Raw genomic sequence first — 56,482 nt, 5'->3', positions numbered from 1 at the left:
CCGGAGTGGACTTGAGCCCCAGGTTCCACCACTTGGTGTACATGCCCGCCTTGCCGTCGGTGGGCATCACCACCAGGACGTCCTTGTCCGCGGTGAATTCCTCGACGTCGGTGAACTCGTCCCAGGAGCGGTAGTCCACCGGTTCGCAGCAGCCGTGCAGCAGGTACAGCGTCGGCCAGGTGCGGTTCGGCTCGGCTGCCCACTTCGACGGCAGCAGCAGGCGCACCATGCCGGTGCCGGCCAGCGACGGTGAGCTGATCTCGAGGTCCACCGTGCGCGCGTCGACCTTCGTCTCCCTGACGATCTTCGCGCCGTTGTCCGCGGTCACCGGCGGCACCGCGGTGGCGGGCGCCGCCGGGACCAGTACCAGCGGGGCCAGCAGCACCATTGCTCCCAGCCAGTGTCTTCTCATCCGTCCTCCGTTTCGCTAGAGCGGGATGTTGCCGTGCTTCTTCGCGGGCAGTACCTGCCGCTTCCCGCGGAGCAGGCGGAACGCCCTGGCAACCTGGAGGCGGGTTTGCGACGGCGGGATGACCAGGTCCACGTAACCGCGGTCGGCCGCGGTGTACGGGCCGCCGTGGCGTTCCCGGTACTCGTCGGCGAACCGCCGTTCGACCGCGGCGCGTTCGGCGCCGTCGAGACCGGCCAGTTCCCGGCGGCGCAGCACCCGGACCGCGCCTTCCGCGCCCATCACCGCGATCTCCGCGGTGGGCCAGGCGATGTTCACGTCGGCACCGACGTGCTTGGAACCCATGACCGCGTACCCGCCGCCGTAGGCCTTGCGGGTCACCACGGTCACCTTCGGCACGGTGGCTTCGGAGTAGGCGTAGATGAGCTTGGCGCCGCGGCGGATGATCCCGTTGCGCTCCTGGTCGACGCCCGGCAGGTAACCGGGCACGTCGGCCAGGGTGAGGATGGGGATGCCGAACGCGTCGCAGAAGCGGACGAACCTGGCCGCCTTCTCCGACGCGTCGATGTCGATCACGCCGGCCTGGCGGGCGGGCTGGTTGGCGACCACCCCGACGGTGCGGCCCTCGATCCTGGCGAAGGCGCAGAGCATGTTCGGCGCGAACCCGGCGTGGATCTCCAGGAAGTCACCGTCGTCGGCGATGCGCGCGATGACCTCGGTCATGTCGTAGCTCTGGTTGATCGAATCGGGGATGATGCGGTCGAGTTCGAAGTCGGCCGGCGTCAGCTCGGGATCGGTGTCGTCGGCGAACTCCGGTGCCCCGTCCACGTTGTTCGACGGCAGGTAACCGAGCAGCGTCCGCACGAAGTCGACGGCGTCCTCCTCGTCGACCGCCCGGTGGTGGGCGTTGCCGGAGACCTCGCTGTTGGTGACCGAGCCGCCGAGCGCCTCGGTGCTCACCTCCTCGCCGGTGACCGCCTGCACCACGTCCGGGCCGGTGACGAACATGTGCGAGGTCCGGTCGACCATCACGGTGAAGTCGGTGATGGCCGGCGAGTACACCGCCCCGCCGGCACACGGGCCCATGATCATCGAGATCTGCGGGATCACCCCGGACGCCAGCGCGTTGCGCCTGCCCAGTTCCGCGTAGTGCGCCAGGGAGACCACGCCCTCCTGGATCCGCGCGCCACCGGAGTCGTTGATGCCGATCACCGGGCAGCCGATGGTCATCGCGAGGTCCATCACCTTGAGGACCTTCTCGCCGAAGACCTCGCCCATGCTGCCGCCGAACACGGTGAAGTCCTGCGAGAACAGGCACACCTGGCGGCCGTCGACGGTGGCGTGCCCGGTCACCACGCCGTCGCCGTACGGCCGGTTCGCCGGCATGCCGAAGTCGGTGCAGCGGTGTCGGGCGAACTGGTCCAGCTCCACGAAGGACCCCGGGTCGACGAGCAGTTCGACGCGTTCGCGGGCGGTCAGCTTGCCCTTGGCGTGCTGGCGGTCGATCGCGCGCTTCTCGGCGATGCGCTCGACCTCGTCCCGCCGGTCGGCGAGTTCGGCTATGCGGTAGGCGGTCGAGTCGTGGCTGCCGTTGGCGTGGTCCATGCCGCACTCCCTCCGTTGAGCAACCGGTTCAGCCGGTCGGCGATCACCTCGACGTTCGGCGGATCGATCAGCGACAGGTGGTCGCCGGGCACCCGGACCACCTCCAGGCCCGAGCACAGCTCGTCCCAGCCCAGCGCCTCGTCGGTGCGCAGGTACCGGGGGTCGAGCGTGGTGGTCAGCGGGTGCGGCTCCTGCGCGCGGAACAGCACCACGCGCCCGGCGCGGGGCCGCGGCCGGTAGCGCTCGGCCACGCGGGCGTCCAGGTAGGAGGTGTACTGGTGGTGCAGCACGCCCTGGCCGAGGCCGGGCACCTTGCTGGCCAGCCGGTCCATCACCAGCCGGATCTGCGTGCGCTCGTCCAGCCCGCCCAGCTCCAGGTCGCTGAGGTCCAGCTCGGCGCCGTAGGTCTGCTCGATGTGCTCGGCGAACCGGCCGAAGCGTTCGAGCAGCAGGTCCTCCGGCGACCGGCCGGGGGCGGGCAGCGGCAGGATCGAGTCGATCAGGAAGACCAGGTCGACCTCGTCACCGGCTTCGGTGAGCTGGTGCGCGGTTTCGTAGGCGAGGCAGCCGCCGAACGACCAGCCGCCCAGCCGGTACGGCCCGCTCGGCTGGATCTCCTTGACCAGCTCGGCGTAGCAGGCGGCCTTGTCCTCCAGGTCTTCGAGGTCGTCGAGCCGTTCGAAACCGTACGCGGGCCGGCCTTCGGTCAGCCTGCTCACCAGTTCGCGGTAGACGCTGGTCGGACCACCGGCCGGGTGGAACAGGAACACCGGGTCCGCGGCGACGCCGTCGCGCAGCAGCCGGACCGGTCCGCCGCCGTGGCCTTCGATCTCGGCCCGCAGCAGGTCGGCCATCGCGGCGATGGTCGGCGCGGCGAACAGCGTCCGTTCGTCGGGCACCGCGCTCAGTTCCTCGGCGATCGCCGCCCGCAGCCGTTCCGCGCGCTCGGCGTCTCCGCCGACCAGGAAGAAGTCCTCGTAGACCCCGGGTTCCCGGCCGGCCAGCACCTCGCGCCAGACCCGGGCGACCCAGCGCTCGGCCGGGTCGCGTGGTCCGACCACCGTGGACACCGCGGTGAGTTCCACCGGCGCCCCGCCGAACCCGGCGGCCTCGGCCAGGTGGGCGGCCACTTCGGCCAGTGACGCCCCGCGCAGCAGCAACGGCATCGGCAGCGACAGCCCGAAGTCGCGTTCCACCGCACCCCGCGCCCGCATGGCCAGCAGGGAGTCGAGGCCGAGCTGGGTCAGCGGGCGGTGCCGGTCGACCTGCTCCGGTTCGAAGCCCATCAGCCCGGCCACGATCGCCACCAGGTGGTCGGCCAGCGCGGCCCTGGCCACCGCCGGATCGGCCGCGCGCAGCGCCGCCATGCCGTCCCAGCGCACCTCCGGCTCGGCCTCGTCCGGCACCAGCAGGCCGAAGAAGGTGCGGGTGGTCAGCTGCGGGAACAGGGTGAGCACGGTGGTGGTGTCCAGCCGCGCCACGCCGGTCGCGGCCCGGCCGTCGGCCAGCACCGCCTCCAGCGCTTCGAGGCCCTCGTCGGGGCTGAGCGGTTCCAGCACCGGGTTCTTCGTCCCGGCGGCGGCACCGATCTCACCCCACGCGCCCCAGTTGACGGTGGTCGCCGGAAGGCCGTTGGCCCGGCGCCAGTCCACCAGCGCGTCCAGCCAGGCGTTGGCCGTGGCGTAGGCGGCCTGGCCCGGTGAGCCGAGCAGGGCGGCGGCCGAGGAGTAGACCAGCCACCAGTCCAGGTCGTGGCCCGCGGTCGCCTCGCTGAGCCGCCAGGCACCGTGTGCCTTGGGCCACCACGCCTGGTGCACCTGCTCGGCGGTCAGCTTCATCGCCGCGCCATCGGCCAGCACACCGGCCGCGTGCAGCACACCGCGCAACGGCATGCCGTCGCGGGTGGCGGCTTCGACCAGCCGTTCGGCGACCCCCGGAGCGGCGATGTCGCCGGTCACCACTTCGGCACCGAGCAGTGGCTTCGAGCCCGCCCCCCGGCGGCTGGAAAGCACCACGCGGGTGGCACCGCGGTCGAGCAGCCAGCGCGCGGCGTGCAGGCCGAGGCCGCCGAGCCCACCGGTGATCACGTACGCGCCGTCGCGCACGGCCGGCTCGCCGGGGGTCAGCGTCGGCCTGGCCAGGCGCCGCACGTAACGCACGCCTTCGCGCCAGGCGATTTCGTCGGCCGGGGAGTCCGCGCGGATCTCGTCGTGCAGCTCGGTGACCCACAGCCGCGCGGGATCGGGTTCGGCGTCGAAGTCGAGCAGGCTGGCCCGGATTTCGGGGTGCTCGAAGGCGAGCACGCGCACCAGGCCGCGCAGGGCGGCGATGCCGGGGCACCCCGGTTCACCGGGTTCGATCACCGCACCGCCCGAGCCGATCAACCACAGGCGCGGCGGATCGGGCAGTTCGGCCAGTTCGGCGACCACCGCACCGGCGGCGAGCACCAGCCGTTCCCCCGCCGCCGGCTCGATCCCGCTTTCGAGCACCAGCAGCACACCGTCCACTTCGGACTTCGTGCGCAGGAACCCGGCGAGCCCGGCGGTCTCGCGGCGTGCCAGCAGGGTGTCACCCCGGCCGGACACCGCGTCGCGGAAGGCGGCCAGCTCCGGCTCGGGCAGCTCACCGAGCACCAGCCAGGTGCGTTCGCCCGGCTCGTCGGCGGGCAGTTCGGCCTGCTCCCAGCGGGCCTCGAACACCTTGCCCGACAACGGAATCGGCAGCGACGCACGCTGGAACCGGCGGACGTAGACCTCGCCGATGGCCACCACGACCGCACCCGAGGCGTCGAGCAGGCGCACCGAGCCGACCAGGCCGTCGCCCTCCACCGAATCCACCTTCGCCTGCACCCGCACGCCGTGGCCGGGGTCACCGGGCAGGCTGACCGCGCCGAGCGAAAGCGGCAGGTAGATGCCTTCGGCCCGGTCCAGGTCCGCGGCGGCGGCCAAGGCGTGCAGGCAGGCGTCGGCCAGCGCCGGGTGCAGCACGTACGCCGAGTGCGGCTGCGCCTCGCCGGGCAGCGCGATGGACGCCGTGGCCCGGCCGGGAGCGGCGGTCACCGCACGCAGGCCGCGGAACGCCGGGCCGTAGCTCTGCCCGATCGCGTCGAGCGCGCGGTAGAGGTCGACCGGCTCGCCGTCCTCGGCGCCGGTCAGCGGCTCGGCCCGCTCCTCGCCGACGCGGACCTTCGCGGTGGCGTGCCGGGTCCACTCGCCGGTCGCCGACTTCGCGTGGACCTCCACCCGGCCGTGCTCGGCGGAGAAGGTGGTGGTCACCTCGGTCCGCGCGGCCAGCGGCAGCAGTTTCAGCAGTTCCAGCTCGCTGACCACGACCCGGTCCGACTTGAGCGCCGTGCGGGCGGCGGCCAGCGCCAGTTCCAGGAAGCCCGTGCCGGGGAACACCGGCACGCCGAGCGCCGCGTGGTCGGCCAGCCACGGGTGCGCCTCCGTGCCGACCTCGCCCCGCCAGACGTGCCTGCCCTCCTCCGGCAGTTCCACGTGCGTGCCGAGCAGCGGGTGCGCCCCGGCGTGCCCGGCCCGCCGCGCCGGCCAGTACCGCTGGTGCCGCCAGCGCGGGCCGGGCAGTTCGACGGGGGGCGCCGCCGGGGTGCGCGACTCCAGCACACCGGCGGCGCCGAGCACGTGCAGCCGCGCCAGCGAGGCCAGGAAGGTGGCCCGCTCGCCGGCGGTCCGGCTGGCACTGCCCAGGCCGGTCACGGGCACCGCCCGGTCGGCGGCGGTCTGGTCGATCGCCGCCAGCGCCACCGGGTGCGGGGAGACCTCCAGGAACACCGTGTGCCCGTCGGTCATCGCGGCGTCCAGCGCCTGGGTGAACCGCACCGGCCGCCGCAGGTTCGCCGCCCAGTACTCGACGTCGAAGTCGGGTTCCTCACGCGGGTCGTCGAGCACGCTGGTGTAGCAGGCGATCTCCGGCAGCCGCGGGTGCAGCACGCCGACCTCGGCCCGGAACCGGCCGAGCACCGCGTCCACCGCGGCCGAGTGCCCGGCCCCGGCCACCTTCAGCGGTTTCGCCAGCCTGCCGAGGCTTTCCACGTGCGCCACCAGCGCGGCCACCTGGTCGGCGTCGCCGCTGACCGTGCACTGGGTCGGCGAGGCGTAGACGGCCACGGTGATGCCGGGGTACGCGGTGTCCAGTTCGGCCAGTTCGGCAGGCGAGAGCTCGACCACCGCCATCGCCCCCGTGCTGTCCATCGACTCCAGCAGCCGCGCCCTGGTCGCCATCACCCGGACGCCCTCGGCGACCTCCAGCGCCCCGGCGACCACCGACGCGGCGACCTCGCCCATCGAGTGCCCGATCACCGCGACCGGTTCCACCCCGTGCGACCGCCAGAGCGCGGCCAGCGCGAGCTGCGTGCCGAGCAGCGCGAGCTGGATGCCCGCCAGTCCACCGGGTTCACCTTCGAGCGCGCCACGCAGGGAGAAACCGGCCTGCTCCAGGAAAACCGGCTCCAGTTCGTCGATCCGGGCGCGGAACGCCGACTCGGTGGCGAGCAGTTCACGGCCCATGCCCCGCCACTGCGAGCCGTAACCGGAGAAGACAAAAACCGGCTCGGGCACCGTGGGCGCGGCTTCGCCGGTGAGCACCGCGGCGCTGGGCAGGCCCTTGGCCAGCGCACGCAGGCCGTCGGAGAGTTGCCTGCGGTCGTCGGCCAGCACCGCGGCCCGGATCGGCAGGTGCTCACGACGGCGGGCCAGCGTCGAGGCCAGCGCACCGAGCGGCGGGTTCCCGGTGCCGTCCAGCCACCGCAGCAGGTCCGCGGCACGGCTGCGCAACCCCTCGCTGGTGCGGTCGGACAGGGCGAACACCCCGGGCCCGTCGCCGCCGCGCTTCGCCGGGAACGCCCCGGCGGGCCACTCCTCCAGCACCACGTGGGCGTTGGTGCCGCCGAAGCCGAAGGCGGACACCCCGGCCCTGGCCGTGCCGGAGTACCGCGGCCAGGGCGCCGGTTCACCGACCACCCGCAGGCCGAGGCCGTCGAAGTCGATCTGCGCGCTGGGGGTGCCGAAGTGCAGGCTGGGCGGCAGCTTCCGGTTGCCGAGCGAAAGCACCACCTTGATCAGCCCGACGATGCCCGCCGCGCCCTCCAGGTGCCCGAGGTTGCTCTTCACCGAGCCGATCAGCAGCGGCCGCCCCCACTCCCGGCCGCTGCCCAGCACCGCACCCAGTGCCGCCGCCTCGATCGGGTCGCCGAGCGGCGTGCCGGTGCCGTGGGCCTCCACGTAGTCCACCCCGGCCGGGTCGACGCCCGCCGCCGCGTAGGCGTCGGCGAGCACCATCTCCTGCGCGGCCGGATTGGGCGCCATCAGCCCGTTCGACCGGCCGTCGGAGTTCACCGCGCTGCCCCGGATCACCGCCAGCACCCGGTCTCCCGCCCGGCGTGCCTCGCTCAACCGCCGCAGCACCACCACGCCGCAGCCCTCACCCCGCACGATGCCGTCGGCGTCGCCGGCGAACGGCTTGCACCGGCCGTCCTCGGCGAGCACCCCGGCGCGGTGGAAGTTCGCCGTGATGCCCGGCGACAGCATCAGGTTGACCCCGGCCACCAGCGCGGTTTCGCTCTCCCCGCGTTGCAGGCTCTGCACGGCCATGTGCACGGCGACCAGCGAGGAGGAGCAGGCGGTGTCCACGGTCAGGCTCGGGCCACGCAGGTCGAGCAGGTAGGACAGCCGGTTCGACGCGATGCTGGCCGCCGCGCCGGTGCCCGACCACGCGTCGATGGTGTCGAGGTCGCTCATCGTGAGCAGGCCGTACTCGCTGGCGGAGATGCCGGTGAACACCCCGGTCCGGGTGCCGCTGAGCGTGCTCGGCGGAATGCCTGCGTGCTCCAGCGCCGACCAGGCGACCTCCAGCAGCACGCGCTGCTGCGGGTCCATCGCCTCGGCCTCCCTCGGCGTGATGCCGAAGAAGCCCGCGTCGAAGCCGGTGGCGTCGGCGATGAAACCACCGCGACCGGGGATCGCGGCCAGCGCGGCGGGGTCGGCGAACGCCTCCCACCGGCCGTCCGGCACCGAGCCGATGGCGTCGCGGCCACCGTCGAGCAGGCGCCAGAAGTCGGCGGGCGATTCCACCCCGCCGGGCAGCCGGACCCCGACGCCGACCACCGCGATCGGCTCGGCTTCGGTGGCCGGCGTCATCGGCCGGAGCGCCGGGCGCTCCCGGGTGGACAGCGCGGTGGCCAGGTCGGCGATGGTCGGGTGCTCCCACAGCAGCGTGGGCGGCAGGGCGGTGCCGAGCAGGCGGCGGAGGTCGCCGGTCAGCGCCACGGTGTCGCGTGAGGACAGTCCGGCTTCCCGCAGCGGGCGGCGGGTGTCGACCTCCGCGGCCGGGCGGCCCAGCAGCGCGGCCACCCGCTCGACCAGCCACGCGGTCAGCTCGGCGGCGTTCACGACAGCCTCTTCCCGGCGAAGGCACCGTCGAGGTACCGCGCCCGGCAGGAGGACCGGCTGATCTTGCCGCTGGACGTTCGCGGCACCTCCCCCGGCGTCAGGAACACCAGGTCGGCCAGTTTCAGCCCGTGCCGGGTGGCCACCTCGGTCCGCAGCTCCTCGGCCGCAGCCACCGGGTCCGCCTCCTGGTTCTTCGCGCGCTCCAGCACCACGACGGCTCCTTCCCCCTCGTCGAGCGGAATGGCGAACGCCGCGGCCGAATGCCGCCGCACCGCCGGGTGCGCTTCCACGGTCTGCTCGATGTCCTGCGGGTAGTGGTTGCGGCCGTCGACGATCACCAGGTCCTTGCGCCTGCCGGTGACGTAGAGCTCACCGTCGAACCGCACGCCGAGGTCACCGGTGGCCAGCCAGCCGCCGCTGCCCGCCAGCCGCAGGTCGAAGGTCTCCGCCGACTTCGCGTGGTCCCCCCAGTAACCCCGGCCGACGTTCTCGCCGCGCACCCAGATCTCGCCGACCGTGCCGTCGGGCACCTCGGTCCGCGCCTCCGGGTCGACGATGCGCAGTTCCTGTTCGGCGGGGTGGCCGCAGGAGACCAGGGTGGACTCCGCGGAGCCGGTCGCGGGCACGGCCGTCCCGGCGGCGAGCCGGTCGCGGTCGAAGCTCACCTGCCGCGGCGGCTTCCCGGCCTCGGTGACCGACACCAGCACGGTCGCCTCGGCGAGACCGTAGGAGGCCCGGTGCACGGCCGGGTCGAGGCCGCACTCCCCGAAGGCCGCCTGGAACTGCGCGATGGTCGAGGGCAGCACCGGCTCGCTGCCGTTGATCAGCGAGACCACCCGGCTGAGTTCGAGGTAGTTCTTCTCCGCGGCCGTGACCCGGGAAGCGCTGTACCCGTAGGCGAAGTTCGGCGCCGCGCTGATCGCGCCGGGGCTCGCGGACAGGGCCCGCAGCCAGCGGCCGGGGCTCTGCAGGAAGGCGATGGGGTCCAGCAGCGTGGTGCCGATGCCGGCCAGCATCGGCGCGGCGATGCCCAGCACCAGGCCCATGTCGTGGAACAGGGGCAGCCAGCTGACCGTGGTGGTCTCCCCGGTCACCGCCCCGTACGCCCGGCACGCCTGCCGCGCGTTGGTCACCACGTTGCGGTGGCTGAGCACCACCCCGGCCGGGCTGCGCGTGGACCCCGAGGTGTACTGCAGGTAGGCGAGGTCGTCGGGGTGCGGGGCGGGCCACTCCGGCTCCGCCGAGCGCAGCGAGGGCACCAGGTCGACCGCCACCACGTCCGTCCGCTGTGGATCGAGGAAGGCGCCGACCCGGTCGAGCTGGGGTGCGGTGGTCAGCGCCAGCCGGGGGGCGCAGTCGGCGAGCACCGCGCTCAGCCGGCCGGTGTGCCCCGGCAGGTTCGGCGCGAACAGCGGCACCGCCACCAACCCGGCCCGGATCGCGCCGAGGAAGGCCACCAGGTAGTCGGCGGACTGCTCGACCAGCACCGCCGCCCGCGCACCGGGCTCGGCCAGCTCACGTGCCCGCGCGGCCACCGCGCTGACCCGGTCGTCCAGTTCCCGCCAGGTCAGGAAGGCGGCCCGGCCGTCCTCGCTGGTGCGGTGGTCCAGGTGGGTCACCGCGATCTCGTCGCCGAGCAGCCCGGCCCAGTGGTGCAGCAGGGTGGCCAGCGAAGCGGCGGTGGCGGGGTCCGGGGAGTCGACTGTGGACACCGTGGCTGAAGTCGTGTGCATCGTCCCTCGAAAAAAGTGCGCCGGGAACAAAAACTGTTTTTGAACCTATGGAGGAGTCGGTTTCCTGTCAACGAAGTCGAAAGCGTTCCCTCACCGCGGCGCGGACAATGCCACGGGGGCTTGTCACCGCCGCCACAAAAGCTCAGCCGCGGCGGCGGAACACCGCCAGCGCCAGCACCGCGCCGGCCAGTTCCAGCCCGGCCGCGGTGTACAGCCCGGCGGTGTAACCCGTTGCCAGCGCTGGACCTTCGCCTTGCCAGAGGTGCGCCGAGCGCACCGAGGTGAGCACCACGCCGATCAACGCCACCCCGGCCGCGCCCGACAATTCCCTGGACGCGGTGAGCAACCCGGACGCGGTTCCGGCGTGTTCACCGGGAACCACTTCCAGCGCGAAGGAAGTCAGCGGGGTGGTCAACGCCGATCCCGCCCCGATCAACAACAGCCCGGGAATTCTGGGTGATATTTCGGGTATGTGGTTGACCAGCGCCACCGCCACCAGTCCGAGCGCCACCCCGGTCAGCCCGACCGCGACCGTCCAGTTCGGACCGAAGCGGAGCACCGCCCACGGCACCGCCGGGGTGGCGGCCATGATCGCCAGCGCCACCAGCACCAGCGGCAGCCCGGCCATCAGCGGGGTCAGCCCGAGCGATTCCTGGTGCAGCAACGGGGTGAAGAAGAACACCCCGGACACCCCGAGCCCCCACAGCAGCTGCACGGCCAGCCCGGCGAGGAAAACCCGCTGCCGGAAGGCTTCGAACATGGTGCTGGCCCGCAACCGCGTGCCGTGGTTGCGTTCGCCGCTGGCGGTGACCGGCACCAGCAGGGCGATCGCCGCCACGAACGGCAGGTTGCTGAAGAAGATCCAGCCCCAGTGCAGGTATTCGGACAGCAGGCCGCCGACGGTCGGGCCGACCGCGAGCGCCACCGCCAGGCTGGCCGTCCACAGGGTGGCGCCGACCGCCCGCTGGCGGCTGTTCAGGTTGGTGCGCAACAGGCTCAGCAGGCCGGGCACCATGAACGCCGCGGCGGTGCCCTGCAGCACCCTGGCCCCGATGAGCACCCAGCCGGTGGTGGCGAACCCGCCGGCCACCGCACCGATGCCGAACCCGATCAGCCCGGCCACCAGCGTGCGGGCCTGGCCGAGCCGGTCCACCAGCACACCCGCCACCAGCAGCAGCGCGGCGAACGGCAGCATGTAGCCGATGCTCACCCACTGCAGTTCGGCCAGCCCGAGGCCGAGCTCCCTGGCCATCGACGGCACCCCGGCCGCCACGATGTTGTTGTCCAGGCTGGTGACGAAGCCGCCGAGGGCGATCACCACCAGCGTGGGAACCACCGCCCGGCCCGTGGTTTCGGTGCTCTCCCGGATGCCCATCGCGGCCGCCTCCGCTCAGTCGCCGAGTGCCTGTTCGTCTTCGGCGTGGAACTCTTCTTCGAGCCGTTCGGGGCTGTAGTCCAGGTCGATTCGCTCCACCGGCATGCCACGTGCTGCCTCGATCGCCCGCAGCCGCCGCATCGCGTGCCCGGCCGCGTATTCCATGACCCCGTCCAGCCGGAGGCCGAAGGGGTCGCCGTCGAACTGCTGGGTGGTCCACTCGATCTGCGCGATCGCGTGCGGCAGCAGCGCCTGCATCTGTTCCTGCACCACGTCCCAGTTGCGGTCGTCGGCGGCGACGTGCCGGCGGCAGGTGAAGGTGCCCCAGGCCATGTGCCGCCGCTCGTCGTCGCCGATGTGCCGGATCAGCTGCTGCATCCCGGGCAGGATGCCGTGTGCCCGGCAGGCCCGGTTCCAGACGAAGTAGCCGGTCAGCGCGAGCACGCCCTCGACGACGTGGTTGTAGACCACCGACGCGCGCACCTGGTTCTCCGGGCTGGGGTCGTCGTGCAGGCGGCCGAGCGCGGTCGGCAGCTCGTCGTAGAAGATCGCGCGGTAGCCGGGGTTGTCCTCCACGTGGGAGTGCAGGTCCTCGGCCACGCCGACGGCGTCCAGCCAGAGCCGGAACACCTGCGTGTGCTTGGCTTCCTCCAGGCAGAACTGCGTCAGGTACAGCTCGTCGGCGAACCGGCCTTCGGCCCGCATCGCCGCGATGAACGGCTGGATCTCGTGCGTGACCGACTCCTCGCCGCCGGCGAACTGCGCGCAGAGCATGGTCGCCACGAAGCGCTGCTCGTCCGAGAGCGCGGCCCAGTCCTTGGCGTCCTGGTCGAAGTCGAGGTCGCGGGGGTTCCAGAACCTGGCGTTGCCCTTGTCGAACAACCGCAGCGGCAACGCGTCCCAGGTCAGTCCGCCGGCGCGGAGCGTGCTGAACGCGGTCATCCCTGCGATCCCTTCGTCGGAATGTCGAGCCAGGAGGGCGACGAGAAGGTGAGCTCGCCTTCTTCGGTGTTCCAGTCCAGGAACAGCGGGTCCTTCGAGTCGGTGACCAGCGCCAGGCGGTGCCCGGCGGGCACGGTGTACGCGGTCGGCGCGAACGCCAGGTCGATCCCGAGTGGACGGCCGGGGTCGGCGTCCTTCCAGCTGTAGGGCAGGTAGTTGATCAGCCTGCCGACGCCGAAGGGGTCCACGTCGTAGACGTAGGCGACCACGGTGCCGGTCCGCGCGGGCGGGGTGACGGTGAAGTGCGCTTCGATGGCACCGCGGATGCGCACCGGCGCGGTGCTCGGCGGCTGCTGCCAGACCGCCGCGTCACGCCTGCTCACCAGCGGCAGGAAGGCGGTCGGCGGATCACCGGTCAGCGCTTCGAGGCTGTAGGTGGCCAGCGGGATGCCGCCGTTGGCCGGGGTGTCGCGCCCGGTGGTCAACGCCGCCGGGGCCAGCTCCCACCGCTTCGGGCCGCCGACCGCCGAGGCCCAGTCGGGGTGGGCCTCGGCGGCCTGCGTACCGGGACGGGCCCGCGTGTGGATCGGGGCCTCCCGGGTGATGGTGTCGTCGGTACCGGCGACGTGGGCGTCGAACCAGCGGTAGACCGAGTTCCAGGTTTCGCTCGGCAGGCCGAGCAGGCCACCGGATTCGGCGGAGGCGTGGTCACCGGGCAGGAATTCGGCGCGTTTCGGGCCGGTCAGCGCCTGGTGGAGCTCGACCATCTGATCCGGTGGGAAGACCGTTTCACTCCAGGTCTGAATGGTGAGCACGGCCGGTTGATTGGCATTGATCCGGTCCAGGTGGGAAACCGCGGACCGCGGTGCCGACCATTCGATGATGGCCGCCGAATCGGCGTCCGAAATGTGCGGGGTGAGGAATTTCGTCAGCATGGCCTCGGTTTCCGCGCTGAGCGTTCCGTTGGCCTTTCCGGACAGGTAGAGCACCAGTCCGGCCAGCCCGTGCCGGGTTTCGTTCTGCGAAAGCGAGGCGACCAGGTCGGCCCAGCCGCTGAGCGAGGCCACCGCCCGGATCCGGGCGTCGGCCCCGGACGCGATCAGGCCGATCCCGGCGCCGTAGGAGACCCCGCCGACGCCGACGCGCGCCGGGTCGGCGGCGGTGTTCGCCAGCGCCCAGTCGATCACCGTGGACACGTCCGCGATGTCGGCGGGCCCGGCCACCTCCACCTCGCCACCGGACTCGCCGAACCCCCTGGCGCCGTAGGCCACCACCACGTACCCGCGCTCGGCCAGGTTCTTCGCCGGGATCACGTTCTGCGTGGCACCCCCGCCCCAGGCGCTGATCAGCACGGCCACCGGGTGCGGCCCCGCCGCCCGCGGTTCGAGCACCATGGCCCCGAGGCCGACGTCACCGGTGGCGGGCACGGTGACGAACCGGGTGGTGAACCCCTCCTGGTCCGCGGCGGCCGCGGCCGGGCCAGCCAGCAGCACCACCACCAGCAGCTGGCAAACCACCCATTTCGCCCGGCGGATCATGCGCGCGAAAACCTCCTCGCCAAAAGTGAATATGTTTCGCGAGTACGTCCGGGGGAATGCTCCCGCTGCCGGACCTCGGGGATCGGAAGGTAGCAGTGGGCAATCAACGCGGAACAGGTGTGTGATTCCCGCTTGTCACCCGGGGCACAAGTTTGCCGCGGACGATGCTCACCCCGACGCAGACGACCACACAGCGCAACGGCCGTACACCCGAAAGGGTGACTCTTAGCAAAAAAGGATAAAGATCATTGCTGGCACACGCGGGCGCTGACAAGTTCTTATGAGGCATCGGACACAAGGGTTGCCAGAACAGATCTGACCGTGAGTACCTAACCCAGGCGCGGTTAGTGATCAGCGTGGAAAACTACTGCGAGCAAAGGGGGCAAGATGCACCCGGCAAGCGACAGTGCGGTGAGGCAGCAGGTCCCGGCTCCGGAGGGAACGGCGAGCCATTCGCAGAGCCTGTGGTATTCGCTTCCCGGCGAGGTGGCCAGGCGCTTCCGCCCGCATTCGGACCAGCTGGCCAAGACCATCCTCGAGGAGATCCAGCGGGCCGTGCCCGAGTACGCCCAGCCGCTGGAGGGCCAGTTCGGCAAGGTGATCACGCTCGGCATCGAGCGGGCGGTGCTGAACTGCATCGACAGCATCGAGGGCCGCGGCACCGCGCAGCAGAAGTGGGACGAGCTGTTCCGCGGCATCGGCCGCCGCGTGTACAACGACGGGCGCAGCCTGGATTCCCTGCAGTCGGCCTACCGGGTCGGCGGGCGGGCGGCGTGGCGCTACGTGTCCGCGTTCGGCCAGAAGCTGCGCCTGCCGGTGTCGATCATGTGCGTCAGCGCGGAGGCGATCTTCGCGTTCGTGGACGAGATCTCGGCGTATTCGGTCGAGGGCTACACGATGGCGCAGGCCCGCGCGGCCGGCACGCTGGAACGCCGGCGGCAGCGCCTGCTCGAACAGATCCTCGCCACCCCGCCGTCGTCGGCGCAGACCATCGCCGCGATGGCCGCGGCGGCCGAGTGGCCGGTGCCGAAGGCGGCCACCCTGGTCGCGCTGGAGGCCCGGATCGACCGGCCGCACACCCCGGCGCTGCACGCGGAGGTGCTGCTGGACCTGGAAGGCACGCAGCCGTACCTGCTCACCCCGGACCCCGCCCGTGACCTGCCGATCCTCCAGTCCGAACTGGACGGCTGGCGCGCGGCGGCGGGCCCGCACGTCCCGCTCACCGAGGCGGCGACGTCACTGCACTGGGCCCGGCGCACCCTGGACCTGGTCCACCGCGCCATCCTCCCCGACGCCCCGATCACCCGCAGCGGCGACCACCTGGCGAAACTCCTGCTGCTCACCGACGAGTTCCTGCTGCGGCAGCTGAGCACGCGGGCACTGGCGCCACTGGCGGGCCTGACGCCGAAGCAACAGGTCCGCCTGGGCAGCACGCTGCTGGCGTGGCTGGAATACCGGGGCAGCACCCCGGAAGTCGCGGAAGCCCTCGACATCCACCCGCAGACCGTGCGGTACCGCCTGAACCAACTCGTCGAACTCTTCGGCGACCGCCTCAACAACCCCGAATCCCGGTTCGAGATGCAACTCTCGCTGGAGGCGCACCGCCTCCTCAACACCTCATTGGACAGTCAGTAGCCCCGCCCTTCCTTCACCCGGACACCCGGATCCCCCGCTCGATCGGCCCCCACGCCCACGCACCCGGCTCCGCACTCGCGCAGACCGCCATTGGCGACCACAGCCAGCAAGGACAGCGGGCAGCGCCCAACGCCGAGCAGCACGGCAAAAAGCCCGCGGCGAGCACCTCACCGCGGGCTTCCAGCCAGAACCTCAGCCCTTGAGCAGCGCCCGGGCCATCACCATCCGCTGGATCTGGTTCGTGCCCTCGTAGATCTGCGTGATCTTCGCGTCCCGCATCATCCGCTCGACCGGGAAATCGCGCGTGTACCCGGCCCCGCCGAACAACTGCACGGCGTCCGTGGTCACCGACATGGCGATGTCCGAGGCGTACGACTTCGCCGCGCTCGCCATGAACCCCGCCCGCGCGTCACCACGTTCCGAAGCGGCGGCCGAGGCGTAGACCAGGTGCCGCGCGGCTTCGATCTTGGTGCCCATGTCCGCCAGCATGAACTGCACGCCCTGGAAGTCCGCGATGGACTTGCCGAACTGCCGCCGGTCCTTCACGTACTCCAGCGTCGCGTCGAGGGCGCCCTGCGCGATGCCCAGCGCCTGCGCCCCGATCGTCGGGCGCGTGTGGTCCAGGGTGCGCAGCGCGGTCTTCAGCCCGGTCCCCGGCTCACCGATGATCCGGTCCTCGGGAATGGTGCAGTTCTCGAAGTAGATCTCCCGCGTCGGCGAGCCCTTGATGCCGAGCTTCCGCTCCTTCGGCCCCACCGAGAAACCCGGGTCGTCCTTGTGCACGACGAACGCCGAGATGCCGTTGGCCTTCTTCTCCGCCTCGGGATCGGTCACCGCCATCACGGTGTACCAGGTCGACTCCCCGGCGTTGGTGATCCACGCCTTGGTGCCGTTCAGCACCCAGGTGTCGCCGTCGAGCCGGGCGCGGGTGCGCATCGAGGCGGTGTCCGAACCCGCTTCGCGCTCGGACAGCGCGTAGGAGGCCGAGGCGTCACCGGAGGCGATCGACGGCAGCACGTTCTTCTTCAGCTGCTCCGACGCCGACAGCAGGATCGGCTGCGTCCCCAGCTTGTTCACCGCGGGGATCAGCGAGGCCGACGCGTCGACCCTGGCGATCTCCTCGATCACGATGCACGCGGCGATCGCGTCGGCGCCCTGGCCCTCGTACTCCTCTGGGATGTGCACCGCGTTGAACCCGGAGCGCACCAGCGCGGCGGCGGCCTCGACGGGGTACCGCTCGTTCTCGTCGACGTCGGCCGCGTGCGGCGCGATCTCCTTCTCCGCGAGCGCCCGCACGGCGGCACGCAGCTCCTCGTGTTCTTCAGCGAGCCGGTACAGCCCGACGCCCTCAGTCACTCGTGCCACCTCATCTCCGTTGGCGGGATCAACTCTCGATGTTAGCGCTCGTTCACAACGTGGTGCTTGTGTCCTCGCTCGCACTCTTCGTACGGTTCAGTGATGTCGATCACCTCGCCGCCGGGACTCCCGCGCTCGCTGCCCTACCCCGAGGTTCCCGTCGGCTCGATCCTGGCCGGCTCGGCCGCCCGCTACGGCGGCCGCACCGCCTTCCGGCAGGGCGGCGCCCAGCTCAGCCACGAGCAGCTCTGGCGATCGGCCTGCCGCTTCGCCAACGCGCTCGGCGCGCACGGCATCGGCCACGGCGACGTGGTCGCCCTCCACCTGCCGAACTGCCTGTCCTACCCGATCGCCTACTACGGCACCCTGCTGGCCGGCGCCGCGTTCACCCCGGTGAACCCGCTCCTGCCGCCCGGCGACCTGGCCGCCCAGCTCGCCGACAGCGCCGCCGTGGTGGCCGTGACCTGCGGCGCGGCCTCCGGCCTGCTCACCCGCGTGCTCGGCCGCACCGAGGTGCGCATCGTGCTGGTGGCCAATCCGATCGGCGACCTGCCACCCGGCGCGGTCGAGTTCGGCGCCTTCCACCGGGAGGCGGGCGACCAGCCGCCACCCGCCGTGCCCGACCCCGCCGGGGCGCTCGCGCACCTGGCCTACACCGGCGGCACCACCGGCCGGTCCAAGGGCGTGCGGGTGACCCACCGGCACGTGGTGACCAACAGCCTGCAGTGCGCGGCGTGGTCCCACGGCGGGGTGCCCGCGCTCGACGCCGACGGGTACCTGGTGCTCGACCAGGTCGGCGCCGCGGCGGAGTGGCCGGTGCGGCTGGGCACCGGGGTGGCGATCAACCTCACCCCGTGGTTCCACGCCATGGGAACGATCGCGGCGCTGAACGTGCCGGTGCTGACCGGCTGCAGCGTGGTCCTGCACGACCGGCTCGACCCGGCCGCCTACCTGGCCGACGCCGAGCGGCTGCGGGTGACCACGATCGGCGGGGCGCCCGCGTTGTTCAGCGCGCTGCTGGCCGCCCCCGACTTCGCCACGCGCGACCTCAGCTCGGTGCGGCTGGTCACCTCCGGCGCCGCGCCGCTGCCGGTCTCGACGATCCACGCCCTGCACGAGCGGCTGCCGCACGCCGTGGTCGCCGAGGGGTACGGGCTGACCGAGGTGACCATGGGCGCGGTTTCGGCGCCGGTGTTCCGGTCGGGGACGCGGAAGCCGGGCACGGTCGGGGTGCCGCTGTTCGACACCGAGGTGAAGGTCGTCGCCGACGGCGGGGAGGAGCCGCTGCCGCCGGGGACGCGCGGGGAGGTGTGCGTGCGCGGGCCGCAGGTGATGGCCGGTTACCACAACCGGCCGGAGGAGACGGCCGCCGTGCTGGTGGACGGCTGGCTGCACACCGGCGACATCGGCGTGCTGGACGAGGACGGTTACCTGTCCATAGTGGACCGCAAGAAGGACCTGCTGCTGTCCAGGGGGTACCACGTCTACCCGCGCGAGCTGGAGGAACGGCTGGTGGCGCACCCGGCGGTGGCCGCGGCCGCCGTGGTGGGGCGCCCGGACGACGGCGCCGGCGAGCTGCCGGTGGCCTTCGTGGTGAAGGCCCCGGGGCACGCCGACGCCACCGAAGCCGAGCTGGTGGCGGCGGTGAACGAACAGGTGGTGCCGTACCAGCGGTTGCGCGAGGTGCACTTCCTGGACAAGCTGCCGCTTTCGGACGCCGGGAAGGTGCTCAAGCGGAAACTGCGGGAGCAGCTGGTTCAGGGGCGCATGGTGTAGGCGTCCGCGAGGGCTTCGACCGCCGACCAGGTCCGGGCGTAGCGACCGGGGTCGCCGATCGGCTTGCGCACCTGCGAGAGCGCCCATTCCTGCTGCGCTTCCGTGGAGGACGCCCGCCCGTGCAGTTCGGTGGCGTAGCGGGAGAAGTCCCGCACGAACACGTCGAAGACCTGGTCGACGGTGTCCGTGTCCAGCTCGACGACGGCGGCCTGTTCCAGGATCAGCTGGCCGTAGACGATCAGCGTGAACAGCTCACCCATGGTCAGCAGGAAGTCCAGGTCCTTCTGCTGCTCCGCATCCGGCGCGTCCGACGAAAGCAAAGCGCAGAAAGCATCGGCCTGCGAACGGAACAGGGCGACATTCGGGACTTCACCGAAGGCGTCGTAAGCCGGCCGCCAATCGTGGAAGCGGATCTTCCCGAGGCCACGAGCCGGGCCCTGGCGGAACAGGAATTCGTCGTCGGCGGCGTCCTGGCGGGTGGGGACCGGCTCGTGGGCGACCGGGTCGAACAGGTAGGCGGGCATGAACTTCAGCACCAAGGCCAGGTTGACCGCGACCGTGCCCTCCAGCTTCGGCAGCCCGCGGATGTCACGGGACGCCGCCGAGAAGTAGGTGTCCTTCTCGAAGCCCTTGGCCGCGATGACGTCCCACAGCAGGTCGATCACCCGCTCGCCCTCGGTGGTCACCTTCATCTTGGTGATCGGGTTGAACAGCAGGTACCGGCGGTCCTCGGGCCCGGCGGTGCGGAAGTAGTCGATGGCGCGGTCGGCGAACAGCTTCATCGCGGACAGCCGCGCGTAGGCGTCCACCAGTTCACGCCGCACGTGCGGGAATCCGGTGACCCGGTTCCCGTAGAGCATCCGGCCGTGCGCGTGCGCGACCGCTTCGTACAACGCGTGCGTGCAGATGCCGATCGCGCCGAAACCGAGGTTGAACTTGCCGATGTTCACCGTGTTCAGCGCGGCGTCGAAGGCGGCGGGACCGGTGTGCAGCACGTCCTCGGCGCGCACCGGGTAGTCCTCCAGCCGGAACTCGCTGACGTACATCTGCGACGGCACCACGTTCTTGACCAGGTGGTAGTTCGGGTGCGTGCTGCTCGCGGTGAAGAACACGTACCCCTCGGGCCCCTCGACGTCGGCGCGGCGGCCGAACACCGAGACCACGCCCGCCACGTTGCCGTTGCCGATGTAGTACTTGCCGCCGGTGGCGCGGAACCCGTCGCCGTCCGGGGTGAGCACCAGGTCGGTGGCGTAGATGTCCGCGCCGTGCTCCTTTTCGGACAGGCCGAAGGCGAGCACCCCGCCGGCTTCGAGCACCCCGGCCGCGTGCTGCCGCGCGAGGGCGTTGCCGCTCTGCCACACCGGGCCGAGGCCGAGGATGGTGACCTGCCAGGCGTACCAGTAGTTGAGCCCGTAGAAGCCGAGCAGCTCGGACATCGCCGCGACCCGGCTGGTGTCCCAGCGCTTGTTCTCGTCGCCGCCGGCCTCACCCGCCGGGGTGAGCAGGGTGGCGAACACCCGCTCCTCGGCGACGAACTCCAGGAACTCCGCGTACCAGTGCTGCGCGTGGTAGTCGGCCAGCAGCGCCGCCTTGCCGCGCGACTCGAACCAGTCGATGGTCGCCCGCAGCAGGCGCCGGGTCTCGGCGTCGAAGTGCGCGGGGTCGTGGGTACGCGGGTTCAGCAGCTTCATGTTACTGGACAGTAACAAAGACCCGGCTAGGAACCAAGCCGCTCCCGCAGCGCGGCGTCCTTGCCCAGCACCAGCTGCTCCAGCTCGGCCTGGAACCGCACCATCCGCTCCCGCAGCTTCTCGTCGCTCGCCGCCAGCACCCGCACGGCCAGCAGGCCCGCGTTGCGCGCGCCACCCACCGAAACCGTGGCCACCGGGATCCCGGCGGGCATCTGCACGATGGACAGCAGCGAGTCCATGCCGTCCAGGTACTTCAGCGGCACCGGCACCCCGATCACCGGCAGCACCGTGGCGGAGGCCACCATGCCGGGCAGGTGCGCCGCGCCACCGGCCCCGGCGATGATCACCTTCAGCCCGCGCTCGGCGGCCGTCTCGGCGTAGTCCAGCATCCGCCGCGGGGTGCGGTGGGCCGAGTACACGCCCACCTCGTGGGGCACCTCGAACTCGTCGAGCGCCTTGGCCGCGGCTTCGAGCACCGGCCAGTCCGAATCACTGCCCATGATCAGGCCGACAACGGCAGACATTTCGCGCATCTCCTAATGGATCTCGTGGCCGTCGAGCCACTCGGCGTGGGACAGCCAGTGCGCGGCCAATCTCCCACGGTGACGCAGGTCGTCGAGGTCGTCCCCGAGCAGGTTGACGTGCCCGAGCTTGCGCCCCGGCCGCTCGCCCTTGCCGTAGAGGTGCACCTTGACGTCGGGGTAGCGGGCGAACAGGTGGTGCACGCGCTCGTCGGTGCCCATGCGCGGGCGCTCCGGCGCGCCCAGCACGTTCGCCATCACGCAGTGCGGTGCGAGCAGGCCGGTGGTCCCGAGCGGGTAGTCGAGCACCGCCCGCAGGTGCTGCTCGAACTGCGAGGTGCGGGCGCCGTCCATGGTCCAGTGGCCGGAGTTGTGCGGGCGCATGGCCAGCTCGTTGACCAGCAGCCCCTCGTCGGTCTCGAACAGCTCGACGGCCAGCACGCCGACCACCTCCAGCTCGGCGGCCACCCGCAGCGCCAGGTCCTGCGCCTGCTGCCACCGCTCGGGGCTCAGCCCCGGCGCGGGCGCGAGCACCTCGGTGTTGATGCCGTCGCGCTGCACGGTCTCCACCACCGGCCAGGCCGCGCCCTGCCCGAACGGCGAGCGCGCCACCAGCGCGGCCAGCTCCCGGCGCATGGCGACCTTCTGCTCCACCAGCAGCGGCGTGCCCGCTTCGAGCAGCTCGGGCACCAGCCTCCCGGCTTCCTCGGCCGAACCCAGCATCCACACGCCACGGCCGTCGTAACCACCGCGGGCGGCCTTGAGCACCACCGGCCAGGAGTGCGCCGCGCCGAACGCCACCACGTCGTCCACATCGGACACGCGGGCGTAGGCGGGCCCGGGGATGCCGGTCGAGGACAGGCGCTCGCGCATGACCAGCTTGTCCTGGGCGTGCAGCAGCGCGTCCGGGCCGGGGCGGACCACCACGCCCTCGTAGGCCAGCGTCTGCAGGTGCTCACCCGGCACGTGCTCGTGGTCGAAGGTGAGCACGTCCACAGTGGACGCGAACTCGCGCAGCTCGTCCAGGTCGGTGTGCCTGCCCAGCACCACCTGCCCGGCGACCAGGGCGGCCGAGTCGTTCTCGTCGGCGGCCAGCACCCGCAGTGACTGGCCGAGCGCGATCGCGGCCTGGTGCGTCATCCGCGCCAGCTGGCCGCCGCCCACCATGCCGACGATGGGCAGTCCGGTTCGTTTGTCCATGATGCGCCTACTGTAATTCCCGGGGCCGGCGCAGTTCGCGCGCGGCCAGCACGACCAGGGTCACCGCGGCGGCGAGCACGTAGGCGTTGCCGAGCACGGTCTCCACCGGCCCCCAGCCGAACTCGGTCTCCCCGCCGTTGGGCACCAGCATGATCAGGCAGCCCGCCAGCGGTACGGCCACCGCGGCGGCGAGCCGGTACCGGCGGCGGGTGACCAGCAGCACCAGCAGCGGCACCACCCACACCCAGTGGTGCGACCAGGACACCGGGGAGACCAGCAACGCGGTGAACGCGGTCACCAGCACGGCGGCCAGCGGCTCACCGCGCCGGTGGTGGCGCACCACCAGGAACACCGCGGGCACCGCGAGCAGCGCGCCGATCGCCAGCGCCACCGGCGTGCCCCACGGCGCGACCTCGGTGGCCCGGCCGAGCACCCCGTTCAGCGACTGGTTGAAGATCCAGTGCGTGGCACCGATCCGCTCGGGGTCCGACGCCGCCTCGGTCCAGTACCGCACCGCGTCCACCGGCATCACCGCGAACATCAGCGCCTGCAGCAGCGCGAACGTGCCCAGCGCCCGCAGCGCGTCCGCCCGCCTGCCGGTGAGCCACAGGTGCGGGATGAAGATCAACGGCGTCAGCTTGACCGCCGCCGCCACGCCGACCAGCACCCCGCCCCAGCGCGCACCACGAGCCGAGACGACCAGCACGTCCAGCATGATCAACGCCATCAGGATCAGGTTGATCTGCCCGAGGAAAACCGTCTTCCAGACCGGCTCCAGGGCGAACGCCGCCGCGGTCAGCCCGGCCACCACCGCCCAGCTCGCCGTCCGCAGGCTGATCTTCACCACGACCGCCAGGCTGAGCACCGACAGCGCGCCGACCACGCCCCAGACCAGGCCGGGCGGCACCAGCACCAGCGGCAGGAACAGCAGGGCGGCGGCCGGTGGATAGGTGAACGGCAACCGCACCCAGGGCGGCAGCGTGGTCAGGTGCTCGCGGACGTAGAGCGGCTCGCCCTTGAGCATGGTGAGCGCCCCGGCCCGGTAGACCGCGCTGTCCGCGCCGAGGTGCCAGCCCAGCAGCCACGCCGCCACGCCGATCGCCAGCGCGGCACCGGCCAGCGCCCCGGCCGGCCACCACCGCACCTCAGCGCGCAGGCGTAACGTCGACATGCTCTTCGCGGACCGGTTCCCCACGGCGCCGCCGCAGCACCGCCCAGCGGGCCAGCAGCACCAGCGCGAGCAGGATCGGCACCAGGATGTAGGCGCTGCCCAGCACGAACTGCCAGAACTCCCAGTGCAGCTCGATGTTGCGGCCGTTCGGCAGGATCAGCAGCACCCCGCTGGCGAAAACGGCGACCACGCCGACCGCGGCGGCCCAGCGGCGCCAGGCCGCGGCCGGGGTGGTGCGCGGCAGCCGCGAGACCAGCAGCACCAGCAGCGGCACCGCCCACACCCAGTGGTGCGACCAGGACACCGGCGAGGCCAGCAGCACCCAGAACGCGGTGACCAGCAGCGCGGCCAGGTGCTGCCCGCGCCGGTGGAACCGCAGCATCAGCCACACCGCCGGGACGGCCAGCAGCGCGGCGAGCCCGTAGCTGGCCTTCGACGCCCACGGCGCCAGGTCGGTCAGCCGGTTGACCAGTCCGTTGAGCGACTGGTTGCCCGCCCAGTGCAGCGGCCCGATGCGGCCGGTGTCGGGCAGCGTGTGCGTCCAGTAGCGCCAGGCGTCGTGCGGCACCAGCAGGAACATCAGCGCCTGCAAGGCGACGAAGGTGCCGAGCGCTCGCAGCGCGTCCTTCCAGCGGCCGGTGAACAGCAGGTGCGGGATGAAGATCAACGGCGTCAGCTTGACCGCCGCGGCCACGCCGACCAGCACCCCGCCCCAGCGCGCACCACGAGCCGAGACGACCAGCACGTCCAGCATGATCAACGCCATCAGGATCAGGTTGATCTGCCCGAGGAACACGGTCCGCCACACCGGTTCGAGCGCCAGCAGCACCACCGAGAACACCAGCGTCGAGCGCGCCGGGGAAGCCCACCAGCGCGGTGCCCCCGGCGCCGGGCGCGGCAGCGAGCCGATGGCGATCCGCACGCACAACGCCATCGCCAGGATGGAGATCGCGGTCAGCACCCCCCAGGCGACCTGGATCGGCATCAGCGCCAGCGGCACGAACAGCAGGGCCGCGGTCGGCGGATAGGTGAACGGCAGCAGCGCCCACCACGGCTCGGTGCTCAGCGTGTTCGAGTCGTAGAGCGGGTCGCCGTGCAGCAGGGTCAGCGCGCCGGCCCGGTAGACCGCGCTGTCCACGCCGAGCCGCCAGTCCAGCAGCCAGCCGAGCACGCCGGCGGCGACGGCGATCAGCGGCACGGCGGCCAGCAGCAGGATCGACCGGGGCCGGACGGACAGCCTGGCGAGCGAAGTCCGCAGGGCCAGCCGGGGGTGGCGGACGGGTGGAGCGGACTCGCCGTCGGTGGCGGGCGGCGCGTGCTGGGTCACCCGCCCAGCAAATCACGGGGTCACCCCCGCAGGTCAGCCAGGTCGGGCGATCAAGCGCGGCCCAGCGAGGCGAGCAGTTCGCAGGCGGCCTCGTGGGCAGGCGGCAGCCGGAGCACCCGGATCCGGGGCTCGCCCGCCTGGTGCAGTTGCTCGTCCACGCTGAGCCGGGCGTGCAGTTCCCGGCGCAGCAGCACCCCGCGCCGGGCGATGCCGTCGTCGCGGCGCTGCAGCACCGCCACCGTGGACGGGCCGAGCGCCGCCAGGCTCTCACCGCCGTCGAACACCTGCCGGACCGCGTCGGCGACCAGGATCATGCCGGTCAGCCGCGGCCAGCCGGCCACCGCCGAGAAGTCCATGGTGACCACCAGCAGCACGTGCTCCAGTGCCACGGGCTGTTCCCTCCGCGCGGCCTCCCGGTACACCTCGGCCAGCCGGGTGCGCAGGTAGGCCGCGGTCGGCAGGCTGGTCAGCGGATCGGTGACCTCGGCCCCGGCCAGCTGGTCGAGCGCGACGTCGGCCCAGGCCAGCGCGGTCACCCGCACCAGGCGCGACGGGGTGGTGTCCACGCTCGGCACGACGCACCCCCCTGGCTGGACGAGCACCGCGTGCAGGGCGGCGAGGTCGGTCAGCGTCTCGGCGAGCCCGGCGCCCGCCGCCGCGCGGGCCCTGGCGAGCCCGGCGAGCGCGCCCTCCGGCGCCGACCCGCCGACCACGGCCGCGCACACCGCGTCCACCTCGGGCAGCGCCCAATCGCTCGGGAACCGCCACCCGGCGGCCAGGCTGGCGGTGCGCCAGCGGTTCCGGAGCGAGCGGCTGTCCGCGCCGAGCGTGCCGCCGCCGGTGGCCTCGGGGGGCCAGCCGAGCACATCCGTCACCGCGGGTTTCCCTTCGTCCGGCCGATCCGACGAGAAGGGGACGGCGGCTGCGCCCGGTCGTGACGCGGTTCGACCGATCCGGTCAACCGGGCCACCCATCACGTGACGTTCCGAGGTCCCTCAGTCACACTGGTCGCGGCGCGCGGGCAGGCGTGCCGGTTGGTGAAGGGGAGAGCCGTGGCCACCGTACCCGCTGACGTCAGCGGCCAGAGTGATGCCGAACTGATCGCCTCGGTGCGCGCGGGCACGATTTCCGCCTACGGGCAGCTGTACGAACGCCACGTCAGCGCCGCGTACAACCTGGCGAGGCAGCTGTCGCGCTCGCCTGCCGAAGCCGACGACCTGGTCTCCGAGGCCTTCGCCAAGGTGCTGGACACGCTGCGGGCGGGCAAGGGCCCGGACGCCGCCTTCCGCGCCTACCTGCTCACCGCGTTGCGCCACACCGCCTACGACCGCACCCGCAAGGACAAGCGGATCGACCTCAACGAGGACATGAGCACCGTCGGCGCCGACGCGCTGACCGTGCCGTTCTCCGACACCGCGCTGGCCGGGCTGGAGCGCACGATGGCCGCGAAGGCCTTCGCGCGGCTGCCCGAGCGCTGGCAGGCGGTGCTCTGGCACACCGAGATCGAGCAGCAGACGCCCGCCGAGGTCGCGCCGCTGCTCGGGCTGACCGCGAACGGCGTCTCCGCGCTGGCCTACCGCGCCCGCGAGGGCCTCCGGCAGGCGTACCTGCAGGTCCACCTGGCCGAGACCACGGCGGAACGCTGCCGCGCCACCGCCGACCGGCTGGGCGCGTGGACCCGCGACGGCCTGTCCAAGCGGGAACGCGCGCAGGTGGAGACGCACCTGGACGAATGCGAGCGGTGCCGGGTGCTGGCCGCGGAACTCGCCGACGTCAACGGGGCCCTGCGTGCCGTCGTCGCCCCGCTGGTGCTGGGTGGCGCGGTGCTCGGTTACCTCGCGGCGGCCGGAGCGGCGAAGGCTTCCGCGGCTTCCGCGGCGACCGCGGGGGCGGCTGCCGCCGGTGCCGCGGCAGCGGGTGCCGGTGCTTCCGGTGGTGGCGGTGGTGGGGGCGCGCTGGCGAACCTGGCCACGTCCGGGCCGCGGCAGTTCCTCGGGGTCGCCGTGTCCGGGGTCGCGGTGGCGGCCGCCATCGCCGCCGCGCTGGCCTCTGGCGGCGGTCAGCAGATCCCGGCGGCGCTGGAGCAGCCGCAGCCACCGCCGGCGGTCCAGCCGCTGCGACCCCAGCAGCCGCAGCCCGAACCGGCGCCACCACCCCGGCCGGTCGTACCACCCGCCCCGGCCGAGCCCGCTCCGGAACCGGCCCCCCAACCGGCACCGGCGCCCGAACCCGCACCGGAACCCGCGCCCGAGCCGGAACCGTCGCCTTCGCCGTCACCGGAACCGGAACCGCCGGAGGAGCCACCGGCCCCCGACCCGGCCAACATCGTCACCACCCCGCCACCGGCCGGCCTCGAACTGACCCCCGGCGGGGAAGCGGTGGACGTCCCGTTCACGGTGAGCAACTCCGGCGGCACGCTCTCCGAGCCGGTCACCGTCACGCTGAACCTGCCGCCCGGGGTGAGCGCGGTGCCGATCGCCGGTGGTGGCGGCGCCGCGGGGGCGTTCGCGCGGCAGCAGGCACCCGCCCCGGTGCAGGTGAACTGCCCGCCCGGCACCGGCACGGTCACCTGCACCACGACCACCGGCCTGGCTCCCGGCCAGACCGCGGTGCTCACCTTCCGGCTGGTCGCCGACGGCACCGCCGACGAGAGCCAGGTCGTCGGCGCGGTCGCCTCGGGCAACGCGCTGCCGGTGGCGGTGAAGGTGCCGGTCAAGGCGGCGCCGGACGACGTGGAGCTGTCCGTCGGCAAGTCGTGGTCGTCGATCTTCCCGTGGATCCGGCAGCCGGTGCTGCACCTGAACCTGCACAACGCCGGGCCGACCATCAAACCGGCCGCGGTCACGGTGAGCAGCCCGGGGCGGCTGGTGCTGGGTGCCTACCGCGCGACCTGCACCAGCACCGGCGGCACCACCACCTGCGCGAGCAAGGCGGTGCTCAACCCCGGCGAGCGGCTGCACCTGTGGGTGCTGCTGGACCGGCTGCCGAACGAAGAGGTGACGGTGACCGTCACCGCGAAACTGGGCAAGGACACCGAGTCGAAGACGGTCCGGTTCGGCTGCTGGGGTCACGGTTGCCACCCTCCGTCGTCCTCGGTGAAGCCGACGCCGCCGGCTTCGACGCCGCCGAAGACCACGGCACCCTCGAAGCCGCCGGTGCCTTCCGGAACGCCGTCGGAACCGCCTTCGACACCGCCCAGCACACCGCCGTCCACCGAGCCGAGTGCTCCGGAGACCCCGCAGCAACCGGCTCCCCCGCTGCCGGCGGTCCCCCCGGGCCCCCGCTGGGGCCTGCCCTTCCGGTGAGGTGAATTCCTTTCCGCTACGGTGCGGGTCCCATGGGGAACTTGCGCCGGCTGCTCACCCGGCATCGTGAGCTGGTCCGGTTCGCCCTGGTCGGCGGAGTGTGCTTCGTCCTGACCCTGGCGGTCAACTACACGCTGAAGTTCACCGTGCTCACCGCGCACCCGGTGACCGCGCAGGGCGTCGCGGTGCTGGTGGCGACGGTGGTGTCGTACGTGCTGTCGCGGGAGTGGTCGTTCGACACCAGGGGCGGCCGCCGGCGGCCCCACGAGGCGGCGCTGTTCTTCCTGATCAGCGGGATCAGCCTGGGGCTCAACGCGCTGCCGCTGGCGGTGTCGCGGTACGTGTTCGACCTGCGGGTGCCCTCGGTCGAACTGCTCACCCAGGAGGCGGCGGACTTCGTCAGCGGCATGCTCGTCGGCACCCTGCTCGGCACCGTCTTCCGCTGGTGGGCGATGAAGAAGTGGGTCTTCCCCCTGGCCGACGCCCGCCCGGGGATCCGGCGGCGGGTGGAGGTGGAGATTCCCGAGGACCGGGCCGCGTGAGCACCCCGCTCGGACGCGGCCTCACGCGTCTCAGCGCAGCCGAGACCTAAACTGACCGTGTGACAGTTGTGGAGACGGTGCTCAGGCGGGTGCCGAGGCCGTTGCGCGCGATCCTGATCAAGCACCGGGAGCTGCTGAAGTTCGCGATCGTCGGCGGCACCACGTTCCTGGTCGACAACGGGGTCTGGTACCTGCTCAAGCTCACCGTGCTCGAGTCCAAGCCGACCACGGCGAAGGCCGTCGCGATCATCGTGGCGACCATCGTGTCCTACGTGCTGAACAGCGAGTGGTCGTTCCGCACCAGGGGCGGGCGCGAACGGCACCACGAGGCCGCCCTTTTCTTCCTGATCAGCGGCGTGGCGATCGTGGTGAACCTGATCCCGCTGTACGCCTCCAGATACGTGCTCGACCTCGAAGTGCCGCACGTGCCGTTCTGGGCGCAGGAGATCGCCGACTTCACCAGCGGCTCGATCATCGGCATGCTGCTGGCGATGGTGTTCCGCTTCTGGGGCTTCAAGAAGTGGGTGTTCCCGGACGAACTGGGCCACCGCCGCCGCGACAACGGCGAGGCCGAGACCGAGGCCGAGGTCCACGAGTTCCCCACCCGCTAACGCGGCGTCCGCTCCACCGGCCACTTCATCGCGGTGACCGCGTCGGCGGGCCGCGGCACGCGCAGGAACAGGCTGAACGTCGCGGGCCGCTTGACCGACAGCTCCAGCCTGCCCCCGTCGGCCTCGGCGAGCGCCCTGGCCAGCGCCAGGCCGACCCCGGTGGAGCCACCGCCGGAGAAGCCGCGTTCGAAGATGTGCGGCGCGAGTTCGTCCGGCACGCCGGCGCCGGTGTCGTGCACCTCGACCACCACCGTGCCGTCGGCGTCACCCCGGCGGGCGGCCAGGGTGACCGTGCCGGAACCGTGGCGCAGCGCGTTGTCCAGCAACACCCCGATCACCTCCCGCAACCGGCTCGGCGTCGCCCTGGCCATCAGGCCCTCGGCCACGCGCAGGCGCAGGTTGCGGCCCTCGGCCTTGAGCGTCTGCTGCCACTCCTCGGCGATGCCGGGCAGCTCGGCGGGCAGGTCCATCGGCTCGGCGCCGACCTCGCTCGCCGCACGGGCCGCTTCGAGCAGTTCGTCGAGGGCCTCGGCCAGGCGATCGGCCTGCTCCTGCGCGGCACGGGCGTCGTCGACCACCTCGGGGTCACCGGAGAGGGTCAGCGACTCCAGCCGCAGCTGCAACGCGGTCAACCGGCTGCGCAGCTGGTGCGACACGTCCCCGACCAGCTGCCGTTCCCGCTGCACCAGCTGGGCGAGCGCGGTCGCCGACGAATCGAGTGCCTCGGCCACCATGTCCAGCTCACCGACGCCGTAGCGCTTCGGGTCGGGCCGGAAGTCGCCACCACCGAGCCGCGCCGCGCGGTCGGCGACGTGCCGCAGCGGTTGCGCGAGCCGTCGCGCGGTGACCGTGGCGACGACGGTGCCGATGCCCACCGACAACACCACCAGCAGCATCACGGCCAGCGTGACCTGCGTCTGCGTGGTCCGCAGCGGGGCCGACGGGATCTCCAGGGTGACCGTGCCCTCGCGGGCGATCGGCACCAGCGTGGTCACCGGGTCGCGGCCGGGATCGACGCCGTAGACCTTGTCCGCCTCGTTGCGCTGCCGCACGGTCAGCCTGCCGTCCGGCGGCACGCCGGCCCGCAGCTTGTCCAGTTCGAGCGGGCGCCCGGCGGCGATGTCGTCGTCGATGGTCGCCGCGATCACCTGCGCCCGCGCCGCCAGGTCCTCCCCGTTGAGGTTGTCCACCAGCAGCCACGCGGTCACCCCGAGCGGGATGCCGAGCGCCGCCCCGGTGACCGCGACGGCCAGCAGGATGGCGAGCAGGATGCGGCGGCGCACGTTATTCGGCGTTGAACCGGAAGCCGACGCCCCGCACGGTGGCGATCCGCCGTTCGGCGTCGTTCGGCTTGACAGGCCGGGCCACCCCGTCCTCCCCGGCGATGGCCAGCTTCCGGCGCAGCCAGGACATGTGCATGTCGAGCGTCTTGGAGGTCTTGGACTCCAGGTCGTTCCACACCTCGGCGAGGATCTCCTCGCGGCTGACCACCTGGCCCGCCCGGCTCATCAGCACCCGCAGCAGCTCGAACTCCTTGTTCGCCAGCGCCACTTCGCGACCGTCCACGGTGACCATCCGCGCGCCGAGGTCCATCCGCACGCCACCGGCCTCCAGCGCGTCCGGGGCGCGGCGGCGCAGCAGGGCGCGGATGCGGGCGAGCAGTTCGGCCAGGCGGAACGGCTTGGCCACGTAGTCGTCGGCACCGGCGTCCAGGCCGACCACGAAGTCCACCTCGTCGGTGCGCGCGGTCAGCATCAGCACCGGCAGTTCGGTGCCGCTGGCGCGCAGGCGGCGGCACACCTCCAGCCCGTCCATGCCGGGCAGGCCGAGGTCGAGCACCAGCAGGTCGACGCGCTCGGCGGCGGTGCGGTCGAGCACGGACGGGCCGTCGCCGACCACCTTGACCGTGTACCCCTCGCGCTGCAACGCGCGCGACAGCGGATCCGCGATCGCCGGATCGTCCTCAGCCAGCAGAACGGTGCTCACCTGAGCAACCTTACGGCTCCGGCCCGTGAAAACATGGTGATCATGTCGCGCTTCACCGAGGACCTGACGCTGGCGACCCGGCTGGCGGACGCCGCGGACGCCATCACCACGGCCCGCTTCGGCGCGCTCGACCTGCGGGTCGACCGCAAACCGGACCGCACCCCGGTGACCGACGCGGACACCGCCGTCGAAGACGCCATCCGCGCGCTGCTGGCCGCGGAGCGCCCGGACGACACCGTGGCCGGGGAGGAACGCGGTGGCGAAGCCGCGGCCACCGGCCGCACCTGGGTGCTCGACCCGATCGACGGCACCAAGAACTTCCTGCGCGGGGTGCCGGTCTGGGCCACGCTGATCGCGTTGGTCCAGGACGGCGAACCGGTGGTGGGCCTGGTCAGCGCGCCGGTGCTGGGCCGCCGCTGGCAGGCGGCGAAGGGCGGCGGCGCCTGGGTCCGCGACGTCAACGGCGAGCGCCGCATCTCGGTTTCCAGCGTGTCCTCGCTCTCGGACGCGTACCTGTCCACCACCCACCTCGGTTCCTGGGTCGAACACCACTCGCGCGAGGCGTACCTCGCCCTGACCGACGCTTGCTGGGAAAACCGCGCCTTCGGCGACTTCTGGCAGCACTGCCTGGTCGCCGAAGGCGCGATCGACCTGGCCGCGGAGGCCATCGTGAACCCGTGGGACGTGGCCGCCGCGCAGGTGCTGGTCACCGAGGCGGGCGGCCGGTTCAGCGACCTGTCCGGCCGGCCGCGCTACGACAACGGCTCCGCCCTGTCCTCCAACGGCCTGCTGCACGACGCGGCGTTGGCCGTGCTTCAGACCTGACTCCCGGCCCAGTCCAGGCGGTCCACCGTCGGCCAGGCTCGCAGGGGGACCCGGACCGGCAGCACCATGGTGGTGGCGCACTGCTCGTCGATCACCCGGTACGGATCGCGCTGCTCGAAGTCGAGGTAGCGCACGTGCACCTCGGGCAGCCGCGACCAGCCCAGCGCCTGGTAGTAGCCCACCGAGTGCTCCCCGCACATCAGCAGCCCGAACGGCACGGCCAGTTCGTCCAGCAGCGCGGTCACCCGCGTGCCCAGCTCACGGCCGATGCCGCGGCCCTGGGCCTCGGGGTGCACCGCGACCAGGCCGACGTTGCCGACCAGCACCTCCAGCGGCGCCCCGCCCTCACTGATCCGCACGAAGCGGCGCAGCACCCCCGCGTGCGCGATCACCCGATCGCCTTCGCGGCCGATCACCCGCGCCTCCGGCCGTGACCCGTACCAGGTGAGTTCGCCGGAGAACGCCGCCGGGAAATCGGGGTACGCCGCCCTGAGCATGGTCGCGAGCTGGGCGTGCTCAACCCGGTCCAGCTCGCCCTCGCGCCTGATTTCCCACGTTGTCATGCCTGGAAGCGTGACACCGGCGAGCTCGAACAAGCGAGCGATTTAAGTCCGGGCGCCCGGCAGCACGCCCACCGCGCCACGGGCCACCTGTGCCCAGGCCAGCCTGCCGAACAGGTAGTGGCAGGCCACCTGCTCGTTGGTGAACCGCGCCCAGTCGTAGCGGTTGCCCTGCTCGCGCCAGAACACCTCCCACGCCGGTTCGGGCTCCTCGACGGGCAGCAGGCACCAGGTGTTGTCCGCCTCGGCCCCGATCGAGACCACCTCGTGCGGCACCCCGAGCGTCTCCAGCCAGCGGGCGATCGAGTCCGTGTTCACGCCTCATCCCTTTCGAACGTGATGTCGGCCAGGTAACCGAGGGTGACCAGGTCGTCGGCCGGGTACAGCGCGCGCAACCGGGGACCGCTCGCCCACATCGGCAAGGCCCGCAGCACGCGGTAGCGCCGGTAGCCGGTGCCGGCGCAGGACACCGGCAGCGAGCGCTGGGCGTACGGCGTGCCGTCGGCGGCGAAAATGCGCCCTTCGACCGGGCCGAAGCGATCGATCAGGGTGCCTTCGGCCAGCACCACCGGTTGCCCCGGCTGCCAGTCGGTGACCTCACCCGCCACCGGTTCCGGCACGGGCGGCTCACCCGGCGGGGTCGGCTGCCGCCGCCAGCCCTCGCGGATCCTGGCCAGCGCCTCGTCGGTGGTGATCAGGTGCGAATCGGGGTGGTCGTGCGGCGGGAACCCCCGTGCGGGCAGCGGGAGCTGGCGCGCCGGGCGGTCGGAGGCGACCGGCAGGTGCCCGATCGGGAACATGTACACCAGGAACAACGCGACCACGCTCTCGCGTTCCTTGCGCGGCGTGCCGAGCTGGGGCGGTGGCGGGAAGTGCTGCTGCGGGGGCCGGGCACCCCACTGGTGACCGCCGTACGGCTGCTGGTGGTACGCGGGCGGCGGCGGGTAGTACGGCTGCTGTTGCGGCGGTGGCGCGACCGGCGGCGGTGCGTACTGGGCCGGCGGCGGTGGCGCGGGGACGTCGGAGAAACCGGCCGCGGTGGTGCCCGACGGCAGCGGGCCGATCGGGCCGGTCTTCATCGTCGCCGCCAGCCCGGACGGGGGCGTCGGCACGTCCTCGAAACCACCCCGCGGCAGCAGGCCCTGGTACTCACCGGGCGGCAGCGCGATCGGACCGGTGCCGAGCGCGCTCACATCCACTGTGGACAGAGCGGGCAGGGCGACCGGGGTCCGCAGGTGCGCCCCGGGGTTCGGGTCGACCAGTTCGACCGGGGCCGCGGGCACCGCGGAGACCGCACCGCCGCCGGGGCCGATCGCCGCGGTCAGCCGGTCGGCGACGGCACCGAGATTGGCCGCCACCCCGGTCAGCGCGGTCTCCACCCCGAGCGCCGCCGCCGGGTGCCCGGCGTCGGCCGCGGCCAGTGCGGCGTCCCGGTTCTTCGCGGCGTCGACCAGCTGGCGCACCATCTCCACCTTCGCCGCGCCGATCTCGGCGGCGGCGTGCTCCAGGCGGGCCGCGGCCTGCGCGGCACCGTGGGCGGCGGCGACCAGCTGGCCGGTGTCGGCGTCGGCGAACCCGGCCCACGCCCGGCGCGCGAGCTCACCCGCCTCACCGGAGAGCGCGCCCAGCGCCTCGCTGGCCACCACGTCCGCCTCCGAGGCCAGCGCGGACAGCTGCCGCTCCGCCTCTCGCCACGCTCCGGCCTGCTCCAGCAGCGCGTCCTCGTCCGCCTGCGGCCAGTCGAGCCCGACCGCCGCGGCCACCTCGGCCAGTTCGCCGGGAAGCTCGATGCCCATTCCGCTCCCCCTAGCCGTTCAGTTCCTCTGCCGCCGCGGCGTCCGCCCCGGTGTAGCCGCTCGCCGCCGTGGAGAACTTCGTACCCCATGCGCCCAGCCGCGCGCTCAACCCCCGCACCAGTGCGCGTGTCTCGGCCGCGGGCGCGGCGTGCACCGCGGCGAAGCTCTGGCCCGGCGGGTCCGTGCCCCAGGCTTCACCGGTGGCCTCCAGCGCCCAGTCCAGATCGGCCGCGATGCGCCGTGCGCGTTCCGCGAACCCCTCGAACTCCGCGGCCTTCGCCCGCAGTCGCGCGGCGTCGGCCTGGAATCCGGTCACCGCCCAGCCGATCCAGCGGTCGGCCAGCCCTCGTCGTCCAGCCAGACCTGGTCCTCGAAGCTCTCGTCGTCCACCTCGGGCTTGGCCGGTGGCGGGTCGGGGACCAGTTCGACGGCGTCGAGGTCGGCGGTGCCGCGCAGCAGCGCCTGCGGGTCGGTGCCCTTCGGCAACGCCGGGGCCAGCACCTCCTCGGCGCTGGTGAACGCCTTCATCCCGGCCGTGTCGACCAGGCGGACGATCTCCCTGGCCAGTTCGGCGGGCCCGTACTCGCGGTAGGCGGCGGCGCCGATCTCCAGCCCGGTCAGCGCCCCGTGCGGGCCGACGGTCGCCCGGACCAGCCCGTCCCCACTGCTCGCGCTCGCCCGCACGGCGGCCAGCTCCCGCTGCACCCCGGCCAGGTGGTCACGGCTGCGCCGGTAGTCGGCGAGCAGTTCGTCCACACGCGCTCGATGCTCGGTCACCACGGTCTCCTCCAGCCACAGCGGTCGGCAAGGGGTCAGACGCAGCACCCGGCCCGCCGGTTCCACCCACAGGAAAACTGTGGCCACATCGAGCCACCCCACCCCGGTTCGCCGTGGTCACGCCGAAAAAGCGGGGTGGCCCTCGCCGGGCATCAACCGGCCAGCGCCTTGACCACCCGGGACGGGCTGGGCCTGCCGAGCTGCTCCGCCATCCACGCGCTGGTCCGCACCAGGGCGTCCAGGTCGGCCCCGTGCTCGATGCCGAGGCCGTCGAGGAACCACACCAGGTCCTCGGTGGCCAGGTTCCCGGTGGCCGACTCGGCGTACGGGCAGCCGCCGAGACCACCGGCCGAGGAGTCCACAGTGGACACGCCGAGGCGCAGGGCGGCCAGCGTGTTCGACAGCGCCTGCCCGTAGGTGTCGTGGAAGTGCACGGCCAGCCGCTCCGGCGAGCCGAAACCGCCGACCACGCGCTCCACCTGCCCCGGCGTGGCCACGCCGATGGTGTCGCCGAGGGAGAGCTGGAAGCAGCCCATGTCCAGCAGGCGCCTGCCCGCCGCGACCACCTGCTCGGCGGGCACCGCGCCCTCCCACGGGTCGCCGAAGCACATCGACAGGTACCCGCGCACCTCGAGCCCTTCGGCCAGCGCCCGCGAGACCACCGGCTCGAACATGCCGAACTGCTCGTCCAGGCTGGAGTTCAGGTTGCGCTTGGCGAAGGTCTCGGTGGCACTGGCGAAGATCGCGATGCTGGACACCCCGGCGGCCAGCGCCCGGTCCAGGCCACGCGCGTTCGGCACCAGCACCGGGTACGACACGCCGTCGCGGCGGTCGAGCCCGGCCAGCAACTGCTCGGCGTCGGCCAGCTGCGGCACCCACTTCGGGTGCACGAAACTCGTCGCCTCCAGCACCGAGAGCCCGGCGCCGGCCAGCCGGTCCAGGAATTCCAGCTTCACCCCGACCGGCACCACGGCCTGCTCGTTCTGCAGCCCGTCGCGGGCGCCGACCTCCCAGATCGTCACCCGCTCCGGCAGTCCGGCCGCCGACGGGACCCGCTCGGGCAGACCGGCCTCGCGCGCGCCCAACTCAACGCCCCCGGCCGCGTTGCGGCGGCTCCGGCGACGACGGCGGGGCCTGCTGCACGAAGTCGTCGTAGGGGTTGTCGTTGACCTCGCGGTAGATGTGCGTGTGGACCTGCTCGACCCTCGGGATGTCCTCGAAGGTCAGCGGCTCGTCGGAGGCGGACTCGATGATCAGCGTGCCGCAGCCGAAGACCCGGTCGATCAGGCCGTGCTCGAACCGCACGCTGTTGATCCGCGACATCGGGATGTCGATCCCGGTCCGCTTGATCACGCCCTCCCTGGCGATCAGCCGGTCGGTGGTGACGATGAAGTGCGTGGTCCGCCAGCGGACGAACGGGGCCAGGAACAACCAGACGAGCAGCAGCAGCCCGACCGCGCCGATGGCGATCAGCCAGACCGTGTCCCACGGCGGCGTGGCGTCCACCGCCAGCGTGGCCAGCCAGATCCCGGCGACGAGGGTGACCAGCAGCACCAGGAACGGCACGATCAGCATCTTGAAATGCGGGTGCTTGTGCACCACCACGCGCTCGCCTTCGCTGAGCAGATCGTCTGGGTAAGCCACGTCGACGCTCCCGTGCTCGAAGCCTGCAGGTGCGCTAACCGTACCCGTCAGTTGGGGCGCAGGTGCACCACGTCACCGGCAAAGATGGTGCGTCGTTCGCCACCGGGCGTCCGCAGCACCAGCTGCCCGGAAGCGTCCACGTCCACCGCTTCACCGGGCACCGCGCCGCCGTCCGGCGTGATGATGTTGACGCCCTGGCCGAGCGTGGCGCAGTGCCGCCGGTAGTCCGCCAGCAACCCGGCTCCGGCCAGGTCGCCGCCCGCCGCGCGCCAGCGGCTCTCGCGTTCGGCGAACGCGGTGAGCAGCAACCGCGAGATCTCGGTGCGGTCGGTGGTGCGCGCCCCCTGTTCGGCCAGCGAGGTGGCGGGCAGCCCGCCGGGGCCCGGTGGCACCTTTTCGCCCAGTGGCAGCACGTTCAGCCCGATGCCGAGCACCACGCCGATCTCCGCCGAGGACAGCGCCTCGGACAGCACCCCGGCGCACTTCGCCCGGTCCGGTCCGGCGAGCACGTCGTTCGGCCACTTCAGCACCGCGTCCACCCCCAGGTCGGCGGCCACGTCGACGAGCGCGAGCCCGGCGACCACGGCGAGCGAGCCGAGCCCGGCGAAGCTCACCTCGCGCGGGCGCAGCAGCACGCTGAGGTAGATGCCGGCGCCCTTGGGGGACCGCCAGTCGCGGGCGCGCCTGCCGACGCCGGCGGTCTGCTCCTCGGCGATCAGCACGGTCCGGTCCTCGGCGCTTTCGCCGTCCTCGTCGCTGGCCGCCACCCGCAGGTCGGCGTTGGTCGAGCCGGTGCTGGCGACCACGTCGATGGCCGCGTACGGCCCGGCGGGCTGGAGGAGGGCGGCGCGCAGGGCGGCGGCGTCCACGGGAGCACTCCGGTGATTCACCCCTTCAGGTTAGAAGAGTCCCGCGCCCCGGGATATTCGGCGGCCCCGGTCGGTGGCCCCGTTTAGCCTGGCCGCGTGGCGAATCGATTCCACCGCTTCCTCGCCGGCGCGGGTGGGCGGGCTCTGGTGGTGGTCCCGCTCGTCGGCGCGCTGGCCATCGCCGGCTGGATGGTGGCCGGGAACAGCGCTCCCGAGCCGGTGCCGCAGGCGGCGCCGTCCGGTGGTGGCGGCGTGCCCGCCGGGCCGTCGGAGCTGCGGGAGACCGGGCCGGTCCAGGCGGTCACGCCCGCGGCCGCGCCGAACGAGCTGGACGTCTGGGTGTCGAAGCTGGCCGGGCCGCTCGACATCCCGCCGCAAGCGCTTGCGGCGTATGCCTCCGGTGAGCTGAAGCTGCGCGATGAGCGGCCGGGCTGCCACCTGACCTGGGTCACGCTGGCCGGGATGGGCAAGGCCGACGGGCACCGCTCGTCGCCGGACGAGGCGGTGGCCGCGGGCCGCAGGCTGTGCGGCAAGGGCGTCGACCTGGACACGGACTGGTGGAAGGCGGTCGGCGCGTACCGCGGTGGCGGGGACGCGGAGTTGTTCCGGCAGAAGGCGCTCGCCGGTGCGCAGCTCTACGCCACGCTGTCGCTGCACCCGGAGCTGGCGGCCTCGCCGACCACGCGGGCCACCCGGTTCGCCCTCGACCAGATCGGCCTGCCCTACGTCTGGGGCGGCAACGGGCCCGAGGCCGGGGCCGCGGGCTTCGACTGCTCGGGGCTGACCAAGGCCGCCTACGACAGCGCCGGGGTGCACCTGCCGCGCACGGCCGACAGCCAGTTCCGCGCGCTCGGCGCGTCGGCACGGGAGCCGTCGCTCGGCGACCTGGTGTTCTACGGCAACCCGGCCACCCGCATCCACCACGTCGGCCTGTACCTGGGCAACGGGCTGATGGTCAACGCACCCACCGAAGGCCAGGCGATCCAACTGCACAGCTACCGCACCCGCGGTGACGACTACGCCGGAGCCGCGCGCCCGTGACCGACTTCTGCTGGCTGGACCTGAAAACCCACGACGTGGCGGGCACCGCCGAGTTCTTCACGGCGGCGCTGGGCTGGCGGTTCGCGGTGGACGAGCAGGACTGGCGGCGGGCCACCAAGATCTACGACGGCGACCGCCCGCTCGGCGGGGTGAGCGACCTGTCGAATCCGATCTACCCACCGGGCACCCCGCCGCACCTCGCCTTCTACCTGGCGGTGGACGACGTCGACCACCGCACCGGAACCGCCGTCGCCGGCGGCGCCGAACTGGTGGCCGGGCCGTTCGACGCGGGTGACCAGGGTCGTCTGTCCACTTTGCTCGATCCGGCCGGGGCGGCGGTGTCGCTGTGGGAGGCGCGGGCGTTCACGGGCTGGACCGAGCCACCGGGCCGCCTGGTGCTCACCTGCGCCGATCCGCTCACCGCCCGCGGTTTCTACGAGCGGGCGCTGGGTGCGGTCCCGCCGTCGGCGGTCTTCGTGCAGGGCGACGACGGGGCGCCGCGGTGGGAACTGGCGTTGCCGGTCGGCGACCTGACCACGGCCGCCCGGCTCGGCACCTGGTCCGCCGACGGCTCCACCCTGCGGCTGCGGAGTCCCGAGGGCGTCGGCTTCCTGCTCACCGGGGCGCGGAACGCGCTGCCCGAGCAATCCTGAGGACGCGGCGCACCGAAGCACTGACGTATCCCCTAGGGAGTACCGGTGCAGAATTTCCCGTAGGCGAGGTCGATATCCGGCGGACAGGTTCGTACGTACCAGTAGGAACCCCCGCCGACCGGAACGGAGAAGGCGATGTCCCACCCACTCGGGCCGCTGGCCGACAACTTCACCGCCTACGCCGTCTACGCCACCGCCCAGACCGAGATGCGGCGCGCCTACGCCCTGATCGACGCCGGGCAGTACCTGGCGGCCGCGGCGGAGATCACCTCGGCCGCCCAGGCCGCCGAGGTGCTGGCCCGGCGCACCGAACTGCTCGACCCCGAACGCGGGCGCCGGTGGCGGAAGGTGGCGCTGACCAGGCACCGCTTCGCCGCGCACGCCCGGGCCCGCGCGGCGGGCACGGTCGCCGAGGCCGCCTAGACCACCACGCCGTGGTCCCGCAGCTCCACCGATTCCGACTTCTCCTGCATCCAACCGGTCACCAGCTTCCGCCACGGCCCGGCCAGCATCGCGCGGGTGAACCCGTTGCGCAGCCGGATGCCGAAGGCCGTCGACGGCAGGAACGCCTTCGTGCCGCCGGGCATCGGCTGCTGGTTCTCCCGCACGCAGTCCGTCAACGCCGCCTCGTAGCGGCGAAGGCGGCCCGGTGGTCACCGCGGGCCGCCGCCAGTTCCGCGGCCAGCACGTACGCGCCGACCAGCGCCATGCTGGTGCCCATGCCGGCCGAACCGCCGAACACGGCGTCGCCGAGCAGCACCACGCGCCCGCGTGACCAGCCGCCGCCGGCCGCCCACATGCCGCGGAGCAGGTGCGGCACCTCCCATCGGCGGGGTGACGAAGTACAGGTAACCGCGGGCGCCGTGCGGTGTCGGGCACGGGCTCGCCATGCGCCCGCCGACGCCGTTGGCCGCGGGCAGGTCGTGCACCAGCTGCCCGTCCTCCAGCGACTCCGGCGCGTCCAGGCCGGAGATCGCCAGCTGGTAGCCGAGGTCGGTGACGAACTCGCGTTCGGGCCCGAAGGCCGGCGCGCGCACGTTCGAGTGCCGGCCGTCCGCGCCGACCACCAGGTCGAACGTCCGCGTGCCCGCCTTCGCGAAGCGGACCTCGACGCCGTCCGCGTGCTCGGCCAGGCCGGTGATGGAGTCGCCGAACAGGTACTCGACCCCGTCCTGCGCGGCCTCGACCAGTGCGGTACGACGCAGTTGTGCGTACGTCGTACGTAGTTTCCCGTACGCCCTACATCCGTCCAGCACACCGGGCAAGTACCTGCATTCACGCACTAGTGCGGTGAGCCGGTGCACTAGGATGGCTGCCCAGTTCGCGGAAAGGAGCGGCATGAGTGCGGCGCCGTACACCCGGATCGTCGACGAGATCCGGCAGCGCATCGAGACCGGTGCGCTGCGGCCGGGCGACCGCGTGCCGTCGACCCGGCAGATCACCCAGGACTGGGGGGTCGCGATGGCCACCGCCACCAAGGTGCTCACCACGCTGCGGCGCGAGGGCCTGGTGCGGGCCGTGCCGGGGGTGGGCACGGTGGTGCGGACCACCGAGGTGCCCGCCCCACCGGTGCGCGCCACCCGCCGCCGGATGGCCGAAGCCGACCTGAGCCGCGAAGCCGTGGTGCGCAAGGGAATCGAGATCGCCGACGCCGAGGGCCTGCGGGCGCTGTCCATGCGGCGGGTGGCCACCGACCTCGGTGCGGCGACCATGTCGCTCTACCGGTACGTGCCGGGCAAGGAGGAACTCGTCCTGCTCATGGCCAACGCCTGCTTCGGCGAGGAACCCCTGCCCGCGGAAGAGCCCGAAGGCTGGCGGGCGCGCTTCGAACTGGCGGCGCGCACGCAGTGGCGGATCTACCGGCGGCACCCGTGGCTGGCGCAGGTCATTTCGCTGACGCGCCCGCAGCCGCTGGAAAACCTGCTGCAGCACGCGGAATGGTCGATGCGGGCCCTGACCGAGCTGGACCTGCCGCCTTCGACGGCGCTGTACTTCCACCTCACCGTTTCCGGTTACGTCCGCGGTGTGGCGGCCAACCTGGAAGCGGAAGCAGAACGGGAAACGGGCCTGAGCGCGGACGAATGGATGCAGACGCAGGACGCCGAGTTCACCAGGATCACCGACTCCGGCAGCATCCCGGCCTTCGCCGCCCTGGCCGCCCTCGACGACTTCGACCTGGACCTGGACGTCCTCTTCGAACTGGGCCTGCGCTGGACCCTGGACGGCATGTCCGCCTCCCTGACCCAGCGCACCTATCCCACCTAGGCTTCCCGGATGCGCACACCCGCGAGCTGCGTGGCCTGCGCGACCAGCCGGTCCTTGCTGTCGAAGACCTCCGCGACCTCGTCCATCCGGTTTCCGCCCACGTCCCCCGCCTTCAGCCGCACCCGCACGGGACCGGGCGCGGGCAGCCGCCGCAGGTAAGCCGTGAGCTGCACGGTCGGCGCCCAACCGGAAAGCCCCAGGTCGTAGGAGACCGGCGGCACCGGGTCCAGGGCGACCAGCAGGCTCAGCGGGTCCCAGTCGGTCCCGTCCCCGAGCCGCTGCCACGACGAAATCACCCCGCCCCGCGCCGGTTTCCCGGCGGTGAAGCCGAGCACCCGCGGGTCCAGCCGCTGGTCGATCACGTTCATCAGGTCCACGGTGAACCCCGGCGCCTCGGCGGGGGACGGCACGCAGTCCGCCTCCGGCGGGAGGTCGATCGGCTCGATGCCGGACCACCACGGGTCGGCCTCGTCCAGCAAGCCCTGCGTCAGCAACGCCTCGACGCACGGCTTGCCGTTCTGCGCCAGCCGCGCACGCAGTTGCGTCAGGCCGCGACCGGCCCGCAGCACCTCCACCGAGACCTGCGCCGGTCCGGCCTCCGGTGGCGCGGAGAACGACCCGCTGACCGCGGTCAGGTGCGGGTGCGCCGTCGACACCTCGGCCGCGGCCCGTCCCAGCACGGCGAGCAGGTAGCCGCCGTGCAGCTTGCCACCGACCGACCACTGCGGGTCCAGCTCCGCGTCGAACTCGGCGGCCGAGCGCCGGACGAGCGCGGTGGCCTCTCGGAAGTTACCCATGGGTTCACCTTGACACCGTCAACCTGACGCCGTCAACCTGGGCTGGTGAAACGGCAGCGGGCGAACGCGGGCGAAGGGGAGAAGCTGCGCGAGGAGCTCCTCGAAGCCGCCGAGGCGCTGCTGATCGAAACCGGCACCGAGGAGTCGCTGACCCTGCGTGCCGTCGCCCGTCGCGCGGGGGTCACCACGCCGTCGGTCTACCTGCACTTCGCGGACAAGAGCGCCTTGCTCGAAGCCGTCTGCCTGCGGGTCTGGGGCGAGCTGGCGGCACGCATGAGCGACTTCGCCGAGGCCGTCGACGACCCCTTGCGCGCGCTCGGCCGCTGCGGGCGCGTGTACGCGAACTTCGCGCTCGACCACCCCGTGCAGTACCGCGTGCTGATGATGCGCCCGACCAGCGGGCTCTCCCCGGGCGCCGACGCCTGCTTCCGCCACATCGCGAAGGCCGCGGCGGCGTGCGTGGACGCCGGGATCATGCGCGGCGACCCGGAATCGCTGACCGTCGGGCTGTGGTCGGCGCTGCACGGCTGCGTGACCCTGCTCATCGCGCACCCGGAGTTCGCCTGGCCGGACGACCGCGACACGCTGATCGACAACACCATCCGGATGGCGGGCTTCGGCAGCGTGCTCGCCTCCCGCGTGCCGCGTGGAGCCACGCCGACCAGCGAGCAGCTGTCCGCCGGGCTCGACGAACTCACCGCGGGGTGGACGGGTCACTAGGCTGGGGCGGTGACCGAACAGGATCGGCTCGCTCCCGCGAAGATGTGGCTCGAAAAGGGCCGGTACGACCGCGCGCTGGCCGAGCTGGACGGCTTCCGCTGGCGCGACGAGCTGGATTCCACCTACCTCCGCGCGCTGACGCTGTGGCTCGCCGATCGCGACGCCGAGGCGGTGAAAGCGGCGTCCGGGGGCATCAAGCGGTTCGGCCCCCACGCGCCGCTGCTCAGCGTGCTCGGGCAGGCGTACCACTCGCTGGGCAAGCTGGCGAAGGCCGAACGCGCCCTGCTCGACGCCCTCGCGCTCAGCCCCGATGACACCCACCTGCTGTGCGCGTACGCCCGCGTCTGCATCGACGCCGGTCAACTGCAGAAAGCCGCTGACCTGCTGGAACGCGCCGTCCCCTCCGCGGAAGCCGTGCAACGCACCCGCGAGCAGCTTTTGCGGGCAAAAGCAGCCGACGACGAGGCGCAGCGCATCGAGCGGCACCCGCTGCTCCGGCCGCTCGCGCCGCTCAACCGGTTCGGGCCGATCAAGACCTGGGTCGGCGTCCTCGTGCTGATCTTCTGCCTGCGGATGTTCGGCCTGACCCCGCTCGCCGTACTGCTCGGCGTCGCCTGGTTCGCCTACGCCCTGTACTCGTGGTTCGCGCCCACCTTGGTCCGACGGCTCGTCCGGCGCAAACTAGGCCATTAGCTGACCTACTTGCTGCCTACGGTGCTCCCATGAGCGCCCAGATCAAGCCCTTCCGCATCGAAATCCCCGAAGCCGGCCTGGCCGACCTGCGGGACCGCCTCGCCCGCACGCGCTGGCCGCAGCAGCTGCCCGGTGCCGAGTGGAGCCGCGGGGTGCCGGTCGCCTACCTCCGCGAACTGGCCGAATACTGGCGGGACGGCTTCGACTGGCGGGCGCAGGAGGCGAAGTTCAACGGGTTCCCGCAGTACCTGACCGAAATCGACGGCCAGCCGATCCACTTCTTCCACGTCCGCTCGCCGAACCCCGCCGCCCTTCCCCTGTTGCTCACGCACAGCTGGCCCAACTCGATCGCCGAATTCGCCGAACTGCTCGAACCGTTGTCGGCGGACTTCCACGTGGTGGCCCCGTCCCTGCCCGGCTTCGGCTTCTCGCCCCTGGTCGAACCCGAGTGGAACGTGCAGAAGGTCGCCGGGACCTGGGCGAAGCTGATGGCGCGCCTGGACTACGACCGCTACGGCGCACACGGCAACGACGCCGGCGCCCTGGTTTCGCCGCAACTCGCCCTGGCCGACCCGGAGCACGTCGTCGGTGTGCACCTCACCGGCGGACTCGGCATCAACCCGGAGATGCTGGCCGAATGGGGCGTCGGCGGCAGCGGTTACGCCGAATACCTCACCGCCCGTCCGCAAACGCTTGCCTACGGCTGGCACGATTCACCGGTGGCCCAGCTGGCCTACCTGGTCGAGCGGTTCAAGGAGTTCGACGGCTGGCACCGCGCGGACGACGAGCCGATCGACCGCGACCGGGTGCTGACCAACGCGAGCGTGTACTGGCTGACCGAGACCGGGGCGTCCTCGGCGTGGCCGTACTACACGGGCAGCGCGGGCCTGCCCGTCGACCAGCAGCTGGTGCCGACCGGCGTTTCCCACGGCGGTCCCGGCGAAGTGCGCCGGCTCGCCGAAGCGGGGAACAACATCGTGCACTGGGCGAACCGGGACGCGGACAGCCACATGATCGCCATGGCCAATCCGGACACCATCATCGAGGACCTGCGTGTGTTCTTCGGCGAGCTCGCCCGGCGATGATGGCGCCATGCGGAAACTCATCTACGGGATGAACCTGAGCCTGGACGGCTACATCGCCGCGCCCGGCGGCGACCTCGGCTGGAGCGCGCCGAGCGACGAGCTGTTCCAGTGGTGGCTCGAGCGGGAGCAGGCGATCGACCTGTTCCTGTACGGGCGCGGGCTGTGGGAGACGATGAGTTCCCACTGGCCGACGGGTGATCAGCAACCGGGCGCCACTCCGGCGGAGGTCGAGTTCGCGCGGAACTGGCGGGACACGCCGAAGGTGCTGTTCTCCACCACGGCGACCGGCGAGCTCGGCTGGAACACCCGCTTGGTGACCGGCGACGCGATCGCCGAAATCACCCGGCTCAAGGCCGGGAACGGCGGGCCGATGCGGGTCGGCGGGGCCACGCTGGCCGCGGCGGCCATGCGGGCCGGGCTGATCGACGAGTACGAGATCGTCACCCACCCGGCCCTGGTTGGCGGCGGCACGCCGTTCTTCACCGCGCTCGACGGCCGGGTGGGACTGGACCTGGTCGAGACGCGGACGTTCCCCGGCGGGGTGGTCATGACCAGGTACGAACGGCGCGAGCCGGACGCGCCCTAGCCGAACAGGTCGTCGAGCGGGCCGCGGCGAAGTGCCGTCCGCTCAGCGCACGTGCCCGGTGACCCGTTCGGCGACCACCCGGACGATCACCCGTTCGGCTCCCGGCGCGTCCGGCCCGGCGTCGCGGCCGTCGTACTTGTGCGACAACGCGTGGTCGAGGGTGCGGTCCGGGTCGGGCGTGATGCTCGCACGGCCGCGGACCTCGGTGTAGCGCTCGGGATCCTCCCGGTCCATGATCGTCACGCTGACCCGCGGGTCGCGGCGCAGGTTCCGCTCCTTCACCCGGCCCGCGACCGTGGAGAACAGCAGGTCGTTCCCGTCCCGGCCGATCCACATCGCCGAGGTCTGCGGGCTGCCGTCGGCGTTGACCGTGGCCAGTACCGCGTAGTTGCGGCCGTCGATCAGCGCCCGCACGGCTTCACTCAGTTCCACACCCATGCCCCGAACCTAGGCGCTCCCCCAGACCCCCGGTGACATAGGCGACGCGGAACCCCCGAAAACCGGCTCTCCTCGTTAAGCTCGCCAGCCATGAGCAGTGCGACGGAGCCTGTCGGGACGCCCCCGAGCGAAGAACCGGACATCCACACCACCGCCGGCAAGCTCGGCGACCTGTACCGGCGGTACGACGAGGCCGTGCACGCCGGCTCGGCGCGCGCGGTGGAACGCCAGCACGCCAAGGGCAAGAAGACCGCCCGCGAGCGGATCGACCTGCTGCTCGACCCCGGTTCGTTCATCGAACTGGACGAGCTGGCCCGGCACCGCTCGACCAACTTCGGCCAGGACCGCAACCGCCCCTACGGCGACGGCGTGGTGACCGGTTACGGCACCGTCGACGGCCGCCCGGTGTGCGTGTTCAGCCAGGACGTCACCGTGTTCGGCGGTTCGCTGGGCGAGGTCTACGGCGAGAAGATCGTCAAGGTGATGGACCTGGCGATCAAGACCGGCCGCCCGATCATCGGCATCAACGAGGGTGGCGGCGCACGCATCCAGGAGGGCGTGGTCTCGCTCGGCCTGTACGGCGAAATCTTCACCCGCAACGTCAAAGCCTCCGGGGTGGTGCCGCAGATCTCGCTGATCATGGGCGCCAACGCGGGCGGGCACGTGTACTCGCCGGCGCTGACCGACTTCGTGGTGATGGTCGACCAGACCTCGCAGATGTTCATCACCGGCCCGGACGTGGTGAAGACGGTGACCGGCGAGGAGGTGACGCTGGAGGAGCTCGGCGGCGCCCGCACGCACAACACCAAGTCCGGCAACGCGCACTACATGGGTTCCGACGACGAGGACGCCATCGCCTACGTCAAGGAGCTGCTCAGCTACCTCCCGGCGAACAACCTGTCCGAGGCGCCGGTGTTCGAAGCCCCGCTGCCGGCCGGCGAGTCGATCCACGACGAGGTCACCGACGCCGACCGCGAGCTGAACGAGCTGATCCCGGACTCGGTGAACCAGCCGTACGACATGCACGAGGTGATCACCCGCGTGCTCGACGACGGTGAGTTCCTCGAGGTGCAGGAGCTGTTCGCGCCGAACATCATCATCGGCTTCGGCCGGGTGTCCGGCCAGAGCGTCGGCATCGTGGCCAACCAGCCGACGCAGTTCGCCGGCTGCCTGGACATCGACGCCTCCGAGAAGGCCGCGCGGTTCGTGCGCACCTGTGACGCGTTCAACATCCCGGTGCTCACCTTCGTCGACGTGCCGGGCTTCCTGCCGGGCACCGACCAGGAGTGGAACGGCATCATCCGCCGCGGTGCGAAGCTGATCTACGCCTACGCCGAGGCCACCGTGCCGCTGATCACCGTGATCACGCGCAAGGCCTACGGTGGCGCGTACGACGTGATGGGCTCGAAGCACCTGGGGGCCGACCTGAACCTGGCGTGGCCGACCGCGCAGATCGCGGTGATGGGCGCGCAGGGCGCGGCGAACATCGTGCACCGGAAGGCGCTGGCGGAGGAGGCGGTGAAGGACGGCGGCGACGTCGACGGCCTGCGTGCCCGCCTGATCCAGGAGTACGAAGACACCCTGTGCAACCCGTACGTGGCGGCCGAGCGCGGGTACGTGGACTCGGTGATCGTGCCCGCGCACACCCGCAGCCACATCTCGCGTGCGCTGCGGCTGCTCAACGACAAGCGCGAGACGCTGCCGCCCAAGAAGCACGGCAACATCCCGCTGTAGGGAGGTCCGCATGTCCGAAAACCGTCCACTGCTGCGCGTGGTGCGCGGCACCCCGGCCGACGACGAACTCGCCGCGCTGACCGCCGTGCTCGCCGCGGCGGCTTCCGCGGGCGAGAGCGACCCGGCTCCGCAACCGCGCCGGTCCCGGTGGGCGGACCGGGCCGCGACCCTGCGGCAGCCGCTGCAACCGGGACCGGGTGCCTGGCGCGCTTCGGCGCTGCCGCGCTGAACCCCGGGCGAAGGGTGCGCGGGGGGTTGACTCCCCCGCGCACCCCACGGCTCACTTCTTCTGGTACGTCAGGCCGTAGCCGTACGGGAACAGCGCCTTCTTGCCGTCACCCGCGTTGATCGGCAGCTGGCTGAAGTCCGCTGCCCAGGAGAAGGTCAGCTTGCCGCTGGGCTTGTGGTCGCCGAAGAGCACGTCGGCCACGCCGGCGCCTTCGGTCCCCGGCAGCCACGCCGCCAGCAGCGCGTTCCAGCCGCCCAGCTCGGCGGTGATGTCCAGCGGACGGCCGGACACGGTCACCACCACCACCGGCACCCCGGTCGCTTTGAGCTTGGCGATGGTCGAGAGGTCCTCGGCGTCCAGCTTCAGGCCGTTGGGCCGGTCGCCTTCACCCTCGGCGTACGGGGTCTCGCCGACCACCGCCACCGCGACGTCGTAACCGGCGTCGGCACCGTCGCCCTCGCGGTCGTAGGTGACCTCGGTGTCCGGGCCGCCGACCTGCCGGATGCCCTGCAGGATCGTGGTGCCCGGGGTGATCGGGCCGCTGCTGCCCTGCCAGGTGATGGTCCAGCCACCGGACTGGTTGCCGATGTCGTCGGCGTTCTTGCCCGCCACGAACACCTTGCTGCCCTTCTCGATCGGCAGCGCGCCCTCGTTCTTCAGCAGCACCTGGGACTTCTTGACCGCCTCACGCGCCACCGCCCGGTGCTCGGCGCTGCCGAAGTCCTTCTGCAGCGACCGGTCCGCGAACGGCTTCTCGAACAACCCCGACTCGAACTTCTTGGTCAGGATGCGGCGGTTCGCGTCGTCGATCCTGGCCTTGGTCACCCGGCCCGCGTCCACCTCGGCTCGCAGGTACTGGATGAACTTCGGCGCGTCGTAGGGCTCCATGAACAGGTCGATGCCGGCGTTGACCGACTCCCGCACCTCGTCCGCGGTGAGGTCGTCGTTGTTGCCGTTGAGCTGGTGGACGCCGTTCCAGTCGGACACGACCAGCCCGGAGAACCGCAGTTCCTTCTTGAGCACGTCGGTGATCAGGTACTTGTGCCCGTGTGCCTTCCGGCCGTTCCACGAGGAGAAGCTGATCATCACCGAGCCGACCCCGCGCTTGATCGCCTCCTGGAACGGCGGGAGGTGGATCTTGCGCAGCTCGGCTTCGCTGACCTCGGTGTTGCCCTGGTCGTCGCCGCCGGTGGTGCCGCCGTCGCCGACGTAGTGCTTGGCCGTGGCCAGCACCGACCCCTTCGACTTGAGCGAGCGGCCCTGCAGGCCGTCGATGATGGTCGCGTTGCTGATCGCGTCCTTCGGCGTCTCACCGAACGACTCGTACGCGCGACCCCAGCGGTCGTCACGGGAGACGCACAGGCACGGCGCGAAGTCCCAGGTCGGGCCGGTGGCCCGCACCTCGGACGCGGTGACCTCGCCGATCTTCTCGACCAGCTTCGGGTCGTGCGCGGCACCGAGGCCCACGTTGTGCGGGAAGATCGTGGCGCCGTAGACGTTGTTGTGCCCGTGCACCGCGTCCACGCCGTAGAGGGTCGGGATGCCGAGGGGGGTGCCCAGCGCGGCCTTCTGGTACGCGTCGTACATGTCGGCCCAGGCGGCCGGGGTGTTCGGCGTCGGCACCGAGCCGCCGCCGGACAGCACCGAGCCCAGCCGCAGGTCGGCGGCCTGCTGCGGGGTGACCGCCTGCCGCTCGGCCTGCACCATCTGGCCGATCTTGTCCTCCAGGGACATGCGGTTCATCAGGTCGTGCACCCGCAACTGCGTCGGCAGGTAGGGGTTCTTGTACAGCGGCCACAGCGACTCTGGCGCGGCCGAGGCGGTGCCGGGCGCGAGCACGGCGCCGGTCAGCAGCAGGCCGCTGACCAGGACGCCCGCCACCCGGGACGATCTCCTGGCACGGAGACGAAGCGACATCGGTGTCCTCCGGAAAGGGGAATCGGGGCATATGTTGCGCGCGACAACAAAGTAGACCGTGACCTGGCACACAGGCGTCACAATTCGATAACGCCAACCGGCCGGTTAACCTCCGAGCCCATGCGCTTCGTTCTCGCCTCCGCTTCCCCCGCCCGGCTCGCGGTGCTCCGAGCCGCCGGCATCGACCCCAGCGTGGTCGTCTCCGGTGTCGACGAGGACGCCGTGGCCGCGGCCCTCACCGACCCCTCGCCCAGCGAACTCGTGGTCGCGCTGGCCCGCGCGAAGGCCGCGGTGGTCGCCGGCGAGGTGGCGGGCACGCACGCCGAAGCGGTGGTCGTCGGCTGCGATTCGATGCTGTCCATCGGCGGCGAAATGGTCGGGAAACCGGGGCGGCCGGAGGTGGCCAGGAAGCGCTGGGCGGTGATGGCGGGCGGCTCCGGCGAACTGCTCACCGGGCATTCGGTGATCCGCTTGCGCGGCGGTGAACGCGTGGCCGAGGCGGCGGGCTCGCGCAGCACCACGGTCCGCTTCGCCAGCCCGTCCGAGGAGGAGTTGGAGCGCTACATCGCCACGGGCGAACCGCTTTCCGTCGCCGGATCGTTCACATTGGACGGTCTGGGCGGCTGGTTCGTCGACGGCGTGGACGGCGACCCGTCCAGCGTGATCGGCATCAGCCTGCCGCTGACCAGGAACCTGCTGGCCGAGGTCGGGGTGCGGGTGACCGACCTCTGGCGGGACTGACGTCCCAGGATCTGAGAGGCGCCCCACACGAACGGGCGTTGCGGAAGAGTCGCGGAACGCCGGGCGTTGACCTGCTCGGCAGTTCACGAAACTTTCACGCACCGGAGCGAGCCCGTGTCTTTCATACGGACCTACAACAAGCCGTCGGTGTTCGCCGGAGCCGTGCTCGGCGGACTCGTCGTCGGCGTCCTGCTCGGGGTGCTGGCCAGGACCACCGGAACCCAGTGGCTGACCGACACCCTCGACCAGATCGGCAGCATCTTCACCACGCTGCTGCAGATCGCGGTCATCCCGCTGGTGTTCACCGCCATCGTGGTGGGCATCAGCAGCCTGCGGAACCTCGGCGGCGGCAAGACCGCGGCCCGGCTCGGCGGCAAGACGGTGCTCTGGTTCGCCATCACCTCGTTCATCGCGGTGCTGATCGGCATCGCCGTCGGCAAGCTCGTCAACCCCGGCAGCGGCGGGTTCGCCGCCGAGGCCACCGCGAAGAACGCCGAGCGGGCGGCGAAGGCCGCCGGCGGCTCGTGGACCGCGTTCATCGAGGGCCTGCTGCCGCAGAACTTCTTCTCCGCCTTCGCCGAGGGCGAGACGCTGCAGGTGCTGTTCCTGGCCATCCTGTTCGGCGCCGCCGCCTACAGCCTCGGCGAGCGCGCGAAGCCGTTCGTCGACCTGACCACCAGCGTGTTCGAGATCGTGCAGCGCTACCTCGGCTGGATCGTCCGGCTCGCCCCGATCGGCGTGCTCGGCCTGATCGGCGCGGCGGTGGCCAACTACGGTGACGCCCTGCTCGGACCGCTCGCCTGGCTGACCGGCGCGGTGTGGATCGGCGCCGGACTGGTGCTGTTCGTGGTCTACCCGATCCTGCTGCACTTCGTGGCGAAGGTCTCGCCGGCCAAGTTCTTCGGCAAGGCGTGGACGGCCATCCAGTTCGCCTTCGTCTCGCAGTCCTCGGCCGCCACCCTGCCGCTGACCCGCCAGTCCGCGGTCAACCTCGGGGTGAACCCCGGGTACGCCAGCTTCGCCACCCCGCTGGCCAGTGCGACCAAGATGGACGGTTGCGCCGCGGTCTTCCCGGCCATCGGCTCGATCTTCATCGCGAACATCTCCGGGGTGCAGCTGAGCGTGTGGCAGTACGTGGGCATCGTCTTCGTGGCGATCTTCGGCGCGCTGGCCACCGCGGGCACCACCGGCTGGCTGACCGCGCTGACCCTGACCACCGGCCTGATCGGGCTGGCCCCGGAGCAGGTGGCGCTGGGCATCGCGCTGATCTACTCGGTCAACCCGATCATGGACATGGCGCGCACGGCGACCAACGTGGCGGGCCAGATCGTGGTCCCGGTGGTCGTCGCCCGCGGTGAGGGCCTGCTCGACGACGAGGTGCTGCACACCCCGAGCACCCCGCCGCTGCTCACCGACACCGGTGCCACCCCCAGCCGGCGCGACCCGGCGCCGACCCCGGCCTGAAGCTGATCGGTTCCACGCGGCGCCGGCGGATCCCCGCCGGCGCCGCTTGGCGTTTTCACGACATCGGGCAGGGGCGCAGGTCGGCCGGCCCGAGCCGGACGTCCGGCCACCCGCGCAGCTGCGAGGGCGCCGAGTAGCGCTTGGTGCAGCCCGCCTGCTTCCCGGTCAGGTCGAACACCTCGGCCACCACCGGCCCCCGCTGGCACCCCGGCCCGGCCGGGGTGGCCGAAGCGCACTCGTGCCGGACCACCACCACCTCCGGCGCCGGATCGGCGACCACCTGCGCCAGCAGCACGCGACCGGCGTCGGAGAAGTACAACCGGTCCGACCGGCGCCAGGTGTCCCCCGGCGCGACCAGCAGCTCGGCCAGCCTGCCGCCCTGGTAGTCGCCCTGCACCAGGCAGGCCGCCAGCTCGCCGTCCACGCACTGCATCGAGCTCTGCCCGACCGCCACGTCCATCGAGCCCAAGGCGCTCTCCAGCACGAAGTCCGAGCCGAGCCCGCCGAAGCGCACGTGCGCCGACCGGCCCTCCGGATCGGCGAGCAGCTCGGCCGTGGTGCCCTTGACCGGCTGCTGGGACAGCACCTGGCAGGCCCGCGGCCCGCACTCCGACGCCGGGGCCACCGCGGTGGACTCGGCACCGGTGCCCGGCGCCGCCGCGTCGGGCGCGTCCGGGCGCGACAGCACCGCCGTCACCAGGGCAGCGGCGGTGACCAGCACCGCCAGCACCGCGGTGACCACGATCGATCGCGGAGCACGCACGAACCCTCCTCTCCCCGCCTTCCGCAGACTAGGTCAACCCGGTTCCGGCGGCCGGGAAGACCGGAGTCGCCATCGCTCGGCGTGTTCGGGTCTGCTCTAATCGTGACGGTGACCATGCTCAAGCAGACACAGGGATTCCCGCCCGCCGTGTACCTGCCGACCGGGCCCAGGTACGCCGCCGAAACCGAGACCACCGTCGAATTGCGCCAGACCGCGGACGGCCGCACGGCCCTGCTCGCGTACTCCGCGCTCGACCGGCTGGTCAACTGCTGCGGTGACCAGCAGTCCTGGGTGCTGATGCGCACCGACAAACTGGACAAGATCCACGCCGCGCAACCGTTCGACGTGGCCTATCTCGACCTGGAGATCCCGGCTTCGCACCGGATAGGCTGACCGCATTGGAAAACGGCCCTTCCCAGCACCCGGGAGGGGCCGTTCGACCGTCGTAGCATGGGGGTCCGAGCGGAATGGGACGGTGGATGACGGACTGGGTGGCCGTGGCCGCGGAGGTCGCCGAGAAGCTGCGCGCGGACGCGGTCGCGCGGGAGGAACGCGGCGAGGAGCCCCGCGCGGAGATCGAACTGCTGCGGGAGTCCGGCCTGCTCCGGTTGCTGGTCCCGGCCGAACTGGGTGGTTCGGGTGGCGACTGGCCGCTCGCGCACCGGGTGATCCGGCGGATCGCCGCCGCCGACGGTTCGCTCGGGCACCTGCTCGGTTACCACTACTTCCAGCTGTGGCGCACCCGGCTGTTCGACAACCCGATCGCGGACCGGCTGGCCCGCGACAGCGCGGCGGGTGACTGGTTCTGGGCCGGGGTCAGCAATCCACGGGACGCGGCACTGGAACTGCGGCCGGTGGACGGCGGGTTCACCGTGCACGGCAAGAAGTTCTTCGCCACCGGTGCTTCGGTGGCCGACCACCTGATCGTCAGCGGCACCCTGACCGGCACCGGGCGCAAGGCCACCTTCACCCTGCCCGCCCGCACCGGGGGCATCCGGTTCCTCGGTGACTGGAACAACCTCGGGCAGCGCCTGTCGGCCAGCGGCGGGGTCGAGTTCGACGGCGTGTTCGTGCCGGAGGGTGAACTCCTCGGCCACCAGCCCGCCGACGGCGAACCCCGGCAGTGGCGCGATTCCCTGGCGCCACTGGGTTTCCAGCTGCTGCTCGCCCAGGTGCAGGTCGGCATCGCCGGTGGCGCGCTGGCCGAGGGCGCCCGCTACACCACCGGCAGCTCCCGGGCGTGGCCGCTGTCCGGTGTGGACAGAGCGGCGGACGACCCGCACGTGCTGGCCGCCTACGGCACGCTGGCCGCCCGGCTCACCGCGGCGGAACTGCTGGTCGACGCCGCCGCCGCGGCGTTCGACGAAGCCGCGCGCGAGGTCGACGAACGCCGTCGCGGGGAACTCGGCGTCCTGCTGGCCAAGGCGAAGGTGGTCACCACCGAGGTGTCGCTGGAGATCGCGAACCGGATCTTCGAGCTGACCGGGGCGCGGGCGACCGGCGCCAAGTACGGCCTGGACCGGTTCTGGCGCAACGCCCGCACGCTGACCCTGCACGACCCGGTCGCCTACAAGGCCACCGAGGTCGGCAGGCACCTGCTCGACGGCGAGTACCCGCCGATCACCGGGTACAGCTGATGGGCGTGCCGGTGCTGGCCGACAGCGTGCGGCTGGCCGACGACGGGGTGCACGTGCTGGACCGGCGGGTGTTCCCGTTCCAGCGGGTCTGGGTGCGCTGCCGCACGGTCGAAGAGGTGGCCACGGCCATCGAGGACATGGTCACCCAGTCGTCCGGGCCGTACTTCGCCGCGTTGTGGGGCATGGTGCTCGCCGCCCGGTCGGCCGCGTCCCTGCCCCGCGACCAAGCCCGGGCCGCGCTGGCCGCCGCCGGGGACCGGCTGGTCGCCAGCCGGCCGACGAACAACCACCTCGGCAAGGCCGTGGCCGCCGTGCTGTCCGAAGTGGACTCTTCGGCGGACGGCATCGCCGAGGCGGCCACCAGGGGCGCGCGGGCCGGTGACGCGTTGTACCGGGCCCGCAGCCGGGCCCTCGGCGAGCACACGGTGGACCTGCTGCCGGACGGCGCCAGGGTGCTGACCCACTGCTGGGCCGACCTGTACCTGACCGAAACCGTGACCGTGGCGCGGGAACGCGGCAAGGAGCTCAGCTTCTTCTGCACCGAAACCCGCCCGTACCTGCAGGGCGCCCGGCTGACCGCGGAAACGCTGGCGGAAATGGGCGTGGCCACCACGCTGGTCACCGACGGCACGGGCGCGGCGCTGTTCCGCGAGGGCCTGGTCGACGCCCTGGTCACCGCGGCCGACCGGGTCAGCATGGACGGGCACGTGGTGAACAAGATCGGCACGCTCGGGCTGGCGGTGGCGGCGAAGGCGTTCGGCGTGCCGTTCCACGCCCAGGTGCAGGCCCCGGACCCCGGTGCGCCGACCGCGGCCGACGTGCCGATCGAGTACCGCGACGGCGACGAGGTGCTGCACACGCTGGGACGGCGGACCGCGAGCACCCGGGTGCGCGGGCTGTACCCGGCCTTCGACGTCACCCCGCCGGAGTTCGTCACGACAGTGGTCACCGATCGTGGTCCACTGGCCCCGGACCGACTGCCCGAGTACTACGACCGAGGAGAATCGTGACCGAGCGCCTGACCGCCCGCTGGGTGGTGCTGGACATCGAAGGCACGCTGACCCCGACCAGCCAGATCCACGTGGTGCTGTACGACTACGCCCGCCCCCGGCTGGGTCCCTGGATCGACGAGCACCCCGAGGACCCGCGGGTGACCGAGGCGGTCGCCGCCGTGCGCGCCGAAGCCGGGCTGCCCGCCGACGCCCCCACCGGCGACGTGGTCCGGGTCCTGCACTCGTGGATGGACGAGGACCGGAAAGCCGGGCCGCTGAAGGCGCTGCAGGGATTGATCTGGGAACACGGGTACGCCCACCGGGAACTGACCTCGGAGTACTTCCCCGACGTGGTCCCGGCCCTCGAATCGTGGCGGGCGGGCGGCCTTTCGCTGGCGGTGTTCTCGTCGGGTTCGGTGGCCGGTCAGGTTGCTTCGTTCTCGAACACCACCGAAGGCGATCTGCGCCCGTTCTTCCGCCACCACTTCGACACGGTGAACGCGGGCCCGAAACGCGAAGCCGCGTCCTACCACACCATCGCCCACGGCCTCGGTGATCCGCTGCCGTCGGAGGTGCTGTTCCTCTCCGACGTGCCCGCCGAACTGGACGCGGCCAAAACCGCGGGCTGGCAGGTGGTCGGGCTGGCCAGGGCGGGGGAACCGTTCGAGCGCGCCGACTTCGGGCTGCACCGCACGGTCGCTTCGTTCGCCGAGCTGGAGATCACCGCCGGATGACCGCGCTGGAGACGGCGGGCCGGGCGCTGGCCGCCGAGTCCGCCCGGTACGAGGCGATGGGCTGGATGCGCGGCACCTCCGGCAACCTCTCCGTCACCCTCTCCCGCGAACCGCTGCGGCTGGCCGTCACCGCCAGCGGGCTGGACAAGGGCGCGCTGAGCGCGGCCGACGTGGTCGAGGTGGACGCGAGCGGGCAGGCGATCCCGGGGCAGGCCCGGGTCCCGTCGGCCGAAGCCGGGCTGCACGCGCGGATCGCCGGGGTCGCCGGAGCGGGTGCCGTGGTGCACGTCCACGCGCTGGCCCCGGTGCTCGCCGCCGAGTTCTGGCCGGACGGCGTCGAACTGCGGGACCTGGAGATGCTCAAGGGCTTCGGCCGCCGCGCGCACGACGAC

Annotated in this window: 53 protein-coding genes (2 of these 53 cut by a window edge); 23 read left to right on the top strand and 30 right to left on the bottom strand. The window is 72.2% G+C overall.

What is annotated here, in order from left to right:
• The 7 genes from AC07EG_RS01490 to AC07EG_RS01460 all read right to left on the bottom strand — a co-directional run.
• A protein-coding gene (locus AC07EG_RS01490) for an alpha/beta hydrolase (RefSeq protein ID WP_478250975.1) crosses the window boundary here: on the bottom strand, positions 1–412 show its 5' portion. It extends 566 nt beyond the left edge of the window; only the first 412 of its 978 coding nucleotides appear in the window; it begins with the start codon at positions 410–412; the stop codon falls past the left edge of the window.
• 15 nt (positions 413–427) lie between these two features.
• A complete protein-coding gene (locus AC07EG_RS01485) occupies positions 428–2,014 on the bottom strand; it encodes an acyl-CoA carboxylase subunit beta (protein ID WP_478250974.1) in 1,587 nt (528 codons plus the stop codon).
• Complete coding sequence (locus AC07EG_RS01480) at positions 1,969–8,421, bottom strand: beta-ketoacyl synthase N-terminal-like domain-containing protein (RefSeq protein ID WP_478250973.1); 6,453 nt, start codon at positions 8,419–8,421, stop codon at positions 1,969–1,971. Before AC07EG_RS01480 ends, AC07EG_RS01485 begins: the two co-directional genes overlap by 46 nt.
• The gene (locus tag AC07EG_RS01475) at positions 8,418–10,154 is read right to left on the bottom strand and encodes a fatty acyl-AMP ligase (RefSeq protein WP_478250972.1); all 1,737 of its coding nucleotides are present in this window, start codon (positions 10,152–10,154) and stop codon (positions 8,418–8,420) included. Before AC07EG_RS01475 ends, AC07EG_RS01480 begins: the two co-directional genes overlap by 4 nt.
• A gap of 142 nt (positions 10,155–10,296) precedes the next feature.
• On the bottom strand, positions 10,297–11,529 hold the full coding sequence (locus AC07EG_RS01470) for an MFS transporter (RefSeq protein WP_478250971.1): 1,233 nt from the start codon (positions 11,527–11,529) through the stop codon (positions 10,297–10,299).
• A gap of 15 nt (positions 11,530–11,544) precedes the next feature.
• Positions 11,545–12,471 (bottom strand): R2-like ligand-binding oxidase, encoded by a 927-nt coding sequence (locus AC07EG_RS01465; RefSeq protein WP_478250970.1) that lies wholly within the window; start codon positions 12,469–12,471, stop codon positions 11,545–11,547.
• Entirely contained in the window at positions 12,468–14,009 is a 1,542-nt protein-coding gene (locus AC07EG_RS01460; RefSeq protein ID WP_478250969.1) for a CocE/NonD family hydrolase, read from the bottom strand. The genes AC07EG_RS01465 and AC07EG_RS01460 overlap by 4 nt, the downstream gene beginning before the upstream one ends.
• 411 nt (positions 14,010–14,420) lie before the next feature.
• Here AC07EG_RS01460 and AC07EG_RS01455 point away from each other — a divergent pair, with 411 nt between their 5' ends.
• A complete protein-coding gene (locus AC07EG_RS01455; RefSeq protein WP_478250968.1) occupies positions 14,421–15,644 on the top strand; it encodes a PucR-like N-terminal domain-containing protein in 1,224 nt (407 codons plus the stop codon).
• Between the two features lie 192 nt (positions 15,645–15,836).
• On the opposite strand, the gene AC07EG_RS01450 is transcribed toward AC07EG_RS01455, so the two are convergent.
• Entirely contained in the window at positions 15,837–16,982 is a 1,146-nt protein-coding gene (locus AC07EG_RS01450) for an acyl-CoA dehydrogenase family protein (protein WP_478251220.1), read from the bottom strand.
• Between the two features lie 120 nt (positions 16,983–17,102).
• On the opposite strand from AC07EG_RS01450, the gene AC07EG_RS01445 reads away from it, so the two are divergent.
• Complete coding sequence (locus tag AC07EG_RS01445; RefSeq protein WP_478250967.1) at positions 17,103–18,776, top strand: class I adenylate-forming enzyme family protein; 1,674 nt, start codon at positions 17,103–17,105, stop codon at positions 18,774–18,776.
• Here AC07EG_RS01445 and AC07EG_RS01440 read toward each other — a convergent pair.
• From AC07EG_RS01440 to AC07EG_RS01415, 6 genes are read right to left on the bottom strand one after another with little or no spacing between them, the layout of a single operon-like run.
• Positions 18,758–20,467, bottom strand: a complete 1,710-nt coding sequence (locus AC07EG_RS01440) for an acyl-CoA dehydrogenase (protein WP_478250966.1) — start codon at positions 20,465–20,467, stop codon at positions 18,758–18,760. The genes AC07EG_RS01445 and AC07EG_RS01440 overlap by 19 nt on opposite strands.
• A 26-nt stretch (positions 20,468–20,493) precedes the next feature.
• Positions 20,494–20,991, bottom strand: coding sequence for a 5-(carboxyamino)imidazole ribonucleotide mutase (purE, locus tag AC07EG_RS01435; RefSeq protein ID WP_478250965.1), 498 nt, complete (start codon positions 20,989–20,991; stop codon positions 20,494–20,496).
• Positions 20,992–21,003: 12 nt separating this feature from the next.
• Positions 21,004–22,188 (bottom strand): 5-(carboxyamino)imidazole ribonucleotide synthase, encoded by a 1,185-nt coding sequence (locus AC07EG_RS01430; protein WP_478250964.1) that lies wholly within the window; start codon positions 22,186–22,188, stop codon positions 21,004–21,006.
• Between the two features lie 7 nt (positions 22,189–22,195).
• Positions 22,196–23,359: a glycosyltransferase 87 family protein gene (locus tag AC07EG_RS01425; RefSeq protein ID WP_478250963.1), complete on the bottom strand. Its 1,164-nt coding sequence runs from the start codon at positions 23,357–23,359 to the stop codon at positions 22,196–22,198.
• On the bottom strand, positions 23,334–24,686 hold the full coding sequence (locus AC07EG_RS01420; protein WP_478250962.1) for a glycosyltransferase 87 family protein: 1,353 nt from the start codon (positions 24,684–24,686) through the stop codon (positions 23,334–23,336). The genes AC07EG_RS01425 and AC07EG_RS01420 overlap by 26 nt, the downstream gene beginning before the upstream one ends.
• Before the next feature lie 50 nt (positions 24,687–24,736).
• Positions 24,737–25,552 (bottom strand): GGDEF domain-containing protein, encoded by an 816-nt coding sequence (locus AC07EG_RS01415; protein ID WP_478251219.1) that lies wholly within the window; start codon positions 25,550–25,552, stop codon positions 24,737–24,739.
• Positions 25,553–25,738: 186 nt separating this feature from the next.
• Here AC07EG_RS01415 and AC07EG_RS01410 point away from each other — a divergent pair, with 186 nt between their 5' ends.
• Genes AC07EG_RS01410 through AC07EG_RS01400 form a run of 3 tightly spaced genes read left to right on the top strand, consistent with a single transcriptional unit; the run spans position 25,739 to position 29,144 of the window.
• Positions 25,739–27,991: a sigma-70 family RNA polymerase sigma factor gene (locus AC07EG_RS01410; RefSeq protein ID WP_478250961.1), complete on the top strand. Its 2,253-nt coding sequence runs from the start codon at positions 25,739–25,741 to the stop codon at positions 27,989–27,991.
• Positions 27,992–28,023: 32 nt separating this feature from the next.
• Positions 28,024–28,533, top strand: a complete 510-nt coding sequence (locus AC07EG_RS01405) for a GtrA family protein (RefSeq protein WP_478250960.1) — start codon at positions 28,024–28,026, stop codon at positions 28,531–28,533.
• A gap of 59 nt (positions 28,534–28,592) precedes the next feature.
• Entirely contained in the window at positions 28,593–29,144 is a 552-nt protein-coding gene (locus AC07EG_RS01400; RefSeq protein ID WP_478250959.1) for a GtrA family protein, read from the top strand.
• On the opposite strand, the gene AC07EG_RS01395 is transcribed toward AC07EG_RS01400, so the two are convergent.
• Together AC07EG_RS01395 and AC07EG_RS01390 are read right to left on the bottom strand one after the other, a co-directional pair.
• Complete coding sequence (locus AC07EG_RS01395) at positions 29,141–30,427, bottom strand: ATP-binding protein (protein WP_478250957.1); 1,287 nt, start codon at positions 30,425–30,427, stop codon at positions 29,141–29,143. The genes AC07EG_RS01400 and AC07EG_RS01395 overlap by 4 nt on opposite strands.
• 1 nt (position 30,428) lies before the next feature.
• Entirely contained in the window at positions 30,429–31,130 is a 702-nt protein-coding gene (locus AC07EG_RS01390; RefSeq protein ID WP_478250956.1) for a response regulator transcription factor, read from the bottom strand.
• 42 nt (positions 31,131–31,172) lie between these two features.
• Here AC07EG_RS01390 and hisN point away from each other — a divergent pair, with 42 nt between their 5' ends.
• The gene (gene hisN / locus AC07EG_RS01385; protein ID WP_478250955.1) at positions 31,173–31,955 is read left to right on the top strand and encodes a histidinol-phosphatase; all 783 of its coding nucleotides are present in this window, start codon (positions 31,173–31,175) and stop codon (positions 31,953–31,955) included.
• Here the strand turns inward: hisN and AC07EG_RS01380 are convergent.
• The 8 genes from AC07EG_RS01380 to AC07EG_RS01345 form a co-directional block, all read right to left on the bottom strand.
• Positions 31,946–32,518: a GNAT family N-acetyltransferase gene (locus tag AC07EG_RS01380; protein ID WP_478250954.1), complete on the bottom strand. Its 573-nt coding sequence runs from the start codon at positions 32,516–32,518 to the stop codon at positions 31,946–31,948. The two genes, hisN and AC07EG_RS01380, sit on opposite strands and share 10 nt — an antisense overlap.
• Positions 32,519–32,560: 42 nt before the next feature.
• Positions 32,561–32,833: a hypothetical protein gene (locus AC07EG_RS01375; protein WP_478250953.1), complete on the bottom strand. Its 273-nt coding sequence runs from the start codon at positions 32,831–32,833 to the stop codon at positions 32,561–32,563.
• Positions 32,830–34,311: a TNT domain-containing protein gene (locus AC07EG_RS01370; RefSeq protein WP_478250952.1), complete on the bottom strand. Its 1,482-nt coding sequence runs from the start codon at positions 34,309–34,311 to the stop codon at positions 32,830–32,832. The genes AC07EG_RS01375 and AC07EG_RS01370 overlap by 4 nt, the downstream gene beginning before the upstream one ends.
• A gap of 10 nt (positions 34,312–34,321) precedes the next feature.
• Positions 34,322–34,627: a hypothetical protein gene (locus tag AC07EG_RS01365; protein ID WP_478250951.1), complete on the bottom strand. Its 306-nt coding sequence runs from the start codon at positions 34,625–34,627 to the stop codon at positions 34,322–34,324.
• A complete protein-coding gene (locus tag AC07EG_RS01360; RefSeq protein WP_478250950.1) occupies positions 34,624–35,088 on the bottom strand; it encodes a YbaB/EbfC family nucleoid-associated protein in 465 nt (154 codons plus the stop codon). The genes AC07EG_RS01365 and AC07EG_RS01360 overlap by 4 nt, the downstream gene beginning before the upstream one ends.
• Positions 35,089–35,240: 152 nt before the next feature.
• Complete coding sequence (locus tag AC07EG_RS01355; RefSeq protein ID WP_478250949.1) at positions 35,241–36,173, bottom strand: hydroxymethylglutaryl-CoA lyase; 933 nt, start codon at positions 36,171–36,173, stop codon at positions 35,241–35,243.
• Between the two features lies 1 nt (position 36,174).
• A complete protein-coding gene (locus AC07EG_RS01350; protein WP_478250948.1) occupies positions 36,175–36,732 on the bottom strand; it encodes a PH domain-containing protein in 558 nt (185 codons plus the stop codon).
• 47 nt (positions 36,733–36,779) lie between these two features.
• Positions 36,780–37,622: a biotin--[acetyl-CoA-carboxylase] ligase gene (locus AC07EG_RS01345; protein ID WP_478250947.1), complete on the bottom strand. Its 843-nt coding sequence runs from the start codon at positions 37,620–37,622 to the stop codon at positions 36,780–36,782.
• A gap of 75 nt (positions 37,623–37,697) precedes the next feature.
• Between AC07EG_RS01345 and AC07EG_RS01340 the strand changes: the two genes are divergently transcribed.
• The 3 genes from AC07EG_RS01340 to AC07EG_RS01330 all read left to right on the top strand — a co-directional run bounded on the left by AC07EG_RS01340 (position 37,698) and on the right by AC07EG_RS01330 (position 39,718).
• A complete protein-coding gene (locus AC07EG_RS01340; protein WP_478250946.1) occupies positions 37,698–38,642 on the top strand; it encodes a C40 family peptidase in 945 nt (314 codons plus the stop codon).
• Entirely contained in the window at positions 38,639–39,295 is a 657-nt protein-coding gene (locus AC07EG_RS01335; protein WP_478250945.1) for a VOC family protein, read from the top strand. The genes AC07EG_RS01340 and AC07EG_RS01335 overlap by 4 nt, the downstream gene beginning before the upstream one ends.
• 135 nt (positions 39,296–39,430) lie before the next feature.
• Positions 39,431–39,718: a hypothetical protein gene (locus tag AC07EG_RS01330; RefSeq protein WP_478250944.1), complete on the top strand. Its 288-nt coding sequence runs from the start codon at positions 39,431–39,433 to the stop codon at positions 39,716–39,718.
• Here AC07EG_RS01330 and AC07EG_RS01325 read toward each other — a convergent pair.
• Together AC07EG_RS01325 and AC07EG_RS01320 are read right to left on the bottom strand one after the other, a co-directional pair.
• Positions 39,715–39,915, bottom strand: coding sequence for a hypothetical protein (locus AC07EG_RS01325; protein WP_478250943.1), 201 nt, complete (start codon positions 39,913–39,915; stop codon positions 39,715–39,717). The two genes, AC07EG_RS01330 and AC07EG_RS01325, sit on opposite strands and share 4 nt — an antisense overlap.
• Positions 39,916–39,948: 33 nt before the next feature.
• On the bottom strand, positions 39,949–40,560 hold the full coding sequence (locus AC07EG_RS01320; protein ID WP_478250942.1) for a hypothetical protein: 612 nt from the start codon (positions 40,558–40,560) through the stop codon (positions 39,949–39,951).
• 73 nt (positions 40,561–40,633) lie between these two features.
• Between AC07EG_RS01320 and AC07EG_RS01315 the strand changes: the two genes are divergently transcribed.
• Positions 40,634–41,560 (top strand): TetR/AcrR family transcriptional regulator C-terminal domain-containing protein, encoded by a 927-nt coding sequence (locus tag AC07EG_RS01315; RefSeq protein WP_478250941.1) that lies wholly within the window; start codon positions 40,634–40,636, stop codon positions 41,558–41,560.
• Here the strand turns inward: AC07EG_RS01315 and AC07EG_RS01310 are convergent.
• A complete protein-coding gene (locus tag AC07EG_RS01310) occupies positions 41,557–42,357 on the bottom strand; it encodes a thioesterase family protein (RefSeq protein ID WP_478250940.1) in 801 nt (266 codons plus the stop codon). The genes AC07EG_RS01315 and AC07EG_RS01310 overlap by 4 nt on opposite strands.
• 45 nt (positions 42,358–42,402) lie before the next feature.
• On the opposite strand from AC07EG_RS01310, the gene AC07EG_RS01305 reads away from it, so the two are divergent.
• The 4 genes from AC07EG_RS01305 to AC07EG_RS01290 are packed head-to-tail and all read left to right on the top strand — an operon-like array spanning position 42,403 to position 45,441.
• Complete coding sequence (locus tag AC07EG_RS01305; RefSeq protein WP_478250939.1) at positions 42,403–43,077, top strand: TetR/AcrR family transcriptional regulator; 675 nt, start codon at positions 42,403–42,405, stop codon at positions 43,075–43,077.
• A gap of 9 nt (positions 43,078–43,086) precedes the next feature.
• Entirely contained in the window at positions 43,087–43,770 is a 684-nt protein-coding gene (locus AC07EG_RS01300; RefSeq protein WP_478250938.1) for a tetratricopeptide repeat protein, read from the top strand.
• 29 nt (positions 43,771–43,799) lie between these two features.
• The gene (locus AC07EG_RS01295) at positions 43,800–44,855 is read left to right on the top strand and encodes an epoxide hydrolase family protein (RefSeq protein WP_478250937.1); all 1,056 of its coding nucleotides are present in this window, start codon (positions 43,800–43,802) and stop codon (positions 44,853–44,855) included.
• A gap of 7 nt (positions 44,856–44,862) precedes the next feature.
• On the top strand, positions 44,863–45,441 hold the full coding sequence (locus AC07EG_RS01290; protein WP_478250936.1) for a dihydrofolate reductase family protein: 579 nt from the start codon (positions 44,863–44,865) through the stop codon (positions 45,439–45,441).
• Positions 45,442–45,483: 42 nt separating this feature from the next.
• Here the strand turns inward: AC07EG_RS01290 and AC07EG_RS01285 are convergent, their stop codons facing one another.
• Positions 45,484–45,879: a PPOX class F420-dependent oxidoreductase gene (locus AC07EG_RS01285; RefSeq protein ID WP_478250935.1), complete on the bottom strand. Its 396-nt coding sequence runs from the start codon at positions 45,877–45,879 to the stop codon at positions 45,484–45,486.
• A gap of 90 nt (positions 45,880–45,969) precedes the next feature.
• Between AC07EG_RS01285 and AC07EG_RS01280 the strand changes: the two genes are divergently transcribed.
• The gene (locus AC07EG_RS01280) at positions 45,970–47,613 is read left to right on the top strand and encodes an acyl-CoA carboxylase subunit beta (protein ID WP_478250934.1); all 1,644 of its coding nucleotides are present in this window, start codon (positions 45,970–45,972) and stop codon (positions 47,611–47,613) included.
• Between the two features lie 10 nt (positions 47,614–47,623).
• A complete protein-coding gene (locus AC07EG_RS01275; RefSeq protein WP_478250933.1) occupies positions 47,624–47,842 on the top strand; it encodes an acyl-CoA carboxylase subunit epsilon in 219 nt (72 codons plus the stop codon).
• A 51-nt stretch (positions 47,843–47,893) separates the two neighbouring features.
• Here the strand turns inward: AC07EG_RS01275 and AC07EG_RS01270 are convergent, their stop codons facing one another.
• Positions 47,894–49,759, bottom strand: a complete 1,866-nt coding sequence (locus tag AC07EG_RS01270; RefSeq protein WP_478250932.1) for a glycoside hydrolase family 3 protein — start codon at positions 49,757–49,759, stop codon at positions 47,894–47,896.
• A 120-nt stretch (positions 49,760–49,879) separates the two neighbouring features.
• On the opposite strand from AC07EG_RS01270, the gene AC07EG_RS01265 reads away from it, so the two are divergent.
• Both AC07EG_RS01265 and AC07EG_RS01260 read left to right on the top strand, forming a co-directional pair.
• On the top strand, positions 49,880–50,500 hold the full coding sequence (locus AC07EG_RS01265; protein WP_478250931.1) for a Maf family protein: 621 nt from the start codon (positions 49,880–49,882) through the stop codon (positions 50,498–50,500).
• A 114-nt stretch (positions 50,501–50,614) separates the two neighbouring features.
• The gene (locus AC07EG_RS01260) at positions 50,615–51,964 is read left to right on the top strand and encodes a dicarboxylate/amino acid:cation symporter (RefSeq protein ID WP_478250930.1); all 1,350 of its coding nucleotides are present in this window, start codon (positions 50,615–50,617) and stop codon (positions 51,962–51,964) included.
• A gap of 55 nt (positions 51,965–52,019) precedes the next feature.
• On the opposite strand, the gene AC07EG_RS01255 is transcribed toward AC07EG_RS01260, so the two are convergent.
• A complete protein-coding gene (locus tag AC07EG_RS01255; RefSeq protein ID WP_478250929.1) occupies positions 52,020–52,727 on the bottom strand; it encodes a hypothetical protein in 708 nt (235 codons plus the stop codon).
• Between the two features lie 102 nt (positions 52,728–52,829).
• Between AC07EG_RS01255 and AC07EG_RS01250 the strand changes: the two genes are divergently transcribed.
• The 5 genes from AC07EG_RS01250 to mtnB form a co-directional block, all read left to right on the top strand.
• A complete protein-coding gene (locus AC07EG_RS01250) occupies positions 52,830–53,120 on the top strand; it encodes an SAV_915 family protein (RefSeq protein WP_478250928.1) in 291 nt (96 codons plus the stop codon).
• 86 nt (positions 53,121–53,206) lie between these two features.
• Positions 53,207–54,364 carry an acyl-CoA dehydrogenase family protein gene (locus tag AC07EG_RS01245; RefSeq protein WP_478250927.1) on the top strand — a complete coding sequence of 386 codons (1,158 nt, stop codon included), beginning with the start codon at positions 53,207–53,209 and terminating at the stop codon, positions 54,362–54,364.
• On the top strand, positions 54,364–55,374 hold the full coding sequence (locus tag AC07EG_RS01240; RefSeq protein WP_478250926.1) for a s-methyl-5-thioribose-1-phosphate isomerase: 1,011 nt from the start codon (positions 54,364–54,366) through the stop codon (positions 55,372–55,374). Before AC07EG_RS01245 ends, AC07EG_RS01240 begins: the two co-directional genes overlap by 1 nt.
• Positions 55,371–56,090, top strand: coding sequence for an acireductone synthase (gene mtnC, locus AC07EG_RS01235; protein WP_478250925.1), 720 nt, complete (start codon positions 55,371–55,373; stop codon positions 56,088–56,090). The genes AC07EG_RS01240 and mtnC overlap by 4 nt, the downstream gene beginning before the upstream one ends.
• On the top strand, positions 56,087–56,482 hold the 5' portion of the coding sequence (mtnB, locus tag AC07EG_RS01230) for a methylthioribulose 1-phosphate dehydratase (protein WP_478250924.1). The gene runs 225 nt beyond the window's last position; 396 of the gene's 621 nt are visible here — the first part of the coding sequence; it begins with the start codon at positions 56,087–56,089; the stop codon falls past the right edge of the window. Before mtnC ends, mtnB begins: the two co-directional genes overlap by 4 nt.

The sequence above is a fragment of the Amycolatopsis sp. NPDC045836 genome, assembly GCF_056431745.1.
Note: the sequence above shows the minus strand (reverse complement) of the source record. Positions and strands in the feature narration are given on the sequence as shown.

What these genes read in the sequence shown, in the direction of transcription:
- AC07EG_RS01485 (WP_478250974.1), bottom strand. Translation starts at nt 2,014, where the DNA reads ATGGACCACGCCAACGGCAGCCACGACTCGACCGCCTACCGCATAGCC.
- AC07EG_RS01475 (WP_478250972.1), bottom strand. Translation starts at nt 10,154, where the DNA reads ATGCACACGACTTCAGCCACGGTGTCCACAGTCGACTCCCCGGACCCC.
- AC07EG_RS01470 (WP_478250971.1), bottom strand. Translation starts at nt 11,529, where the DNA reads ATGGGCATCCGGGAGAGCACCGAAACCACGGGCCGGGCGGTGGTTCCC.
- AC07EG_RS01465 (WP_478250970.1), bottom strand. Translation starts at nt 12,471, where the DNA reads ATGACCGCGTTCAGCACGCTCCGCGCCGGCGGACTGACCTGGGACGCG.
- AC07EG_RS01460 (WP_478250969.1), bottom strand. Translation starts at nt 14,009, where the DNA reads ATGATCCGCCGGGCGAAATGGGTGGTTTGCCAGCTGCTGGTGGTGGTG.
- AC07EG_RS01445 (WP_478250967.1), top strand. Translation starts at nt 17,103, where the DNA reads ATGTCGATCACCTCGCCGCCGGGACTCCCGCGCTCGCTGCCCTACCCC.
- AC07EG_RS01440 (WP_478250966.1), bottom strand. Translation starts at nt 20,467, where the DNA reads ATGAAGCTGCTGAACCCGCGTACCCACGACCCCGCGCACTTCGACGCC.
- purE (WP_478250965.1), bottom strand. Translation starts at nt 20,991, where the DNA reads ATGTCTGCCGTTGTCGGCCTGATCATGGGCAGTGATTCGGACTGGCCG.
- AC07EG_RS01430 (WP_478250964.1), bottom strand. Translation starts at nt 22,188, where the DNA reads ATGGACAAACGAACCGGACTGCCCATCGTCGGCATGGTGGGCGGCGGC.
- AC07EG_RS01425 (WP_478250963.1), bottom strand. Translation starts at nt 23,359, where the DNA reads ATGTCGACGTTACGCCTGCGCGCTGAGGTGCGGTGGTGGCCGGCCGGG.
- AC07EG_RS01405 (WP_478250960.1), top strand. Translation starts at nt 28,024, where the DNA reads ATGGGGAACTTGCGCCGGCTGCTCACCCGGCATCGTGAGCTGGTCCGG.
- hisN (WP_478250955.1), top strand. Translation starts at nt 31,173, where the DNA reads ATGTCGCGCTTCACCGAGGACCTGACGCTGGCGACCCGGCTGGCGGAC.
- AC07EG_RS01380 (WP_478250954.1), bottom strand. Translation starts at nt 32,518, where the DNA reads ATGACAACGTGGGAAATCAGGCGCGAGGGCGAGCTGGACCGGGTTGAG.
- AC07EG_RS01370 (WP_478250952.1), bottom strand. Translation starts at nt 34,311, where the DNA reads ATGGGCATCGAGCTTCCCGGCGAACTGGCCGAGGTGGCCGCGGCGGTC.
- AC07EG_RS01330 (WP_478250944.1), top strand. Translation starts at nt 39,431, where the DNA reads ATGTCCCACCCACTCGGGCCGCTGGCCGACAACTTCACCGCCTACGCC.
- AC07EG_RS01315 (WP_478250941.1), top strand. Translation starts at nt 40,634, where the DNA reads ATGAGTGCGGCGCCGTACACCCGGATCGTCGACGAGATCCGGCAGCGC.
- AC07EG_RS01310 (WP_478250940.1), bottom strand. Translation starts at nt 42,357, where the DNA reads ATGGGTAACTTCCGAGAGGCCACCGCGCTCGTCCGGCGCTCGGCCGCC.
- AC07EG_RS01295 (WP_478250937.1), top strand. Translation starts at nt 43,800, where the DNA reads ATGAGCGCCCAGATCAAGCCCTTCCGCATCGAAATCCCCGAAGCCGGC.
- AC07EG_RS01290 (WP_478250936.1), top strand. Translation starts at nt 44,863, where the DNA reads ATGCGGAAACTCATCTACGGGATGAACCTGAGCCTGGACGGCTACATC.
- AC07EG_RS01285 (WP_478250935.1), bottom strand. Translation starts at nt 45,879, where the DNA reads ATGGGTGTGGAACTGAGTGAAGCCGTGCGGGCGCTGATCGACGGCCGC.
- AC07EG_RS01280 (WP_478250934.1), top strand. Translation starts at nt 45,970, where the DNA reads ATGAGCAGTGCGACGGAGCCTGTCGGGACGCCCCCGAGCGAAGAACCG.
- AC07EG_RS01275 (WP_478250933.1), top strand. Translation starts at nt 47,624, where the DNA reads ATGTCCGAAAACCGTCCACTGCTGCGCGTGGTGCGCGGCACCCCGGCC.
- AC07EG_RS01270 (WP_478250932.1), bottom strand. Translation starts at nt 49,759, where the DNA reads ATGTCGCTTCGTCTCCGTGCCAGGAGATCGTCCCGGGTGGCGGGCGTC.
- AC07EG_RS01265 (WP_478250931.1), top strand. Translation starts at nt 49,880, where the DNA reads ATGCGCTTCGTTCTCGCCTCCGCTTCCCCCGCCCGGCTCGCGGTGCTC.
- AC07EG_RS01245 (WP_478250927.1), top strand. Translation starts at nt 53,207, where the DNA reads ATGACGGACTGGGTGGCCGTGGCCGCGGAGGTCGCCGAGAAGCTGCGC.
- AC07EG_RS01240 (WP_478250926.1), top strand. Translation starts at nt 54,364, where the DNA reads ATGGGCGTGCCGGTGCTGGCCGACAGCGTGCGGCTGGCCGACGACGGG.